Source organism: bacterium (assembly GCA_035530055.1).
GTDB lineage: Bacteria > UBA6262 > WVXT01 > WVXT01 > WVXT01 > WVXT01.
Genome location: DATKVN010000095.1, coordinates 1 through 57,671 on the forward strand (window position 1 = coordinate 1; position 57,671 = coordinate 57,671).

Genomic DNA, 57,671 nt, shown 5'->3' on the forward strand with positions numbered 1-57,671 from the left:
GGTAAGAGGCTCCGTAGAATCAACAGATGGCGACTTGAAGTTAATCTCCACTCTATTTTCTGACAAGGCTGGCAAGTTGAGAGAAATAGGAGGTACTCTTCGGGGTAAAATCGATTTTTCCAACCTCTCCTTGAGTGACTCCTGGTGGGAGAATGTTAAAGCTAAAGGAGCAGTTTCCATCGTTCAGCCCAGGGTCGGCCAGGTCTCTTTTGACGAATTAGCTTTCGCATTTAACATAACCGAGCAGGTACTGAGTGTAGATAAATTTCGCTTTTCCCGGGGGACGGGGGAGGTAACAGGTTCTGCCCAGGGGGGAACGAGAAAGGGTAAGCAGAATACAATAAATATAGATACTGAATGGCAAGATTATCCAGTAAGTTTTTCTTCTGGGAAACAGGTTAAAAAAGATGAAGATTCTAAAAGGAATATGGCTATACCCGGGAGAAGATTAAAGGAGAATAGAGTCAACGGCAGCCTCAATTTTAGAGGGAAATTGGCCTGGAAAAAGGACTGGGGAATTCGTGGTTATTTTTCAGGTAAGGATTTTAAATATAATGAAGAACCGTTAGAACCAATCGGTGCGAACCTATCCCTGAATAGAAAACTTGCCCATCTTTCTTCTTTCCATTGTGGGAATGATTTGAAAGGTGAGTTCACGATTGAGGCAGGTAAACAGAAAACCATAAGCGGTGGCATAGAAGTGGATACCGTGAAAGTTCCCCGTTTTCTCCGTTTGATATTTGGAACTGAGGGAGAGAAAACTTTGGTTGATGAGATTAGAGGAAGTTTACATAGTAAGATAGTTTTTAAAGGCCTTTTGGAAAATCCTCAAATTAATGGCTATGTAGACATTGAACAGGGAGTTTTTTCCACTACAAATTTCCTGTTTAAGTCAACATTTAATTATAATAGAAGAGGAATCAATTTAGAATCGGCAGAACTGAAATTTGCTCCCGGGGGCAGAGTTTTGGCTAAGGGTAAGATAGATTTCAACAAACTTGAGCCTCTGGAAATTAATGTTGCCCTGGAGCACCTCCAGTTGAGTAGAGTGCAAAGTTTATTTTATGAAAGAAATTTGAACACTTTTGGGGAGGTTAATGGAAATCTCAATTTCCGTGGCACTTTCGCTCGTCCTCACTTAAAAGTGGAATTAGAATCGGAAAATAGTGGAGTAAATAGTTTCCATGTGGATACCATTAAAACAGACTTTAGGGTGGAGAAGGTCCTTGGAGATAAGGATGAAAGGATAGAATTAGTGTTCGATTCTTTTTCGGCAGGTTTTGGAGGGAGTCTCCTACGATTTGCTCCGGAAGGCAAAGTTCGATTTTCGCCTTCCAGGAAGTTGGTCGACTTTTCGCTCCTTAGTGAATTTCGCAACATAAATTTCGCAAAAATGTCTATTTTTGGTAGTGCTGAATTAAGGGGAACTGCCAATTTCTCCACGAACTCTCCTGTCCTGGAAGTGATGCTCACCACCAGGGACCTGTGGGTGAATCGCCACAATTTTGAAACCGCAAAGTTAAGGCTTTCTTATCGAAACAGAAAGCTATTTTTCCTGCCGCTGGCCAAAGAAACTTTTCAGGTGTTGGGAGAGATAGACTTCGAACGTGTGGATAGTTTCAATGTAAAACTACTCGAATTTTTTCAAGGCAAAGATAGACTGGTAACTATTAACGGGAATGCTGACCTTTCTGGACCAATCGATCTAACTGTCCAGGGAAGAAAGGGAAAGATTGCTGCCAGTCTCATAGGAGAACTCCTAAATGTGAAAATTCCGTTCACAGGAAGTAGTGGGTTTGACCTCAAACTCAGCCGGACTTCAATAGAGGGAAAAAAGGGAAAATTCTATGACTCTTTACGGATGGAGGGGGAAATAGATGTCGCTAATGGCTCGATAGGAAATCTTCTATTTGACGATTTCCGCGCTCTCATCAAGGCAGATGGTGATAGTATAAGTCTAAGGGAATTGACAATAAATAAGAAAGAAGAATATGCGATTAAATGTTGGGGAACTATTCCTTATCCCAAAGAGGAAAAAGATGGTAGAGAAATAGAGTTTTCTTTACAAATGTTTGATAGCAGGGCGGGCATGTTACGTGTTCTGACCAGGGAAATAAGTGATACCAAAGGGCAAATGGAAGCATTCCTTCATATTACCGGGACACGAGAAGAGCCTCTTATAAATGGATATTTTCGTGTCAAAGAGGCTACTCTCTACGGCAGGGAGATATTTAAGAGGATAGATGATCTGACCTGCGATATCTCAGTTAAGGATAGTAATATAGTTATCAACCGGATTAATGGCCAGATAAAAAAGGGAGAAATGGACCTCAAAGGAGAGATAGCTTTGGCTGGCTGGAAGGTGGATAATCTCGATGTGGTTTTTGAGAACAAGAGAGACTATGGGATTCCCCTTAAAATACCTTTTCTGAAAATACCTCAGAGTTCATTTTTTGGTCGTCTCCTATCTGAGACTCCTTGTTCCCTGGAGTTGAAGGGGAAAATCCATGCATATGGAACTCGCCAGTCGTATAATTTAGTAGGAGCAATTGAAGTGGAAAATGCCCAGTTTACTTATCCTCCCAGAGCCGAGGATGCCAAGGATCTAAATTTAGATTTTCTCAAGCCCGCGGTTTGGAATCTGGAGGTTAATGCGGGCAAAAATACCTGGTATAAAAATAGATTTGCTGAAGCCCAGGTACAAGGACAGATGAAGCTCACTGGCCCAACTGAGGAGTTAACCGTTAACGGAACTCTTACATCCGTCAAAGGAGAGATAAGTTATCTGGGAGCTATCTTCAACGTGAAAGAGGCCACTGTGGAATGTATAGATGATGAGCTCTTTTTACAGGTTAGGGCGGAGTGCCCTGTGGAAGATGATACCATTATGTTAGTGGTAGAGAGGGGAAAATGGGGAAGGATTAAGCCAAAATTTACCTCCAGAAGTGATCCGGAAATGAGCGAGCAGGAAGCACTGGTTAAGGCTACTGGTTTGGATTCTTTAAGGCTCTCTCCACAGGAAGGGGATGCCTTGTTGAGGAGGGAACTGTTGAAGTTAATCGATAGCAGCCTGGCCAGCCCCTTGATCAAGTCAATTCTGAAATCGACGGGCATGGTAGATGTGGTTAAGGTTGAAACTACCCTTGCCCAGAAGACAGGGGAAAGATTAAATTCTCCAGAAGCCGCAAAAGGAAAGGAGGGAAAAAGCCTTTTAGAAGGTACGAAAATAACTTTGGGTAAGTATCTAAACACTAATTTATATCTGGGTTACAAGTTGCAATTCGAGGAAGGATACCTGAATAGGCTCGAATTACGGCATGAACTGGAGCTGTTATATAGACTTAAAAGAGGAACTTCTTTGAAAGGCAGACTGGGAGAAGAGGAGAGATATTTGGGAGTAGAAAGACAAATAAGATTTTAAATATTTACATTTTCCGGAAAATTTGATATTATAGTAAAATATTCTAAATAGTAGATAATTTTGAATACAATGATGAGAAAGTTTACAGTCCTATTTTTTTTCTTTATGTTCCTTCTTTCCGGTTATCTCTTTTCCAGTCCTGTAGAGATAAGAGAAATCGAAATAACCGGGAATAAGAATATAGAAACCAAGAAGATATTAAAAGCTCTGGGGATAAAAAAAGGCGATGAATATTCAGAAGAAAAAGTAAGCGAGGGCTTACAAAACATATATGAACTGGGGTTCTTTGAGGATATTACCATTGAAGTCTTTGAGGTTGAGGAAGGAGTAAATGTTACCTACGTTGTAACTGAGAAGCCCCTGATTAAGCGGATAGAATTTAAAGGGAATAAAGAATTCTCTGATAGCAAATTAAAGAAAGAAATAGAATCAGAAGAGAAAGAACCTTTTGCTAACAGGAAAATGCAAGAGGATACCGAAAAGATTGCTACCCTTTATAAGGAAAAGGGTTATGCCGATATAAAAGTGGAGCCTTATACAACGGAAGACGAGAAGAATGGAATGGTGACAATGACTTTCTTTATTACCGAAGGCAAACAGATTAAGATAGGGAAAGTCAATTTAATTGGGGTAGAGGCATTTAATACGAAAAAAATAAAGAAAAAAATGGAGACCAAAAAGGAAAAGTTTTTTAAACAGGGACTACTGGATGAGGACCTGAGAACGATAGAAGCCTATTACAAAGATAGAGGATTCCTGAAAGTTCATCTGGGAACACCTATGGTCGTTCGCGATGAGGAGGAAGCGAAGATTTTTGTCACGCTTTTTGTTTATGAAGGCTTTAAATATACAGTGGGAGATATACAATTCCGAGACAATTATGTGGTTACTACGGAGGATCTGGAAAAAGACCTGGAAGTGAAACACGGAGAGATTTTCAGCCAGGCAAAGTTGGAAGAGGGCCTGTTTAATATTCAGGAGCGCTATGCAGAAAAAGGCTATATCCTGATGCGTTCCAATCCAGAATACTCTACCGATGATGAGAAAAAAGTAGTAAACCTCTTAATCACTATAAATGAGCAGGGGATAGTCTATCTTGACCGAATTTACTTGGGAGGGAATGTCATTACTAAAGATTATGTAATTAAGCGGGAATTCCTGGTAAAGGAAGGAGACCCGTTCAATGTTAAAAAGATAAGGCGAACACAGGAGAAACTATATAACCTCGGTTTTTTTTCAGATATTGCAATTGAGATTGGTGAAACTGGTGACCCCTATAGAGCAAACCTCATCTGTGAGGTAACCGAGCAAAGGACGGGATTACTCAGTATGGGAGCAGGGTACAGCTCGCAAGATGGACTTTTAGGCACCCTTCAGCTTACTCAGAGCAACTTTTTGGGCAGAGGACAGAGAATAGATTTAATGCTGGAGTTTGGTAAGAAAAAGACCAATTATCAGCTCAGTTTTACTGAGCCATGGTTTTTAGGAAGACATGTCCTTTTTGGTATTAGTGCCTACGATACAGATAGAGACAGAGACTACTATAGAGAAGAGAGGGCTGGCGGAAATATCAGAATAGGTCCCCATCTAACAGATATTCTTAGTCTCCGCTTCACTTACACTTATGAACGGGTAAAGGTATACGATGCACTTGCTGATTGGGCAGAAGAAGGAAAAAAGGATAGCAGTAGTTTTACTACTTATTTAATAAGAGACAGCAGGGATAATATATTCGATGCTTCCAGAGGTTCTCTGAATTCTATCTCTCTTCAGGTCTCTGGAGGTATCCTGGGAGGGGATACTGATTTCGTTAAAACTTTTACCTCCAATAGTTGGTTTTTCCCTACATTCTGGCGCTTTGTTCTGGCGATTCAATTGAGGTATGGGATTGCTAGTAGTTTTCCTCACTCTACAGGAGTGCCAATTTATGAGCGGTTCTATGTGGGTGGGGCCGATAGCGTAAGAGGTTATGACTACAGAGGTGAGATCGGGCCTGACGAGGGAGGAGTGACGATGTTTGTAAGCAACGTAGAATATAAGTTTCCCATAGTTAAGGAAAAACTTCGCACTATTTTGCAGGGAGCAATCTTTATTGATATGGGAGGGAGCTGGAGGAAAGGAGATGTAAACTTTACCATAGGCTCAAGGGAGAATCAATTAAAGATGGGGATAGGAGCAGGAATCCGGTTCCAGACTCCTTTTTTCCCTGTCCGTCTCGATTGGGGATATGGATTAAATCATAAACCGGGAGAAGACAAATCCCAGTGGTATTTCACAATGGGCCAATCCTTCTAAGGTGATGGAAGAAATGGAGAGTTCATGATGAAAAGAATTTCGCTTTTTTTCTTTGTTTTTTCTCTTTTCTACTTTTTCCCTTTTACACTTCCTGATGTAAGAGCAGTAATGCTTTCTTCGGAAAGAATTGCTTATGTAGACATAGATAGAGTCTTTGATGAATATAAAGGCATTAAACAAGCGAAAGAAAAGATAGAAAGAGAGATTGAAACGAAGAGAGGCGAGATAGCTAAACTGGAGAAGGAGATAAGAGATTTAGAATTTGCCATGAGGGAAAAGGAAAGAGTAGAACCAGTAGCTATCACGGGATTGGCCGAAAAAGAGGTGGAAATTTCTACTGGACCAGTTATCCCCAAACCACTTCCTGAAGAAATAATTAGACTGAATAAGGAAAAGCTTAATAAGATGGTAAAGAAAATGAAAGAGGAATTAGACAGGCTTGAGAAAGAGATGCCCCATCAGATTTTAGGAAAGATTTACGATGTGATTAGAGAGATTGCTCAGGCTGAAGGTTATGCTATCATTTTGGATAAGAAAAATATTCTGTATAGCGAAATAGAAAATGACCTCACTGAAAAAGTTATACAGATGTTGAATTTAGGTGAGTAAAAAGGAGTAGCGAAGCAAAGCTTCGCCTGCTGGACTCCTCCCGAAAGGGAGGTTTGGGCGACCACAAGGGTCGCCCCTACGCGATTCGCAAGGACTCCAGAATCTTTGGAATTCTCCCGAAAGCAAAGATTACGCTTTGGCGTGCCTTTTTGGATGTGGAGTAAGTTTGATGGGAATGACTTTAAAGAAAATTGCTGAGCTTGTTGGTGGTGAACTCTCCGGGGATAGTAACATAGCAATCGAAGGAGTGGGTAGTCTGATAGAAGCAGAAAAAGGCGAGATTACATTCTTGGCAAGTTCCCGGTACAGGAGTCAGGTATTAAAGACTAAGGCTTCAGCTATTATTATCGGTGAGGGAGTTGAGCTACCAGAGATTCCTTCAATACGGACAAAGAATCCCTATTTAGCTTTTGCCCAGGTAATGAAAGTGTTGGTTCCTCCCAAAAAACTACCCAGGGGAATAGACAAAACCAGCATTCTTGGTAAGGGAGTGAAATTAGGTAAGGATGTTGCCATTGGAGCTTACGTGGTTATTGGAAAGGGCGTGGTGATTGGAGATAAGACTGTAATTTTTCCGGGGACCTACATTGGGGATAAAGCTGTGATTGGGAAGGATGGGCTAATCTATCCAAATGTTACTGTGAGAGAAGAAGTTATTATAGGCGATAATGTAATTATTCACCCCGGTGCAGTTATTGGTGCGGATGGATTTGGTTATGCCACTGAAAAGGGAAAACATCATAAGATTCCCCAGGCGGGAACTGTGGAAATTGAAAATGGCGTGGAAATTGGAGCAAACGTTACTATCGACCGGGCAACTATGGGTAAAACCCTCATAGGTGAAGGGACGAAAATTGATAATCTTGTTCAGATTGGACATAATGTTAGAATAGGTAAAAACTGCCTTATAGTTTCCCAGGTAGGTATTTCGGGAAGTACGGTGATTGGTGATAATGTTGTCCTGGCTGGCCAGGCAGGGCTTGTTGGCCATATTACCGTTGGCGATAATGCAATTGTTGGTGCGCAGGCAGGAGTTACTAAAAGTGTTCCCGCCAATACTACTGTTTCCGGTTATCCTGCCCGGGAACACAAGATAGCCCAAAAGATAGATGCTCAATTAATTAGATTGCCGAAATTGTATGAACAGATAAAAGAGTTAAAACAAAATATAGAGAAAACAAGAGAAAAAATAAAGTGAAAACATCAGGTCGGTCGTCCTTTAGGGTGACGGAATCGGCACTCTCAAGAGTGGGTGACCAAAAAGTTATGGAGGAAATTATGGATTTACAGAAGACTATAAAAAGAGAGAGCACTTATTCGGGAATAGGTCTACACACTGGGAACATAACTTCAGTGACCTTTAAGCCAGCACTACCCAATTCTGGTATAAAATTTGTAAGGTCAGATTTACCAGGTAAGCCGGAAGTTGAAGCTAACATAAAGAATGTTATCAGTGTAGCACGAGGAACCACTCTGGGTAATGGCAGTTTCCAGATCCAGACGGTAGAGCATATTATGGCTACTCTATGCGGTTTGGGTATAGATAATCTCATCGTGGAAGTGAATGCTGGTGAACCTCCTGTGGCTGATGGTAGCGGGATGCCTTTTGTGGAGACTCTGGAGAAGGCTGGTTTCCAAGAACAGAATGTAGAAAAGAACTACTTTACGATAACTGAACCTGTCAAGTTTTCCAATGAAGATGTCCATCTGGTCGTTCTGCCATCGGATGAATTTAAAGTATCTGCTACCATCGATTACAAACATAAAATTTTAAAGAGTCAGTACGGCACGTTTACCATAACCAAAGAGATTTTCGAAAAGGAGATTGCTCCCGCCAGGACATACTGTTTTGAGCATGAAATCGAATCGTTGAAACGCCGAGGGTTGGCTCGCGGGGGTAATTTAGATAATGCGGTAGTAATTGGACAGGATGGCATTCATAATAAGGAGCTCAGATTTCCCGATGAATTTGTCCGCCACAAGATACTCGATTTAATAGGGGACATCTATTTAATAGGAAAACCTTTAAAAGCACACATTATTGCTATCCGCTGTGGACATGCTGCTAACATTGCTTTGACTAAAAGGTTAGGCGAACTCATAAAGAGATCTGCTGCTCGTCGAACGACTAAGACTTTTAAACAGGAAGGTTTTGAAGGAAAAGTCTTAGGTTTGGAAGAGATTCAGAATATAATTCCCCATCGTCCTCCTTTTCTATTTGTAGACAAAATAATTATGTCAGAGAATATGGTCAAAGCCGTGGGGTTCAAGAACATAACTATTAATGAGGAATACTTCAAGGGACATTTCCCTGACTATCCGATTTTGCCTGGCGTTCTAATTATAGAATCGATGGCACAGACTTCCTGTGTTCTCTTCTTGGCCCGTTCGGATCTCAGAAAGAAACTGCCCTATTTTATGGCGATTAAAGAGGTTAAATTTCGTAAGCCTGTCTTCCCTGGCGATCAGCTGCAGCTGGAAGTTGAAGTTACTCGTGCCCGGGTGAGAGGAGGAAAGATTAAAGGTAAGGCGTATGTTAGGAATGAATTGGTGGCTGAGGCCGAATTTATGTTCTCCTTGGTAGATAGGTAAATCGACAACGACAAGTAAGCAATGAGCATATACTACTAAACTTTTAGGAGAAAAAATGAACATTCACAAAACAGCTTTAGTTCATCCGGATGCAGTAATTGAAGAAGATGTGGACATTGGTCCATATACAATTATTGGACCGGATGTAAAGATTGGAAAAGGGACTGAGATTGGAGCTCGTGTAATAATCGAAGGAGATACTCAAATTGGCCAAAATTGTCAGATATGGACAGGAGCCATAATTGGAAATTTACCGCAGGATTTAAAGTTTAAAAGAGAAAAAACGAGAGTCATAATTGGTGAGAATAATGTTATCCGGGAGTATGTAACCATCAACCGGGGAACGACTTCTACAGGAGAGACAACCATTGGAGATAACAATCTCATAATGGCATATGCTCATATCGCTCATGATTGTGTAATTGGCTCTAACGTGATTTTAGCTAACGTAGCTACTCTGGCGGGCCACGTAGTGATTGAGGATAAGGCTATTGTGGGAGGGCTAACTCCAGTCCATCAGTTTGTGCGCATTGGCACATTGGGTATTGTGGGTGGAGGTTCTCGGGCAGCAAAAGATGTACCTCCCTATTGTATGGCAGCAGGGACACCCATTAGAATTTTTGGATTGAATACAGTGGGGTTACAAAGAAACAATTTCCCCAAGCATGTTAAAGCCCAGCTAAAGAGAGCCTACAAGGTTCTCTTCCGTTCCAAATTAAACACTACGCAAGCTTTGAACGTTTTGGAAAAAGAGTCAAACATCTCCGATGAATTGCTTCATATGGTCGCCTTTATTAAAGAATCTGAGAGGGGAATCTGCAAAGAATGAAGATAGAGAATAGAAAGATTGGATTGATTGCTGGTAATGGGAATTTCCCTTTGATTTTTGCACAAGAAGCGAAGAGAGTAGGAACAGAGGTGGTCGCTCTGGCAATAAAGAAAGAGACGAGTCCCAGCCTGGAAAATTTAGTAGATAGAATCCACTGGGTCAATGTAGGACAATTGGGTGACCTGATTGAGATTTGTAAGAAAGAGGGGATAACCAGGGCAGTGATGGCCGGGCAGGTTAGACACACCCGCCTGTTCGGTCAGCTAAAGCTGGACGCAAGAGCTAGGGCTCTTTTGGCTGGAGTGAAGGATAAGAAGGCTAATTCTCTACTGGGAGCAGTGGCTGATGAGTTGTTGAGGGAGGGGATAGAACTAATAGATTCAGCTACCTATCTTTCCCACCTTTTGCCCTCTCCCGGTATTTTGACCCGCCGCAAACCTACTCAAAAGGAATGGCGAGATATCGAGTTTGGTCATAAGATGGCTAAAGAGATTGCTGGCCTGGACATCGGGCAGACAGTGGTGGTCAAGGACCAGGCCGTTTTAGCAGTGGAAGGAATGGATGGAACAGACAGCACCATAAAAAGGGGAGGGAAATTAGGCAAAGGAGATGTTGTGGTAGTGAAGGTAAGTAAACCCCAACAGGATAGGAGGTTTGACCTTCCCATTGTTGGTGAGAGGACAGTAGAAGTATTGAAACAGGCTAAAGCAAAAGTACTCGCTTTTAGTGCCCGCAGTACAATATTATTGGATAGGGAGAAAGTGGTTAAAAATGCCAACCAGAATGGTATTTCCCTGGTGGCAGTAAAAGAAGAAGAAAGTTAGAAATCTAGGTAGTGTGGGGCTTTATGCCCGTAAGAATTACGCCCATAAAGGGATACACTACGCACGAATTTTGGAGAGAGGAATGGTTAGAGTTGGTGTGATTGGGGTTGGCCATATAGGTGCGCATCATGCCCGGATTTATTCGCAAATCCCAGATGTAGAGTTGGCAGGAGTTGTAGATATTGAGCAGAAAAGAAGAGAGAAGCTCGCTCGAGAATATAATACAACTCCATATGCAAGTTATAGAGAGATTTTCAATAAGGTCGATGCAGTAAGTGTTGTGGTGCCTACCGATTTGCATTATCCTGTGGCAAAGGATTTTCTGGAAAGAGGCGTTCACTGTCTGGTAGAAAAGCCGATTACTCCCACTCTGGAAGAGGCTGAAGACCTGGTGAGTATAGCGCGCAAGAAGAATTTAATTTTACAGATAGGACACATTGAGCGGTTTAACAGCGCAATATTGGAGGCACAAAAATATATCAAGGAGCCAAAGTTTATCGAAGCTTACAGACTTGGACCTTACGACCCACGCACTTCCAACATTGGAGTAGTGCTTGACTTGATGATTCACGATATCGACATTGTGCTCTATCTGGTACGCTCACCAGTGAGAAGTATCGATGCTATTGGCGGTAGTATCCTCTCTCAGAATGAAGATATTGCCAATGCCAGAATTAATTTTCAGAATGGCTGTGTAGCTAATATATCAGCAAGCCGGGTTTCCTTGGAAAAGTTTCGTAAGATTAGAATATTTCAAAAGGATGTCTATATTTCGTTAGATTATGCTAAGCAGAGTTTAAAAATTTATCAGAAAAAGGAAAAAGAAATTAAATCAATGAAGGATATGATGGTTTTGAGACCGCAACTGAAGAAGACAGACCCCTTGAGAGAAGAGTTGACACATTTTACTCAATGTGTGGAGAGAGGCAGGAAGCCCTTGGTTTCTGGCAAACATGGTCGGGACGCTCTGGAGATTGCTTTGGAAATTCTCAAGAAAATCAAGGAAAATTTGGGATAAGCGATGGTTAAGAAACTATTCATTGTAGCCGGTGACCCATCGGGAGATTTGCACGGCGCAAATTTAGTAACTGCGCTGAGAGAAATATCCTCCCAGATAGAGATAAATGGATTGGGTGGTGAGAGGATGGAGAGGGCTGGAGTAAGGCTTCTGTATAGACTTACTGAATTGGCAATTGTGGGCTTTAGTGAAGCAATTAATAATATACTTGCTCTTCGTCAGATCTATAGAAAGACAGAAGAGTTCCTAAGAAAGGAGAAGCCGGATATAATTGTGTTGATCGATTATCCTGGTTTCAATCTAAGGTTGGCAGGTTTAGCTAAGAGACTGAAGATTCCTTTGATTTACTATATTGGTCCCCAAATCTGGGCCTGGAGACATGGGAGAATTAAGGGTATAGCGGAATTGGTAAATAAGATGCTGGTGATATTTCCTTTCGAAGAAGAGACATACAGGAAGGCAGGAGTGGATGTTTCCTTTGTCGGTCATCCCCTGTTGGATACTATTCAGCCAACCAAGAGTAAAGAAGAAGTTTGTCGAAAGTATGGGCTGGACTCTAATTCCCCCATTATTGGGCTCATGCCCGGAAGCAGAAAACAGGAGATAGAGCGTCTTCTTTCAGTTATGTTAGAGGCTTCCCGAAGGATAGCTGAAAACAGGAAAGTGCAATTTGTCTTGCCCTTGGCGGGCAATATACCTATGAATTACATAAAAGAGCGCATAACAGAATTTGAAAAAAATAGACTTAACCGAACGAGGATTTCTAAAAGTCAAAAAGAAGAAAAACCTCCTCTTCCTATACTGGTAGTGCGGGATGAAGATTATAATATAAGGAGAACATTGACCTTGGCTCTGGTAGCTTCTGGAACAGCTACTTTAGAGAATGCCTGTCTGGGTATTCCCATGATTATAATTTATAAAGTTTCACTTTTCAGTTATCTACTGGCGCGACTTCTAATAAGAATTCCCAGAATTGGTCTGGCCAATATTGTAGCGGGAAAAAGGGTGGTCCCCGAATTTATTCAGCAAAAAGCTCGGGCAAAAGATATTGCTAAGGTAGCCTGCCACTGGTTGAGTAATCCAGGCCTTATGCGAGAGACCAGAAAAGAACTTAAAAGGGTTAAAGAAAAGTTAGGAACTCCCGGAGCATCTAAGAGAGCGGCAAAAATTATTCTGGAGGAGGCCATAGCGAGCAACTAATGGACCTTTTAAAGAGACTATTTGCATATGTCAAACCCTACAGGATACGTTTCTTAGAAGCGATGGTCTGTATGGCCTTAGTTGCTGGGCTAACTTCACTTCTAATGTATTTGATAAAGCCGACATTCGATAAAATCTTTACTCAAAAGAATCCACAGATGATTCTTTATATTGTCTTGATTATTATTGGTTGTGCCCTGGCTAAAGGGATATTTCAATACTACCAGTCTTATCTGATGGCTTATATCGGTCAGAGAACAATAATGGATATAAGGAACAAACTTTACAGCCACCTGCAAAGTCTGTCTTTGGACTATTTCATTCGTCAGAGGACAGGCCAGATTATTTCTCGTTTAACTAATGATGTTATGTTGCTTCAAAGAGCAGTTGTTGGTGTTCCGGCAAATTTAATTCGTGGAGGTTTGACTATCATAGGCTTGACTGCACTTCTTTTCTATTTGCATTGGCGGTGGGCAATCGTAATTATGATTGTTTTCCCTCTGGTTACCCTGCCCTTAAGGAAATTTGGGAAAAGATTGCGGAAGATAAGCAGAAAGAGCCAGGAGAAGATGGCTGACATCTATTCTTTACTGCAGGAAAAAATCCTGGGAATGATGATGATTAAATCTTTCTGTATGGAGAAGGCAGAAGCGGAGAAGTTTGAACAGGAGAATAGAAATTTCTTTAAAATTATTATGAAAGCGATGCGGATAGTAGCCATTCAATCGCCGGTTATGGAATTTATTGCCACTTTGGGGATGGTAAGCGTTTTAGCTATTGCTGCTTACGAGGTTATAAAGGGAAAAACTACTATAGGAACTTTCTTCGCTTTTATTGGCGCTATCTCTACTATGTATAAACCGGTAAAGAATTTCGCCGGCCTCAATGAACAGATTCAACAAGCCTTAGCTGCCAGTGAAAGAATTTTCTACGTTTTAGATACAAAGTCTTTTGTGGTAGAGCTTCCCCATGCTAAAGTCCTTCCCCCCTTGAGAGAAAAGATAGTCTTGGAAAATGTTTCTTTCTCTTATCCCCAGGAGGGTTCTTCGAGGGAAAATGACCTTGTCCTGGAGAACGTTAATTTGGAAGTTTCCAAAGGAGAAATATTAGCTCTGGTTGGCCCTAGCGGAGGCGGAAAAACTACCATAGCCAATCTGATTCCTCGTTTCTACGACCCCACAAAGGGAAAGATTACAATCGATAGTCAAGATATAAGAGAGGTAAGCCTGAAATCGTTGAGAGGGCAGATGGGCATTGTCACCCAGGAAACAATTCTGTTTAATGATACAGTCAGGAATAATATTGCCTATGGTGATCCACAAGCTTCCTTGGAGAGGATTGAGGCTTCAGCCCGCATTGCTAATGCCCATGAGTTCATAATGAAGCTTCCCCAGGGTTACGAAACGGTTATTGGCGAGAGAGGAGTGAAGTTATCCGGTGGACAAAAGCAGCGAATTACCATTGCCCGGGCTATCCTTAAAGACCCGGAAATCCTGATTTTTGATGAAGCAACCTCTTCATTAGATTCAGAATCTGAACTTTTAGTTCAGGAAGCATTGGATCGCCTTATGAAGGATCACACCACCTTCGTAATAGCACATCGTCTATCAACAATTCGGGAAGCAGATAGGATTATTGTGGTCGATCGCGGCAGAATTGTAGAAGTGGGAAGGCACCAAGAGTTGATGAACAGGAGTGGATTATATAGGAAGCTTTATGATCTGCAATTTAGAGAGGACTTTTCTCTTATATGAGGATTAAAATCTTTCTTTTTCTTATGGGCTTCCTTTTACTCAGTCACTCATCCCTTTTTGGCTACCCCGAGAGGGATGTTTATGTCATTCCCATTAGAGGAGTAATAGACTTAGGCCTTTCCAGTTTTGTCAGGCGAGTAGTTCAGGAAGCGAAGGAAAAAGAAGCTCAGTGTATTATCCTGGAACTGGAGACTTTCGGAGGCAGGGTAGACGCAGCTACCGAGATCAGGGATACTCTCTTCGAAAGTGATATAAACACAATTGCTTTTGTTAACAGAAGAGCCATATCTGCTGGAGCTCTGATAAGCCTGGCTTGTCGGCATATTGTTATGGCCCCGGGCAGTACCATTGGAGCAGCCACTCCCGTGGTCATGGCTCCGGGAGCTACAAAGACCCAGCCTACCGACGAGAAAACAATTTCTTATGTGCGAAAAGAGTTTAAAGCTACGGCAGAAAGGAATAACCATCCTACAGCTTTGGCAGAAGCTATGGTCGACCCGGATGTGGAAATAAAAGGGGTAATTGAGAAAGGTAAGCTTCTGACTCTTACCACAGAGGAGGCCTGGAAACTTAAGTTAGCAGAGCATAAAGTCTCAAAAATTGAAGAAATTCTCACCCTTTACGGGGTAGAGGATGGAAAAGTGGTGAGGGCTTCGATAACCTGGTCAGAGAAACTAGTAAGGTTTCTCACTCACCCCATGGTAAGTGGTCTTCTTCTTACTTTTGGGTTTTTAGGGATATTTTTTGAATTGAGGATACCAGGCTGGGGAGTGAGTGGTACAATCGGGCTAGTCTGTTTGGCGCTCTTCTTTGGCGCCCAATATATGGTAGGCCTGGCCCAATGGATTGAGCCGGTTCTCTTTATTGTTGGGGGAGTTTTACTAGTTTTAGAATTACTTGTTATCCCTGGTTTCGGTATTGCAGGAGTATCAGGTGTCCTGCTTATTGTAGCCAGTCTCTTCCTCTCACTGGTTAAAGAGCCTTTGCCCAAGACACCTGTAGATATTTCTCGCCTCCTCCAGGCAACTTATGTGGTGGCTGCCTCCTTGATCGCTACTTTCCTGGTAGCCACTCTCAGTTTCGCATTTATGCCCAAAATTCCCCTTTTGAGTAAATTAATTTTGACTTCAGAAGAAAAGAGAGAAAAGGGATTCCGTTCTGCGCCAGTAGAGCTGGAAAAATTTATAGGAAAGCAAGGTATAACACTGACTATGCTCAGGCCTGTAGGTAAGGCTCAATTTGGAGATACAATTCTGGATGTGGTGAGCGAAGGCGAACTTATAGAGAAGGGAAAACAAGTAAAAGTGATGAAGGTGGAAGGAAACAGGATAGTGGTTTCCGAAGTGGAGATATAAGAAAAGAAATGAAGCTAAGCTTATCTCTATATCTGGCAGGTTTGGTTCTAATTTGTTTTGAAGTTTTTGTTCCTGGAGGGATTCTGGGAACGATTGGGTTCTTTTTAATCGTAGGCTCTATATGGATTGCTTTCGTTCAACTTGGTAGTGTTGGGGGCTCCTATTTCTTAGTTGGCGGTTTGGTGTTGGCTATGGTGAGCGTCTATTTAGTAATGAAGTTCGGGACTAAGACAAGATTGTCCAGGAAACTATTCCTTCAGTCGACAGAAAAAGGCTTCCGCTCTACTTCGAAAAATTTAGAAGACCTAAAAGATAAAACTGGTATTTCGCTGACTATCTTGAGACCCTCTGGCAAGGCATTAATAGATGGTGGAAAGGTCAATGTGGTAAGTGAGGGAGTATTTCTACCCAAGGGTTGTAAGATAAAGGTGGTGATGGTGGAAGGGAATAGAGTTGTAGTCAGAAGAATAAACGAAGAAAAGGTAGTCTGAGTTTCAGAAATTAAAAGATAGTTTGTTCGTCGCCCGGGAATTTCTTGACGTGGAAAGGTCTGGAGTCCTCCCGAAAGAGGCTGTGTCATAATTAGATTTTTTGTTTGGTAGCCGCAACCTTTAGGTTGCGTTCTCGACGGAGAAATTACGCAGGCTGAAGCCTGCGACTACCCAAAACAGGGTTGCGACACAGCCTCGAAAGGGAGGGCTTAAAACGGAACCCTTGTTTTCGCAAGGACTCCATATCACAAACTATCTTTTAAATAGATTTTGACAATTCTTGGTTTGGACGATAAAAACGAAAGGTTTATGGGAGGTGAGAAATGGTACAGTTTTTAATTGGATTGGTAGTAATAGTCGGAGTTATTTTTGCCATAATGTTCCTCTACTTTCTGAACATTTGGGTCAGGGCTGTGGCATCGGGTGCCCACATTTCCATATTTAATCTTTTGGGAATGAAGCTGAGGGGCATTTCTCCAGCCCTGATAGTCAATGTAAAGATTATGGCAGTTAAGGCTGGCTTGCAGGTAGAGACCAGTGAACTGGAAGCCCATCATCTTGCCAGAGGAAATGTAATGCGAGTAGTTCAGGCACTAATTGCTGCTGATAAAGCCAATATACCATTGGACTTCAAACGTGGTGCAGCAATCGACCTTGCGGGAAGAGATATCTTAGAAGCAGTCCATATGAGTGTAATTCCCAAGGTAATCGATGCTCCCGATCCCTCAAAAGGTAGGCCAACAGTAGATGCTGTAGCTATGGATGGTGTTCAGCTTTTGGCAAAGGCAAGAGTTACAGTGAGAACAAACTTAGAGAGATTAGTGGGAGGGGCAGGAGAAGATACGATTATCGCTCGAGTTGGTGAGGGCATTGTTACCACCATCGGTTCTGCGGAAACCCATAAGAAAGTTCTGGAGAATCCGGATTTGATATCTCAAAAGGTATTAGCAAAGGGGCTGGATGCAGGCACAGCATACGAAATTCTCTCCATAGATATTGCCGATGTGGATGTAGGCAAGAATATCGGAGCAGAGTTACAACAGAGACGGGCAGAGGCTGACCTGCAGATAGCCAAAGCCAAGGCTGAAGAGAGGAGAGCAATGGCGGTAGCTCGGGAGCAAGAGATGAAAGCCCTTGTCGAGGAGATGAGAGCAAAGGTTGTGGAAGCTGAAGCTGAAATTCCCAAAGCAATGGCTTACGCTTTCAGAGAAGGCCGCCTGGGAGTTATGGACTACTATAATTTTAAGAACATTCAGGCAGATACAAAAATGAGGGAGTCTCTGGCAGAAAGACCAGAAAAGAAAGAGAAGAAGTAGGTATGCTCGGGATTTGGTTCGCTCGCTGACAATTTTTTGTAAGCATACCGATTAAGAATCGGGATGCGGATTAGGGGGTTTGGGGGAAATAATCTGATTTCCCCCAAGGGGTGACAGTGAGCCCCGATGGAATCGGGGTGAACGCCAGAGGGGTGAAACCCCTATGGAAGTATTCCCGAAGGGAATATCTTCTTTGAGCACCGCCAAAAATCTCAGGAGTTTATCCCGTCTTCGCGGGACTAAACTCTGATCTTCGATTTTTGGCTAAAAATTCTAATGCTCGCTACACCAAATCCTCTCGCATTAGGGGCATAGGTCGTCTTCGTTTTTTGGCTGAAATTCCAATAATTCTTCACAAACTATCTTTTAAATATCGATAAATAAGCAAAGCAAAAGATGGAGTGGATATGGAAGGTATAGAAGTAATCTTCTGGGTAGTTTTAGCACTGGTATGGTTAATATCAGGCAGTTTATTAAGGAAGAGGTCTCGCAGGGAAAAAGAACGTCTCCAAGGGGAAAGGGAGGCTTATGCAGAGACTGAAGAGGAGACAGCGGGAATGTTTCCCGAAGAAGAGTTAAGTGAAGTTTTTAAGGTCTTGAGAGGTGAAGAAAAAGGTATTCCTGTTAGTGAACAGCCTCACATTATTCTCCCTCCAGTGGAAGAACCAGAAGTTACTGAGACTATGGGAGTAAAAAAATTGCCCGAAAGAGAAATTAAAGTGCCTCCTGTTCTCGAACCGAGTTCTGAAGTGGAAGAACTGGAAATCGAGTTAGAGGATTTAGAAACCCTGGGAAGGGGGATACTCATCTCTGAGATTCTCGGTCCTCCCAGGGCTAAAAAGCCATTCAGGAGAATTCGCTGAAGATTATAATTTTCCCTGAATTGTTAGATGAAAAATAAGAGAGAACCAACCCAAAAGGACAGGAGCAGGCTGAGAGTGTCAGTCATTATCTTTTTGGGTTTTTGTGTTTGGTAGAGCGCAAATTTCTGGTAACTGATTATCGGCTGGGAAAAGATCGACTAACTAATTACTACAAACTGGGAAATTGAAGGAGGCTTTGAGTGCATATTCCTCTGGTTGATTTAAAGCGTCAGTACTTGTCGATTAAGAAAGAGATTGATGGGGCTATTAAGGAAGTCATCGATAAGAGTGCCTTTATTATGGGAGAAAATGTGCAGGGATTTGAGAATGAATTTGCAAAATTTTGTGGAGTTAAATATGGAATAGGGACAAGTTCGGGAACCACTGCTCTTCACCTGGCACTGGTAGCTTGCGAGATTAAGCAAGGCGATGAAGTCATTACCGTTCCCTATACATTTATTGCTACTACGGAAGCAATATCTCATACTGGTGCGAAAGTTGTTTTCGTAGATATTGAAGATAGAAGTTATAATATGGATTCTGAGAAGATTGAACAGGCGATTACGGAAAAAACCAGAGCGATTATCCCCGTTCATCTATTTGGTCAACCTGCCGATATGGATAAGATTATGGAGATTGCTAAAAAGCACAATCTCGTTGTAATTGAAGATGCTTGCCAGGCCCATGGTGCCGAGTACAAAGGGAAGAAGGTGGGAAGCCTGGGAGATATTGCCTGCTTCAGCTTTTATCCCGGAAAAAATTTGGGCGCTTACGGAGATGCAGGGATGGCAATCACGGATAATCAGAAATTGGCAGAAAAGATGAGTTTATTGAGGAATCATGGTTACCAGAGAAAATATTACCACGAAATAGAAGGATATAATTATCGGCTGGACGCAATCCAGGCTGCGATACTGCGAGTAAAGTTGAGACATCTTGAGGAATGGACGGAAAAGAGGCGAAGAAACGCCAAATTATATGATGAATTACTCAAAGGGAGTGGAGTTAAAACCCCACTGGAAATGGAATATGCCAAACATGTCTATCACCTTTATGTAATTGGAATAGAGAAAAGAGAGGAATTGTACTTAAGGCTAAAGAAGAACGAGATTTCTACAGCCATCCATTATCCTCTACCTTTACACCTTCAACAAGCATACACTTACCTTGGTTATAAAAAAGGTGATTTTCCTATCTCTGAAGCCTGCACGGAAAGATTGCTTTCTCTTCCCATGTTTCCCGAATTGACTGAAGATGAAATTAAAAAAATTGTGGAGATAATAAGGAAAGAAAATTGAAACAAAAAACTCAAAATGTTTTAAAAATTCCCATTATTATCCTTTCAGGTTTTTATATTTTCTGGACCTACTTTTTCTATCGCAACTATTTTATTAAAGGGGGCTTTCTGGTTTCGTTGAAATGGATAGTTAATATCTTTTCCAATCTCCGATATCCGCACAATTTTAGTTTGGGCAGATTCCTTACCTCAACAGGTTACTACCTTTTGTTATTTGTTGGCTTGGGAATAATTTGTATGATTGCTTTTGGCATCGGCAGGAAGATTCTAAAGTTATTAAGGATTGAGGGAAAGTCTATATTAGAAAGTACTATTTTTGCTTTAGGCCTGGGATTTGGCTCTTTGTCATTAATGATGTTTGGCCTGGGTATTTTGAAGTTATACTATACATGGGTAATCTATTCTGTGTTGGGAGTATTGAGTGTTTTTTCATTTTTCGAAGTTAAGAAGGTTTGGAAACAGAAACCTAGATTACCGTCGCCTAAGACCGGACCTACAATGTTTACCATATTTTTTTGGGGAATGCTGGGAGTAGCTGCAGTAATAAATTTAGCCGGAGCTCTGGTCCCGGCAGTATTCTATGATTCTTTGGTATTTCATTTAGCAGTTCCCAGCCTGTACAAGATAAGTCATGGGATAAGATATATTGAAACCATATTCACCTCTCAATTCCCACAAAATATGCAAATGTTATATACCTTGAGTCTCTTATTAGGGACACATATTCTGGCGAAACTTATGCACTGGATAATGGGGATACTTGTAGTTCTACTGGTTTACACATTCGGCCGCAAGTATTTTAACTATCGGGTAGGACTACTAGCGGCAGCTATATTTTATACAATTCCTATGGTCGCCATGCAATCCCGCGTGACAGGAGTCGACCTTTGTCTGACTTTTTACGAGTTCCTGGCGGTCTTCGCCTTGGTGAATTGGTTTGTTATAAATGGAAGGGATGAGAAACAGAAGAGAGCTCGAGGCAGTTGGTTAATCACGGCTGGTATATTTAGCGGTTTGGCCATGGGAACAAAATATACTGCTATGTACGGTTTTCTTCTATTTGCTATTTCTATTTTCCTGATAACAATAATAGTACATAAGGAAAAAATAAAAATATCGTTTAAGAAAACTTTTCTATTTTGTGCTGTAGCTACAGCTCTATTCTCTCCCTGGTTAATAAAGAACACCGTTTATACGAACAATCCATTCCACCCATTTCTGAGTAGCATGTTCAAGAGTAAAAATTTTTACCTTGACTCTAAATACGCGCGTATAGATATTGAAGTGTACTTGAACAGGGGGGCTAAGAAATGGTCCACATACTCTACAAGGAATATAAAAGAGTGGTTGATATTTCCCTGGACTCTTACGAAGAAAGGCAATGATTCCAATTCTTTTGTTGGACCCATATTTTTATATCTGCTTCCTTTGTTGTTCTTTTTGAGAAAAGAGAGTCTGATCAAATTTTTGATTTTTTTGGGAGTAGCTTGGTTTTTTGCCTGGAGTTTGTTAGCCACCAGAAATTTAAGATATTTTATTTCCGGACTTACTCTATTTGGGATAATAATTTCCTATCTTCTAATAAAAGTTGAAAAGGAAAATAGATACTTTACAAAGATATTAATTTTTCTTGTTTTCCTTATGTTGATAAATAATATTGGCTGGAGTTTAATTATACTTACCAAGAACAAAGACCCCTGGGGCGTGGTTTTGGGCAGGGAATCGAGGGAGGAATATTTATATAGGGATAGCATAGGCTTTAACCTAATGCCCTATTATTTTCCAGTGGTCAAGTATATTAATGAAAATTTACCATTGGATGCAAAGGTTTTGTTTATAGGCGAAGCGAGAGGTTATTATTGCGAGAGAGAGTTTGTTACCAGTCTGGCCGAAGACCCCTACAGTATTGTTATCAGATTGGTGAGATCTTGCAAGGATACTGATGAGTTGTTAGAAAGACTTAAGAATTTGGGCATTACCCATGTTTTGTATAATCGAAGGGAGGGATATCGTCTAAAAGGGTACAAAATTTTCGATTGGCAAGATGAGGATTTTCCAATTTTCCATAAGTTCTGGAGGAACAACCTGAAGCTAATCTGTGCTGAAAAAGACGTTTATCTCTTCGAGGTCAGATATGAAGGAAATGAACGCATCAATTATGTGGAGATATACGAAACTCCGGAGATGGAGGGGTATATAATGGAGGCGAGAAACCGAATTGCTCGAAACAAGGTCGATCAAGCCTTCAATCTCCTGCAAAAAGCCAATAAGATAATGCCTGATTCAGCAGTAGTTCATTTCAATCTTGGTTTCGTATATATGAAGAAAGGAAACCTCGAACAAGCCATAAAAGAGTGTAAATATTCCCTTGTTCTCAATCCCTATGACGGGGACGCCGCCTTACTTTTGGGGTACTTATATTTTCGGAAGAGAGATCTAAATAATGCTTGGGAAAATTTCAAAAAAGTCATAGAATTGAAGCCAGATTCAGCTGAGGGTCACGGGAATTTGGGTTTAGTTTACGCTGAGATGAAAAAATATAAAGAGGCAATAGAGGAATTAAAGATAGCGGTGAAATTAGCTCCCAAAAATGAGAATTTCAGAAATCTGCTAACAAATCTGCAAGAAATATACTCAGTTGAAGAAAGGAGAAGATAATGAATGTAGCAGTTATAGGTGCAGGATACTGGGGTCCCAACCTGGCCAGAGTCTTTTTTGAGCTGCCGGGCTGTAATATCCATACAATTTGTGACAAGAAAAAAGAGCGCCTCGATTCTATCAAAGCATCTTTTCCGAATATAAAAACAACCCAAGACTACAAGATCTTACTGAAAAATCCTGAGTTAGAAGCAATTGCCATAGTCACCGAGGCGCAACATCATTATGAGATTGCCAAGGAATGCCTGCTTGCCGGTAAACATGTATTAGTGGAGAAGCCATTAGCTCTCAATAGTCACGAATGTGAAGACTTAATCGGCATTGCCAAAGCTAAAAATCGCATCCTCATGGTTGGACACTTGCTTGAGTACCATCCTGCAGTTCGTAAATTGAAAGAGCTCATAGACAGCGGAGAAATAGGGAAGGTCTACTACATTTACTCACAGAGGGTAAATTTAGGGGAAATAAGGCGTTATGAAAATGCATTATGGAGTTTTGGCCCTCACGATGTATCGGTCATACTCTATTTTTTAGGAGAAGAACCAGAAAGTGTAAATGCCCTTGGGGAATCTTATCTGCAAGAAAATATACAAGACGTCGTTTTTGTGAACTTACATTTTAAGGATAAAGGAATGGCTCAGGTTCATCTTAGCTGGCTTGATCCACATAAGATTAGGAAGTTCACCATTGTAGGAAGTAAAAAGATGGTCGTGTTTGATGACATGGAAAGTTCTGAAAAGATTAAAATCTATGACAAAGGAGCCGATTCCCCGGGAAAATACGTCTCCTACGGAGATTCCATCACATTAAGGATTGGCGACATCAGTATACCTAAGATAGATATGAAGGAACCCCTTAAAATTGAATGCCAGCATTTCTTAGACTGCATTAGGGAGAATAAACGCCCCTTGAGTGATGGAGCAGATGGTTTACGTGTAGTGCGTGTGTTGGAGGCAGCACAGAAGTCGATGGAGAATTACGGGACTTTAGTGAAATTGGAGGGATAGATGGGTCAAGAAGAAAAAAAAGATTATTTCGTGCACGAATCTGCATACGTAGATGAACCAGTTCAGATAGGGAAAGGCACCAAGATATGGCATTTTTCTCACATTATGAAGGGAGCACAGATTGGCGAGAATTGTAAAATTGGTCAAAATGTATATGTAGATACTAATGTGAAAATTGGAAACAACGTTAAGATTCAAAATAATGTCTCTGTGTATAAGAATGTCACTTTAGAAGACAGTGTTTTCTGCGGTCCGTCGATGGTGTTTACCAATGTGTTTAATCCTCGTTCTGATTATCCTCGTAGATTAGATGAATACGGGAAAACCTTAGTCAAACGGGGAGTAACCATTGGGGCCAATGCAACAGTCCTTTGCGGTATTACCATAGGAACATATGCATTCATTGGGGCAGGTGCGGTGGTAACAAAAGAGGTCCCTGATTACGCATTGGCTTATGGTAATCCAGCAAGGATTCAGGGCTGGATGTGTGAATGTGGCACCAAATTGCAATTTACTGATAATAAGGCAGAATGTCAAAAATGCCACAGGCGATATGAAAAAGAAGGAGAGCAAGTAAAGAAAGTGAAGTGATTCTCCAGGTATAAGAATGGAGTATGGAAGGAGAAACTATGTATAAAGGAAAGACAATAGCTGTGGTTGTACCAACTTATAATGAGGAGAAACTTATTGGCAGAGTTTTGGAAACGATGCCGGAATTCGTTGATAAAATAGTTATTGTAGATGATGCGAGTAAAGACAATACAGTGGGAGAAGTGAAGAAATTTGAGGAGACATTGGGTGGGCGGTTAATTCTGTTAGAGCACGAGAAGAACCAGGGAGTTGGTGGAGCGATAGTTACTGGCTATAAATGGGCTAGAGATAACAATATGGATGTCACCGCGGTTATGGCAGGCGACGCTCAAATGGACCCCGCAGACCTTCCCCAATTACTTGATCCTGTGGTTGATGGCCAAGCAGATTACACAAAAGGGAACAGGCTGATTACCGGTGGTACATGGCACATGATGCCCAAAAAGAGATATCTGGGGAACGCTTTCCTTTCACTACTTACTAAAATTGCGTCCGGATATTGGCATGTGGCAGATTTTCAATGTGGCTATACTGCTATTTCTCTAAAAGTTCTCAAGGTGGTAAACCTGGATAAGGTTTACAAGAGATTTGGTATGCCCAACGATTTTTTGGTCAGGTTGAATATCCATTATTTTCGAGTAAAAGATGTGCCCGTCAGAGCTATTTACAATATTGGCGAGAAATCTGGCGTCAAAATATGGAAAATTGCTTTTACACTTTCCTTTTTGTTATTAAGGATGTTCTTTTGGAGAATGAAAGAAAAGTATATTATAAGAGATTTCCACCCTTTAGTTTTCTTCTATTTTTTGGGAATCCCATTTACTGCAATTGGGACGTTTTTTGGATTCTATATGTTCTTTCGTAGGCTCCTCGTAGGTCCTGTTGCGGCAACCAGTGCTCTTTTTGCGGCTTTATTGATTATTGCAGGATTGCAATTTCTTCTGTTTGCGATGTGGTTCGATATGGAATATAATAAGGACCTCAAGTGAACGGCAAAAAAAGAAACAATTTTAGCTGTTACTATAGACGCGGATGACTGACATCTCATTCCTTAAGTGATAGGTTCATCTTTTTCAGGTATTTTCTGTCGATCTTTTTAGTAAGTGTAAAAGAGACACGATTTTCTCGGCGATTTTACCAATCGAATGGTCGGTGCTCTCGATTTCTTGGGTATTCTAGTCGAAGAGGATGTGGAACTTTCTTTGGCTGATGGGTTCTCTTCGATATTTAAACAAGAAAACGGAAGCTCTTCTCGAATTTTTTAAATTTTAAAAAGCTATTATGATGTTATCTCAAAAGATGAGCTGCTTTCTATTCTGGGAGCGTTGAGAGTTACCTTAGAGAACTTTGAACAGGTGCTTACTGGGAGAGCGACTATTTCCGGAGAATTAATCAAAAAGAATTAAAAGTTGATATATATTGTTCTTTATAATTCTAATTTGATGAGAAGAATAAATGAATAAGAACGAGAAACAAAAATTAATGACAGAACAGGGGAACACTTTTATTTCCTTACCAAAGAATTGTAAGCAATAGAATAAGCCCGGAAAAAATTGAAGACTGGCAAAATAAAAAATCTTTTAGTTTATATAAAGAAATACATCCAGTTATGAAATTTATATTAAATTTAGATTTCATTATTCCTCAAATGTTTTAAGAGATTAAAAACATCTTTAGAAGTTTCTCTTTTAGGAGATCACCTTTATTTATTATTTTTTAACATTCATTTGAATATTGCTGATAACTTAATTTAGTGAAAAAGTTTTTGACATTTATATTACAAGACCTATACTGTATAATAATTAGTAGCAAATTTGATGATTTTATTTTCAATATCTTTTTTAGCTATGCCCCAATAAATATTTTTAAATTTTTTGAGTCAAGTTATTCAGGTTATCTTAGAAGATATATCCCTAAAAAGAATGATGTCGTAATTGAAGCCGGCGCATATAAAGGAAATTTTACTATTCTTCTTTCAAGACTTGTTGGAAAAAATGGCAAAATTATCTCCATGGAACCTAATTCTTTAATCTTTAAAATTCTAGAGAGAAGAATTAAAAAATTGGGGCTGAAAAATGTAGTTTTATTAAATAAAAGATTATGGAATAAAAATAAATACATAGAATTTTATGAAGGCAAACAATCAGATAAAGACTTTGGTGTTTTATTTGAAAAAAATATACATAATAAAAAAACAAAGTATAGAATTGAATGTATAACAATTGATGTAATAGTGAAAAAATATAAATTAAATAGAGTTAATTCCATTATCATGGATATTGAAGGAGCAGAAATTGAAGCAATAAAAGGAGCATTTCAAACACTTAAAAAGTTTCAAGTAAATCTTGCTGTAGCAAGTTATCATATAAGAGACGGGAATAAAACTTACAAGGAGTTAGAAAAAATATTTCGAGAACTAAATTATTACACTGAAACATCCAATTATACTCATCTAACAACTTATGCAAGCAAATATAAATTTAAGTAAGAATTAAATTAAAGTTCATTTAAAAAGTATTGGGGTCGTATTCTTGCTGGAGAAAAAGGAGGCTGGGGTTTTATCTTGAAGGTTCTAATTATTAACCCTCCCTGGGAAGTAGAAGATGGATACGGGTGCCGAAGCAATTCTCGGTGGCCACACATCAGGAAAGATAAACACCTCGCTTTTCCTATCTACCTGGGATATGTTGCTGCCATATTAGAGAAGGAAGGAATAGAGACGAAAATCATTGATGCTGTGGCCGAGGAATACGATTCGGAAAAATTTGTCTTAGCTGTGAGTAATGAAAAGCCTAATATTTGTTTTATCGAAACATCAACTCCAACTATAAATGAGGACCTGAGAAATGCAAAATCGCTAAAAGGGTCCTTAAATACAGAGATATTTTTTTTCGGCGCCCACGTTACTACTTTCCACTGGCAAATAATGGAGGAGAACCATTTTCTTACAGGCATTATTCGGGGCGAATTTGAATATACTATTAGAGATATTGCCATGCAAAGGCCCTATCACGAAATTTTAGGATTAACCTTTAGGAAAAAAATCTTCCCTGATGAGATTATCGTCAATAAAGATCGACCATTAATCGAAAACCTGGACGCATTGCCATTTCCAGCTTGGCATCAATTCGACCTCTCTATATATGATAGTTTTCTCCATCGTTCTCCCTCAATAATTATGCTAACCTCCCGGGGTTGTCCTTTTCATTGTACTTTCTGTTTATGGCCAGATGTTCTGTACGGTCATAAACAAAGATTTCGCTCCCCAGAAAATATCTGTGATGAAATAGAAATCTTAATCGAAAAGTATGGGATGAGAGAGATTAAGTTTGATGACGATACTTTTGCTTTGAATAAGAAAAGAGTGATAGCGCTTTGTGATGAGATAAGAAAAAGAGGCTATCACAAAAAGATAGTGTGGAACTGTTTTGGGCACATTACTCAAAGTGATGAAGAATTATATAAATGGATGATGGAAGCTGGATGTGTCCGAGTTAACTTTGGCATTGAATCAGGCTCTCAGAAAATATTAGATATGATTAAGAAAAAAATCGATATGGAGAAAGCAAAAGAAACAATATCCATCTGTAAGAAATTAGGGATAGAAACATATTGCACTTTTATGGTTGGTTTTCCTCATGAAAATGAAGAAGATATTGAACAGAGCATTAGCACAGCAATTAAACTCAACCCTGACTTCATTCAGGTAAGTTACGTGGTGCCTTATCCAGGCACACAAATGTACAATGAAGGAATGAGAGACAAACGGCTGGTTCATGCCGAGAAGTGGGAAAATTATTGTTCAACTGGTCCAGCAATTTTTACAGGAGAAATTTCTCCCCGAAGGATACAACAACTCTATTATTTATTCTGGAGAAGATTTTACCTCCGCTCAAAATATGCTCTCAAAATTTTGAACAGGATATCCAAATCACCCAAAGAATTCAAAAAAGTAATCAGGGGATTCTTGTCATTTTATAAAAGATTCCTGTAGTCAAAGGGCGGCGAAATGAAAATCGGTATCATCATCGCTATAGGGTTTAAAGAATTGCACGGCGGAAACATCAGGTGTTTCTACTTAGTAAAGGAATTGGTGCGAAGGAAACACGAAATAACGATTTTCCATGGCGTAACCGAAGATGCTAAGGATTCTTCGAGAAGATTCGGATGTAATTGTGTGGGGGTAGGTAGGTCGACTTCGAGATGGCAGTCTAATTTTAGAAAAATGTTGAACAGTCTTTATTTCATCCTGAAGATGAAAAAAATTCTTAAGAATTTCGATTTCGATGTTCTTTTTGGGATTAATGTAGTCCACTCCATCCCGATAGTTTGGCAAAAAGAGGCAAAATCCACAATACTTTACGTTGATATGTTTAGTGATTTATTTGAGGCTGAACAGAGGTACCATTTTCTGGGTTATCCGGTTTCGAGAATTATTAGATGGATTGAAAATTGGACTATTAGAAGAGCGGATCGGGTAATGATGATTACGGAAACAATGAAAAGTATGATAAGAAAACCATTTTCTCAAAAGATAGTGGTGATTCCTGACGGTGCAGATACGGAGATATTTACACCTGGTAGGAATGCAAACGACATAAAAAGAAAGTACGGAATTGGTGATGAGCCGATAATCGGTTATCAGGGAGGAATATCTCGTCACGAAGGTCTGCAGTTTTTGGCAATGGCTGCTCCTTTTGTGCTCAAGGAGATTCCTGAGGCGCGTTTTTTAATTTCCGGAAAAGGAGAATATTTATCGGAGATAAAAAAAATAATAGAAAAGAACAGGACCCAGGATCATTTCATATTTACCGGTTGGCTCGATTACTATAGAATACCTGAGATATTAACAGCCACGACGGTTAGTGTTGTTCCTATGCCTGACATACCATTTTCCAGGGCTATAATTTCCTTCAAACTTTTGGAAGGTTTAGCTTCAGGCACTCCGTTAGTGGTCAGTGACCTGCCTGGGGTAAAGGAAATAGTTGATGAGACTATGGTTACTTTTACTCAAGTAGAAAATCCCCGAAGGTTTGCTCAGGATATAATAAAAGTTCTACATATGGATAAAGAAAAAATAAAGTTAATGACAGCAAAGGGACGCCGGAGAATAGAAAAATTGGACTGGCGTAAGATAGCGATGGTAGACGCTGATTTCATTGAAGGAAAGGATATTTCTGAAAAGGTTAAACATTTATTCGCCTAGAGAGGAGATAGCGTATGGGTAAAATTTTAGTTACTGGAGGAGCTGGTTTTGTCGGTTCTCACGTTGCTGAATACTATGCAAGGAAAGGTAAAGACGTTGTAGTATTGGATAATTTATCCCGGGGGAAACTTTTGGGAAAGAGTGAGAAGAATGCTGAATATAACTGGAATTATTTAAGACAATACAAGAATATCTCTTTAATCAAAGAAGATATAAGGAATCTGGAACTTCTTACGGAAACTTGCAGAGATGTAGACATTATAATTCATGCCGCTGCACAAACAGCTGTAACTACTTCGCTAAGTGACCCCTGGTCCGATTTTTCAGTTAATGCTTTGGGCTCTTTTAATCTACTGGAAGCGGTGCGAAGAGCGAAAATCAAACCGGTAATTATTTACTGTTCTACCAACAAAGTATATGGAGAAAATGTGAACAAAATCGGTGTTATCCAGGAAGAGTCCCGTTACCGATTTGAAGATAGATATGGAAAGGGTATTTCCGAAAACTTCGACATCGATTTATGTGAACACACCCCTTATGGTTGTTCCAAGTTGACAGGTGATTTATATATGCAGGATTATGCCTGGATGTATGGGTTAAAAGTTGGCGTTTTCCGGATGTCCTGCATCTATGGTACAAGGCAGTTTGGGGTAGAGGACCAGGGATGGCTTGCCTGGTTTGCCATTGCTACGATTTTAAATAAACCAGTAACCATTTATGGTGATGGCAAACAGGTCAGAGACGTGTTATACATTACTGATTTGATAGAGGCTTATGACGCTTTTATTAAAAGCGACCTTTCCCATGGCGTATTTAATATCGGTGGCGGTCCCCAAAATACTTTATCTTTGTTAGAGTGTTTGAACCTATTAGAAGAAATTACTGGAAAAAGAGCTAAGATAAAATTCAGTGATTGGCGTCCTAGTGACCAGAAAGTTTATATTTCCGATATATCTAAGGCAAAGGAAGAATTAAACTGGAATTCGCTAATTAAGCCCAAAGAAGGGGTAAGGAAATTGGTTGAATGGATTGATGAGAATAGAAAAATCTTTAAATAGGAGAGGAAAGGATGAGCACTAATGTTCTGGTTACTGGAGGTGCAGGTTTTATTGGCTCCTTCATTGTCGACAAATTGATAGAAAAGGGTTATAAAGTAAAAGTATTTGACAACCTGGATTCCCAGGTTCACCCTGGGAGTCGGTTGCCTGCTTATTTAAATCGAGAAGCAGAATTTATCCAGGGGGACATTCGAGATTATGAAAAATTAGCAAAAGTAGTTAAGGAAGTGGGGATTATTTTCCACTATGCTGCCAGAGTGGGAGTGGCACAATCACAGTATGAGATTAAAAAATACGTCGATGTTAACATTGGAGGTACCGCTAACCTATTGGACATTCTGGTTAACAAGAGACATACTATTAAAAAATTAATCGTAACTACCTCTATGAGTAGTTATGGAGAAGGGAACTATCGCTGTAGTAAATGTGGTATTGTACGTCCTCCCTTGAGAAGTGAGGAACAGATGGAGAAGAAGGATTGGGAGTTATATTGTCCAAATTGTGAGCGTAAGGTTGGACCTGTTCCCACGGATGAGAGAGCAAGGAGAGTTTCCAATTCCATCTATGCTATTACTAAGATGGGACAGGAAGAGATGGTGATGAATATTGGAAAGACCTATTCTATCCCTTCGGTGGCCTTACGACTTTTTAATGTTTATGGACCACATCAATCTCTTTCTAACCCTTACACGGGAGTTGTTGCCATATTTATGAGTAGGATAAAGAATGGGCGTCCTCCTGTTATTTATGAAGATGGAATACAAACCAGGGATTTCGTTTCCGTTCACGATGTAGTTCAGGCTAATATGTTAGCTTTGGAAAAAGATGAAGCAAATTATGAACTGTTTAATGTTGGTTCAGGAGTAGCCAGGAGCATCAAAAGTATAGCTGAGACTTTAGCCAGGTTGTGCCATGCAGATATTGTGCCAGAGATAACTAAAAAATTTAGAAAGGGCGATGTCCGACACTGCTTCTCCGACATTTCCAAGATTAAGGATAAATTGGGATTTAAACCAGTTATATCTTTTGAAGAAGGAATGAAGGAATTGATTGAATGGTCAGACAAAGAGCCGTCCACAGATAAGTTTGAGCAAGCCTATGAAGAATTGAAGGAGAAAGGACTTATATAACGGAGATTTCCGGGAACGATATAAATTGATAAATATAAAAGCTATAACCACATTTAAAAGCAAAAGCATTTCATTAATTATTCTAATTTCATTAATAGTTTGGGCAGGTATCTATGTTAAAAATCATATCGATGAGTTTGGAATAATTTTTAGCCTATCCTTAAAAGATATTGGAATTTTATTATTTCTATCTTTATTAGAGATATTCTTAGTAGGTCTATTAACCAAGATAATAACCAAGTCATTTGGAATAGACCTAACAAGTAGAGAATGGTTTGGCTTATCTGTAGTTACCAGGTTAGGGAATTATTTGTTGCCCTTCAAAGGGGGAGCTGGGTTAAGGGGAATCTATTTGAGAAAATATCACGATTTTCCTTATACTTACTTTTTGACAGCCTTAGTAGCTACATCGGTGATGGTTTTTTTTGTTAACTCCAGTATCGGAGTAGCGGGGATGTGTTTAGTATACGCTTACTATAAAATATTTAACTGGATTGTTTTCGGAGCCTTAGGTATATTCTTTCTCTTATTCTTAGCAATTATTATTTTTTCACCGAGAGTGCCAAATTTTAGAAGTAATTTCTTGAACAAAATTAGTAATGCTATCGATACATGGCATGATATAAAAAAGAACACCTTTGTGGTTTCTAAGTTACTGTTAATTGTTTTATTACACGCCTTTATTAACATTCTCATTATCTTTTTTGCATTCCGTGCTTTTTCAGTTAATATTTCCTTAACACAAACTATGATAATAGCATCATTATCTATCCTTTCTATGTTAATAGGGATAACTCCCGGTTCTCTAGGTATAAATGAAGCGGTTATTGTCTTTTCTTCGCGGTTGTTCCAGATAACAACGGCTCAAGGTCTATTAGTGGCTACATTGAGACGTATAGTTGTGTTATTCTGGGTTTTTACTTTGGGCCCAATTTTCAGTTATATATTAATAAGGAGAAGAGGACAAAATAAGGATTGAAAACCGGAATCCTTTCGAAGGTAATACCTCCTCTAAATAAATTCTTGCTTATACGAGAGATATTACCTTGAAACAAATTTTTATCAAATTCCACGACAGGACATTCTAGCTACCCAACTATTCATGGTACGCTTGACAAAACGAAGTTTTTTATGTTATATTACTGTATTAGCACTCGGATAGTAAGAGTGCTAATTTAGGGGTGAGCGATGAATATGAACGATCTTAAGGAGCGAAAAAAGAAGATCCTGCAAGTGGTAATTCACCATTATGTGAGGACAGCAAGACCTGCGGCTTCCAGGATGATTGTCAGGGATTACGATTTTCCTTTCAGTTCTGCTACTATTCGTAATGTTCTGGCAGAGCTGGAAGAGGAGGGATATTTGACTCATCCCTATACTTCGGCAGGTCGAATTCCCACAGATAAGGGTTACCGTTTTTATGTGGATCGTCTGATGGAGGCGCAGAAGTTAACTCAGGAGGAGGAAAGGCGCATCGCGAAGGAATATCGAGATAAGAGAAGAGGACTGGAAGAGGTCATGCGGCAGACGAGCAAGATGTTATCTCTTATTTCTCACCAGGCTGGTTTTATATTGACTCCTACGCTGGACAGGAGTTTCCTTAAGCATATTGAGTTGATCCCCTTAGGAGAGAAGAGGATATTGGCTGTTCTTGTCATTCAGGCGGGGTTGATCAGACATAAGACTATCCAACTTAACTATGGCTTGAAACGGAGTCAACTATATAGAATTTCTAAAATATTAAACGAAAAACTCTCTGGTTTGCCCTTATCTCAAATGAGAGAAGAGATGAATAGGATAATTGAACAGGAATCTAATAAATACCTCGGTTTACTGCAAGCCGCAAAGGGCTTGATAGGTCAAGCTTTCACTTCTGAAGAGTCTGAGATATATCTGGAAGGTTCGGCTAATATTTTGGCTTCTGTTAAAGAAGACTTATATGATTACGCAGGGGTGGGGTCTGTCTTTCGGGCTATAGAAGAGAAAAGGATTATTCTCGATATTGTGAGAAGACTTGTCCAGAGTGAGGGTGTAAAAGTGCTAATTGGAAGAGAGAATTTATATCCCGAATTGAAGGATTTCAGTGTAGTGAGTTCTACCTATAAATCTGGAAATAGGGTAGTAGGCGCATTAGGGATAATCGGGCATAAGAGGATGGAGTATCCCAAGATGGTCGCTTTAGTCGATTTCGTAGCCAAAATTGTTAATAATATACTAAACTCAGAAGGAGGATAAATATCTAATGAAATGCGGAGAAAAGCCTTCGGAACCAGCAATAGATTCCCATTTGGAAAATAAACTGAGCGAACTGGAAATATTGAGACAATCGTTTGAAGAGAAAAAGAAATTAGCTGATAGTTACTACGACCAGCTTTTGAGGCTTAAAGCAGAGTTCGACAACTATCGAAAGAGGATAGAAAAAGAGAAGGAAGAATTGGTTGAGTTTGGTAAACAGGAACTGGTGGTTAAGCTCCTTAATATACTGGACAGTTTCGACCTCGCCTTACATTCAACCAAAGATGAGAAAAATGAAGCTAAGGCAATTAAAAAAGGAGTAGAGTTAATTCACAAGCAGTTTAGAGAACTACTGGAAAAAGAAGGGTTGAAGAAATTGAAGGTTCAGGGAGAAAAGTTTGACCCAAATTTACATCATGCGGTTGAGTATCAAGAATCGGATAAGCATAAGGATAACGAGATATTAAAGGAAATACGTTCTGGTTACCTTCTCCACGATAGAGTTATAAGGCCAGCAATGGTAGTAGTAGCCAAGGCTAAAAAACAAGACAAATAATTGAGAAAGTAGGGGTGGCCCGCCGTGGCCACCCGAGGAAAGGGACGACACAGCGGTCGTCCCCTACGGGATTGAATTCGTTTGACACTCCAACCTCCCTTTCGAGAGGACTCCAAATAATTGGAGTAGCACCGCTTGCGGTGCGTTTACGCGAAACAAGTTTCGCTACTCCAAAAATTCTGGAGTCCCCCGATACATCGGGATGGTCGCCCAACTGGTCAAACTTTCGTTTGACACTCCAAAACTCAAATTCTAAAGGAGGTTAGTAAATGGCAAAGATAATAGGTATTGATCTGGGAACTTCCAATTCTGCAGCAGCAGTTATGCTGGGAGGAAAACCTACAATTATTCCCAGCGCCGAGGGTACTACCCTGGGGGGAAAGGCTTTCCCTTCTTATATCGCTTTTACAAAGGATGGACAGCGACTTGTGGGAGAGCCTGCCAGGAGACAAGCGGTCTCCAATCCCGAAGGAACAGTGATGGCGGCAAAGAGAAAGATGGGTACTGACCATAAGTATAAGATTTTGGGAAAGGAGTATACTCCTCAGGAGATATCCGCGTTCATCCTGCAGAAGATAAGAGAGGATGCAGAAGCATTTGTGGGCGAGAAAATAGAGAAGGCGATAATTACCTGCCCTGCCTACTTTAATGATAATCAGAGACAGGCTACAAAGGATGCGGGGAGAATTGCCGGATTAGATGTGGAGAGGATTATCAATGAACCAACAGCAGCCTCTTTAGCCTATGGAATAGACAAGGCGGGAAAGGAACAGAAGATTATGGTCTTCGACTTTGGAGGAGGAACTCTCGACGTTACCATTCTGGATATGTACTTTGATAAGACAGAAAAGACCAGTGGCTTTCATGTGGAGGCAACTGCTGGAGATACCCATCTCGGCGGGACAGATATGGATAATACTCTAATTGATTATTTAGCAGAGGAGTTTAAGAAGGAAACAGGTATAGATGTGAGAAACGACAAAATGGCTTTTCAACGGCTAAGGGAGGCAGCGGAAAAGGCAAAGATTGAGCTTTCCACTACCCTTACCACAGAGATTAACCTCCCCTTCATTACTGCTGATGCTGGCGGACCAAAACATTTGGTAAAGAGCCTAAGTAGAGCGAAGATGGAGGAGCTGGTCACCCCTACTGTGGAGAAGTGCCGGGACTCAGTGGACCAGGCTCTCAAAGATGCCAAGACTACTCCTGACGGAATTGACCGCATAATTATGGTGGGGGGACCTACAAGGATGCCCATTGTTCAGCGCTTTGTGGAGAACCTTGTGGGGAAAAAGGTTGAAAGAGGTGTTGACCCTATGGAATGCGTGGCTATGGGCGCTGCCATCCAGGCTGGCGTGATTACTGGAGATGTTAAGGAAATCCAGCTCTTGGACGTAACCCCACTTTCCCTGGGAATAGAGACATTGGGAGGAATATTCACAAAATTGATTGAAAAGAACACTACCATTCCTACCAAGAAAAGTCAAATCTTCTCCACGGCAGCAGATAACCAGCCAGCGGTAGATGTCCACGTCTTGCAGGGAGAGCGCCCTATGGCCAGGGATAATACTGAACTGGGGACATTTCAGCTTGTAGGTATTCCTCCTGCTCCTCGCGGGATACCACAGATTGAAGTAACTTTCGATATAGACGTAAATGGCATTCTTCATGTAACTGCAAAAGATCTGGGAACAGGGAAAGAACAGAGTATGAAGATTACCGCTCCTATGAAACTCTCTGAGGAAGAGATAGAAAAGATGGTTAAGGAAGCTGATAAATTTGCCAGTGAGGATAAGAAGCGAAAAGAGGAAGCTGAACTGAGAAATCAGGCGGATACGATGGTCTATTCTACAGAGAAGTCATTGAAGGAGTATGGAGATAAAGTTTCCCAAGAGGAGAGAGAAAAAATAGAGAAAACCTTGAAAGCGGCAAAGGAGGCTTTGGCAGGAAGCGACCTGGAAAAGATAAAAAAGACTCAGGAGGAACTTAGCAAGGCTTCCCATAAATTAGCTGAGGAAGTCTATAAGGAAGCAGCGAAAAAGAGAGAAGCAAAGCCGCAAGAAGAGAAAGAGACAAAGAAAGAGGAGAAAAAGGAAGAAAAGAAGAAAGAAAAAGAAGATGTAATTGAGGCTGAATACGAAGAAAAAGACGAAGGCGAGGAAAAGAAAAATTGAAAATGTGCCTACAGATGTCAGGAGTGTGAAACGAAAGTTTCACTGGTCAAGCTTTTGCTTGACACTCCAAGAAACCATTGTAGGCACAGATTCAATCTGGATTTCCTTGGAGTAGCGGACTTTAGTCCGCGTTTTAAGACGCAGGTTGAAACCTGCTACTCCAACATTATTGTAGGCACAGATTTCCCGATTGAAAATCGGGATGCGGAGTAGAAGAATTTGGCTAAGAGAGATTACTATGAGGTCTTGGGCATAAATAAGGATGCTTCTCTCGGTGATATTAAGAAGGCATTTCGTAGTTTAGCCCTTCAATATCATCCTGATAGAGTTGCCCCGGAGAAGAAGAAAGAAGCAGAGGAGAAGTTTAAAGAGATGTCCGAGGCATATGCTGTGCTTTCTGATCCCAAGAAGAAAGTCCAGTACGACCAGTTCGGCCATGCTGGAATCGATGCCAGTTACACTTATGAAGATATTTTCCGTGGGGCAGATTTTAGGGGCTTTGAGGATATTTTGCGTGGTTTCGGCTTTGGAGAGTCGGCCTTTGGCGACCTTTTCGATTTCTTTGGCGCAGGCAGAGGCAGGAGGAGAAGAGCAACCAGAGGTATGGACCTTGAATATAGTCAAAGCATAACGTTGGAAGAAGCAGCCACAGGGACAGAGAAAGAGATCGGGATTTTCCATACGGTAACCTGTTCCCAATGTGCAGGGACTGGCGCCAAGCCGGGAACAGGAAGGAAGACTTGTCCCCAGTGCCAGGGTACAGGGCAGCTCAGTTATAGCCGGGGAGGATTCTTTACTTTTAGTTTTTCTCAGACCTGTAGTCGCTGTGGTGGCTCAGGTGAAGTCATTGAGACACCCTGTGCGGTATGTAATGGCAGAGGCAAAGTTAAAAAGAGTTCTTCTATTTCTTTAAAGATTCCGCCAGGAGTGGATACGGGAATAAGCATAAGGGTGAGGGGAAAAGGCGAAGCCGGAGAAATGGGTGGTCCCAGTGGAGACCTCTATGTGGTAATCCATGTAAAGCCCCATAAGATTTTTGAGCGTGAAGAAAACGACCTGTATATAGAGGTTCCCATACTGTTTACTACAGCTTGCCTTGGTGGCGAGGTCGAAGTTCCCACTCTAAAAAGTAGTGTAAAAATGCGTGTTCCTCCGGGCACACCTACAGATAAAGTATTTAAACTTAAGGGAAAAGGGATGCCCAGCCTTCATGGTAGAGGTCAGGGGGATGAGTATGTAAAAGTGATTGTCCAGGTGCCCAGTAAGCTCACCTCTGAAGAGAAGAAATTGCTGGAAGAGTTCCGACGTCTGGAACGTGAACATAGTAAAGGAATTTTCAAGAAGATGTTCAGGCAATGAAATGTCCCAGAGTTACAAAGCCCGAACCTTCAAACTTATCACTTTTGAACGGGGTGTTTAACAATGCCCCATTTTTTTGTATCACCAAAAGATATAAAAGGTAACGAAATTCTGATTACCGGCAATGAAGCAAAGCATATTATAACTGTTCTCAGGAAGAGGGAAGGGGATAAGATAGATATATTTGATGGGTATGGGAATGAGTTCAGAGTGAGGATTTTGGAGATAGATAGATATGCAGGGCTTCCCAGAGTAAAAGCAGAGATAATTACCCAAAAAAGAAAGGAAACAGAGCCAAAACTCAAGATAATGCTCTTCCAGGCGATTCCTAAAGGGAATAGGCTCGACTTCATTATTCAGAAGTCTACGGAGATAGGTATTTCAGAAATAGTGCCCATAACTACTGAAAGAACGATAGTAAGACTCGATTGTAAGAGGATTAAACAAAGAGCTCTTCGCTGGCAGAAGATTGCCCAGGAAGCGGCAAAACAATCGAGGAGAAGCGCCATACCCAAAGTGGGTCCTGTTTTAGATTTCTCCCAGGCATTGAAGGAATTTTCAGCGAAAAAGCCCCGGATGGGCATAATCGCCTGGGAAATGGAAGAGAAAAACCACTTAAGAAAGGTGCTGAGAAGTAGTGTAGGGGGTGGAATTTCCCGGTTGCCTCTGGCTATATTTATTGGTCCTGAAGGTGGGTTTACTCCAGAAGAGGTGGATGAGGCAAGGAGAGCGGGAGTGGTCCCGGTCAGTTTGGGGTCCAGGATACTACGCAGCGAAACTGCGGGACTGGTTGTTGCCATAGTAGCCCTTTACGAATCACGAGACCTTGGCTGATTGAGTGACTCTTATCAGGGGAGGGGGAAGAACAGTAAACTTAAAGCATTTTCTTAAGTTTTATATGATATGAAAAGCATAAATATTCATTAAGATTTTGACAAATTTTTAAAGTAATTTATGAACTTTAATTATGGTATTTGGGAGTCCAGAATTTTGGAGTAGCGAAACTTGTTTCGCGTTAATAACGCAGAGCAAGCTCTGCTGCTCCAGTCTTTTGGAGTCCTCCCGAAAGGGAGGTTTTGGTAGAAGGGAACCTTGCTTTCGCAAGGACTCCAGGTATTTCGAATTTAGTTATTAGTGTTTTGAAAGGAGAAAAGAATGGTTAAACTTCAAAAGGAGCCTAAATTGAATAGTCCTTATCTGGTTGCAGCATGGCCGGGCATGGGGAATGTGGCATTAAAAGCAGCCACTTATTTAAGGGAGAAATTGAGGGCAGAAGAATTCGGAGAGATTGAAGCTGACGGATTCTTCCACCCCGTGAATGCTTCTATCCAGGGTAATATCATAGAAACACCGAAATTTCCCAAAAGCAAGTTCTACTACTGGAAAGACAGTAAGTCTCTGCATGACTTGGTGATATTTTTGGGCGAAGCTCAACCTTCCCAGGAAAAAGAGTATGAATTTGCTTGTGAAATTTTAGATTTGGCAGGAAAGTTTGGGGTGGAAAGAGTATATACTTTTGCAGCCATGCCTTCTGTTATGGAACATACCAACGAGCCCAAAGTTTGGGGAGTGGTAACTCATCCTTCCCTGGCAAAGGATTTAATAGATTACGGGGTCTCTTTGATGAACGAGGGGCAAATCAGCGGGATGAATGGGTTATTATTAGCAGTGGCCAAGGAGAAAGGATTTCAAGGCATCTGCTTGTTAGGTGAACTCCCCTATTATACTATCCAGATAGAGAATCCTAAATCCTCTAAGGCAGTTTTGGAAATCCTGTGTAAAATGCTAGGAATGGAAGTAGACACCTCAGAGCTCGATTACCAGGCAAAGCAAATAGAGGGAGGGATTGAAAAATTTGTCGATTACTTTAAACTCCAGGGAATGCATGAGCTAAAAAAACCAATAAGTGACGAGGAAATTGAGAAAATAAAAGAGGGCCTTAACGCCCACACCAGGATTCCAGATTCTGCTAAAGAGAAGATTCAAAAACTCTTCCAGGAAGCAAAAAAAGACATCTCCAAGGCAAGAGAATTAAAAGCAGAACTGGACAGATGGGATATATATAGGCAGTATGAAGATAAGTTCCTTGACCTGTTCAAGAAAGGTCACCATTAAAAAGTGACAGGCACTTTTTCGGTTCGGGAGTAAATTTTACGGGGACAAGCCTTTGGGCGACCATAAAGGTCGCCCCTACGCGACCAAAATCATTACGGGCATAAAGCCCTACACTACGAAGACCATTACTGTCTGAGTAGGTAAATATGAGACAAAAGAGTATTGCTACATATACTGTGGGATGTAAAGTTAACCAGTATGAGACAGCCCTTATTGAAGAAGAGTTAGCAGAGAGAGGGTTTAGGATAGTCCCCTTTTCTCAGACTGCCGATTATTATCTGATTAACACTTGCACCGTTACCCTGAGGACTGACCAGAAGTGCCGTGAGTATATCCGTTCTGCTCTCAAGAGAAACCGCAGGGCAAAAATAGTGGTTACAGGATGTTATGCCCAGAGGAGCTCCCAGGAGTTAAAAAGAATTTCTCCTCAATGTCAGGTCTTTGATAACTACCAGAAGAGGCATATTGCAGAATGTTTAGCAAAAGAAGCTTTTGCAATAGAAAAGACCAGAGAATCTCCCAAAAAGCTTAAATTGATAAGCAAGTTTCCTCACCACACTCGCGCCTTTGTAAAAATTCAGGATGGCTGCAGGTCTTTCTGTTCCTACTGCATCATTCCCTATGTGAGAAAGGAGGTTTCCTCCAGACCCATTAGTGAGGTGTTAAACGAAGTTAACAGGCTCTTGGATTCCGGGTATAAAGAGATTGTCCTTTGCGGCATCAATTTGGGGAGTTATCACCAGCTCATTCCTCTTCTGGAGAAGCTCAACTGTTTACCGGGGCTAGAGAGAATAAGAATTAGTTCAATTGAGCCTTTGCATATTAATGAAGAATTCATCGGAGCAATGAAGTCTCTTTCCAAAATATGCCACCATCTCCATATTCCCCTGCAGAGTGGCGATGACCATATGTTGAAGCTGATGAATCGGAAATACACGACTCAGGATTATCAAAAGATTATGGAAATGGTGCGCAAAAGTATCCCTGATGTGGGGATTTCTACTGATTTGATTGTGGGATTTCCTGGTGAAACAGAACGAAGATTTTACAATACTTATGATTTTGTGAACAAGATGAGTTTCTCTAAGATGCACATATTCAGGTTCTCTCCCAGGCCGGGCACTCTGGCCAGTAGATTACCCGGGAAAGTCTCTGCTTCTGAAATGAGATGGCGCAGCAGGATACTCGATAATTTAGAAAAAGAACTAAGAGAAAAATTTTACCGGGAATATTTGAACAAGGAACTAGTGATTCTCTTTGAACGAAAAGTGCAGGGAAAAAGGGAGAACGGAAGAGCCTTCCATTCCGGTTTCTCAGGTAACTACATTAGAGTCCTCGCCCCGGTAAGCGAGGCTGAGTTGAATAGGTTGATTTCTGTGAGGATTAACGATGTAAACTGTGAATTTGCCATAGGAGAGATTCTACATTGAGGGAAGACATAAGGAACTTTTCCATTATTGCCCATATAGACCATGGGAAGTCTACTCTTGCCGACAGGATTTTAGAGTTTACCAAGGCGGTAAGTGCCAGGGAGATGAGAGACCAGGTTCTGGACGATATGGACCTGGAGAGGGAGAAAGGAATTACCATAAAGGCAAAAGCAATCAGACTCGACTATGTTGCCAGTGATGGTAAGAAATATATTCTGAATCTAATTGATACCCCGGGACATGTCGATTTCACCTATGAAGTGGCACGGAGTCTTGTTGCCTGTGAAGGGACTCTTCTGGTTGTTGATGCTTGCCAGGGAGTTGAGGCCCAGACCCTGGCAAATGCCCATCTGGCTAAGGAAAATAATCTAAAGATTATTCCGGTGATAAATAAAATCGATTTACCAAATGCAGATATATTAAGTGTGAAACGTCAAATTATGAAGATTATGAATGTTGATGAGGGGGATATTCTTCAGACAAGTGCTAAGTTGGGAAAAGGGATAAAAGAGGTGCTGGAAGCGATTGTTCACCAGATTCCTCCTCCTCGTGGCTCTCCTGATGGACCACTTTCTGCACTGGTCTTCGACTCGGTCTTCGATCCTTACCGGGGAGCAGTTATATATGTAAGAGTATTCGATGGTACCCTACGCCAGGGAATGAAAATAGAGATGATGTCTACAGGAAAAGTTTTTGAAGTTAATGAACTGGGCGTGTTCCATCTAAAGATGGTATCTGCTCCCAGCCTTGAGGCTGGCGAAGTAGGGTATCTGGTTGCTGGTATAAAAGATATACATAGTGTGAAAATTGGAGATACAATTACCGACCCTTCGAGGCCAAAAGCAGAGCCTTATGGCAGGTTAAGGGAGGTAAAGCCTTTTGTCTTTTGTGGGCTCTACCCTGTGGATAGTGGAGATTACGAACATTTGAAGAAAGCTCTGGAAAGGCTCGGGCTAAACGATGCCTCATTTGAGTACCAGGCGGAGGATTCAGTGCTTGGCTATGGCTTTCGCTGTGGATTCTTGGGACTTCTGCACATGGATATAATCAGGGAGCGCCTGGAGAGAGAATATGACCTGGATCTGGTTATCACTGCTCCCAATGTGGTTTACCGAATAAAGAAAGTTAAGGGAGGAAAGAAAAAGAAAAAGGCTTCCCCGGAGGAAGAAGAGGAAACAGTTTATATAAATAACCCAGCCAACCTTCCGCCAGAAAATGAGATTGCCGAGATCGCCGAACCTTTCGTCAGGGTGACCATTATTCTGCCCGGTGAGTTTCTGGGAGGAGTAATGAAACTTATGGAGAAAAGAAGGGCAAAGTTTATTTCTATGAAATATATAAATCCTCAAAGAGTAATTTTGACTTACGAATTGCCCCTTGCGGAAATGATAGCCGGTTTCTATGACCGGTTGAAGTCGGTCAGCCGTGGATTTGCCTCTCTCGATTATCAGCATATCGGTTATAAGGCAGGAGATCTGGCAAAATTGGTAATACTGATAAATTACCAACCGGTGGAGGCCCTTTCTGTAATTCTTCCCCGGGAAAAGGCATTTTATCGAGCACAGAAAATTGCTAAGGAGTTAAAGGAAGTAATTCCCAGACAGCAGATTCCTGTGCCCATTCAAGCCAAAATCGAAAATAAAATCATTGCTCGGGAAACAATTAGAGCTTTCCGCAAGGATGTAATTGCCAAGTTATACGGCGGAGATATTACCAGAAAGAGGAAACTTCTGGAAAAACAGAAGGAAGGCAAGAAAAAAATGAAAAGATTAGGAAAAGTAGACATTCCCCAGGAGGCCTTTCTAACTTTCTTAAAATTTAATGAGGAGGAGTAAGGAAATGGTGTCCATTTTGTATTATCTAAGTACTGGTATAACAATTGTAGTTATACTTTTTATCTTCTTTAAGTTACCGGAAATGCAGACCGAGCTCAAAATGTTAATCGTTGCCGGAATTTTGGGTGTGGAGACTTTATTGCTTAGGTGGATTACCAAAAGGGCAAAGGAGAAGTTCCTAAATAAAGTTAACATGACCAAAGAGTGGGTGAACACCGGGCTTGTAGCAGTGGTATTAGCATGGGTAATAATGTCTTTTATTATTCAGGCATTTAAGATACCCTCTGGTTCTATGATGGATACACTTAAGATTGGAGACCACATTTTTGTAGCAAAATTTATTTACGGAGTCCATATTCCTTTCAGTAAGAAATACATCTTTCCCCTTCAGGAGCCCAAGCGAAAAGAAATAGTCGTATTTCAGTTTCCCCTTGACCCCAAGAAGGATTTCATTAAGCGATGTATCGGAGTCCCTGGCGATACAATTGAGATAAAAGATAAGAAAGTCTATGTTAATGGTGAACTACAGGAGGAAGAATACGCTATTTATACAGATGAAAAGGTTTATCCCAACTCTAGGCAGATGCCTCTTATGTATAGGAACCGTGACAATCTTGGCCCCCTTGTTGTTCCGGAAGATTTCTACTTTGTGATGGGTGACAACCGCGACCACAGTTATGATAGCCGTTTTTGGGGTCCCTTAGAGAGAGGGAGGATTAAAGGAAAAACGCTTTTCTTATACTGGCCACCAAAGAGGGTAAGGGTAATCAGATAAAAAAATGGGGTCAGTTCTATTTTTGAAAAATGTGAAAAATAGAGCTGACCCCATTTTCAGGCCGAGGGAAAGGGCGGGGAAAGAATGAAAAAAAGTAGCCTGTCCCCTTTTAAAATGAGTCTAATAGGGCATATGGAAGAACTGAGAAGAAGACTCATTATTTGCATCCTTACAGTTCTAGGGTGTTCAATCTTTAGTTACCTCTATTCTGATAAGATTCTCACCTTTTTGAAAAGGCCTTTCCCCCATCCCTTAGTGTTTATAGCACCGCAAGAACCGTTTATCATAACCTTGAAAGTTGCCATATTTGGTGGGATTATATTTGCTTTGCCGATGATAACTTATCAGGTCTGGCAATTTGTTTCCTCAGGTTTAAAAAAGAAAGAAAAGAGGTATTTACTCTTCTACAGTCCATTTTCGCTACTTCTATTCCTGAGTGGGGCAAGCTTTGCTTACTTTCTGGTCATTCCAGTAGGTTTAAGATTTTTGCTCAGTTTCGGTGGTAGTTTTTTGCAGCCCATGATTTCCATAAGCAAATACTTATCTTTCATTACTCTAATGATTTTTGCCTTTGGTATCGTCTTTGAGTTACCACTGGTGTTTCTGTTTCTGACCAGGATGGGCATAGTAACCCCCCAGTTTTTAGCAAAGAAAAGGAAGGTGTTCATTATAGCCATTTTTGTTTTAGCTGCCATTCTTACTCCACCCGATGTTTTCACTCAAATTCTCCTGGCAGTGCCTCTTTTGATTCTTTATGAAGTGAGCATCTGGCTTACAAAGATAGTCGCTCACTAGAGAGACGAAGGAAAAGTTTATATAAAAACCATAATTATAGGGGTATTTTAAGGATGAAAGGGGATTTTTATAGAAGGAAATTATCCAGGAGAGAATTTTTTAAAATGTGTGCTTTTAGCGGCGTTGCTCTGGCGTCGGTTCCTTTGCTCGTTGATATTTTGAAAGCTGCTGCCTCCAGGCCAAAAAGTGGCGAGAAAGGTTTTATTTCCCAGAGAGAGGCGATGTTTTACAAAAAGCTGGATGAAACGACAATTCAGTGTCAGCTTTGCCCCAGGAGGTGCACACTTTCAGAGGGAATGAGAGGATTCTGTCGTTCCAGGGAGCCACATGAAGGTAAGCATTATTCAATGGTATATGGTAATCCCTGTGCCATTCACGTTGACCCCATTGAGAAGAAACCTCTTTTCCACTTTTTGCCTCAAACAGCTGCCTTCTCCATTGCCACGGCTGGCTGTAATTTGCGGTGTAAATTCTGCCAGAATTGGCAGATTTCACAGTTCCCTCCCGAGGATACAGTAAATTATGAATTGCCTCCGGAAGGAGTAGTCGATTTGGCTATCAAATATGACTGTCCTACAATAGCTTATACGTATTCGGAACCTTCTATATTCTATGAATATATGTACGATACGGCTGTAATTGCCAGGGAGAGGGGAGTGAAGAACATCTATCACTCCAATGGATATCTCAACCCTGAACCTTTAAAGGAAATTTGCAAATATCTTGATGGAGCAAACGTAGACCTGAAAGGGTTTACTCAGAAATTTTATGGAGAACTTTGTGGAGCAACTCTTAAGCCTGTTTTGAATACCCTGGAAACGCTAAAAGAAGAAGGAGTGCATGTTGAGATTACTAACCTCATTGTCCCACCTTATAATGATGGTATGGAAAAGATAAAAGAGATGTGCTTGTGGATACGCGATAATTTAGGGAAGGAAGTGCCTCTCCATTTTTCCAGGTTCCATCCACTCTATAAATTAAAGAATCTCTCACCAACTCCTGTAAGCACATTGGAGAAAGCGAGAAAAGTGGCCCTGAAAGTGGGCTTGGAGTATGTATATATAGGAAATGTGCCTGGCCATCCTGGTGAGAATACCTATTGTCCCCAAGATGGAAAACTCCTTATCCACAGAAAGGGTTATCAAATCCTGGAGAATAATGTTGTTGGAGGAAAATGTAAATTTTGTGGCCAGCCAGTTCCAGGTGTATGGCCTGAAGAAAAGGTCAGGAAAAAGACAGAACTTCCCTCACTAAAAGTATCGAAATATTTAGGATAGGGAGAAGTGAAAAAATACCTCGTTTTGGGCTTGATTCTCATAGGCTTTACCTCCCTGGCCTCCCAGATTGTGTTAATGAGAGAGTTAATGGTTGTCTTTTATGGCAACGAACTCTCTCTAGGTATTACTCTGGCGGGTTGGCTATTCTGGGTAGCTATGGGAAGCTGGGGAATTGGCAGGTTCTTTGTTGAACGGATCAGATATAAACTTGCCTTTTTTGTTTTCGCAGAACTCCTTTTAGCATTATTCCTTCCTGCAAGTATTTTTGCTGCTCGAGCCATACCTCTCCTCCTCAAGACCTCACCCGGAGAAATCATCGGGTTTTTTCCCATGACATATTCGAGTCTGGCTATTCTTGCTCCTACATCCCTGCTTTTAGGGTTTCTCTTCGTTCTGGGATGTCGCATCTACTCACCCAAAGAGAGAGAAGGTCCAGAACATATCGGCTATGTCTACGTGCTGGAAGCAATAGGTGCTACAGCAGGTGGACTTCTCTCCAGCCTTCTTTTAATCCGGGTACTGCCGCCACTTTATATTATGCTGGGAATAGGTCTCCTTAATCTGGGAGTTGCCTTTTCCTTAACGTGGTTCCTGGAAGAAAAGAAGTCTCTTCTCCTTCTTCCAACTTCTATACTGATTCTTTTGAGCTTGAGTCTTTTTTCTTTTGGAAAAGTTGGAGACTTGCGTCAGGCTTCTCTGGAATTGCGCTGGAGAACTTACCATCCATTGACCTCTAGAAATTCTATATACGGAAACATTACTGTTATCCAGAAGGATAACACCTATAGTTTCTTCAACAATGGACTTTATAACTTTACCGTTCCCGATGAGTTGACCAGTGAGAGAATTGCACATTTTGCCCTTCTGGAGCATCCACAACCAAGAAAGGTTTTACTTATTGGTGGAGGGGTAAGTGGGGTTTTAAAGGAAATTCTCAAACATCCTGTAGAAAAAGTCGACTACCTGGAATTGGATCCTCTAATGATTACCCTGGCAAAAGAGTACCTCTGTTCCACAGAAGAGTATGCCTTGAATGATAGGCGAGTGGAGGTGAAAAATATAGATGGTCGATTGTTCATTAAGCGAACTTCCAGTAAGTATGACCTTATTATCGTCAATCTTCCCCAGCCCTTTACCGCCCAGATAAATAGATTCTATACTTTCGAATTTTTTAAAGACGCAAGAAAAATCTTAAAAGAGAAAGGAATACTCTTTTTTGGAATTACTTCCTCGCCCAATTACATCAGTGAAGAGCAACGAAATCTTCTGGTTTCGCTTAATGAATCCTTAAAGAAGGTTTTTGCTGAAGTGAGAGTTATTCCCGGAGATACCAATTACTTTTTGGGCTGTAAGAGTAAGGGAGTTCTTACTCTCGATTATCAGAGACTTATGGAAAGGCTAAATGAGAGAAAAGTGAAAGCAAAATATGTCCGGGAATACTATTTGGCGAGCGAGTTATCGGATGAAAGGATTGACTATCTGGAAGGGAAACTTCTGCCTTTACCAAAGGTTATGCTCAATTACGACTTTCGTCCCATATCTTACTATTATGATATGGTGCTCTGGTCTACACATTTCAAGTTCTCTCTGGCAAGAATTTTTAAGAAAATTTCTCCCAAAGTAATCTATATTGCTGCCATCTTAATCTACTGCGCCATTCTTCTACCCATCTGGTTGAGAAAGTCAAGAGACGAAGTTCGGCCTGTAGCTGTTCTTACTGCTGTGGCAACCACAGGGTTTGCCGAGATAACGTTCCAAGTTTTAACTTTGCTTTCCTTTCAGATTATCTACGGTTATGTATACTATAAATTGAGCATAATTCTTACATCCTTTATGATTGGGCTAATTTTTGGTGGCTGGTGGGCCAGCAAAATTATCGAAAAAGGTCAGGGCAATTTTATGAATTTCATACAGGCTCAGATTTATATATGCATTTATCCCCTGATTCTCCCCTTCATATTTTTAGGTTTTGCTGGCTCATCGGGAAAATTTAGTACATATCTGGGTTCAAACATTATCCTGCCTTTTCTTCCCATAATTGCTGGTTTCATTGGCGGATTCCAATTTCCCCTGGCCAATAAATTATATCTTCAATCCAGGGGAGGATTGGTAAGGGCAGCGGGACTTACTTATGGTGTTGACCTTTTCAGTTCCTGCCTGGGCGCTCTTTTGGTGAGCGTTTTTCTTCTGCCGATTCTGGGTATTCCCGCGGTCTGTTTGATGGTGGCGCTTTTGAATCTGGTAAGCCTGGTTCTTCTTTTGAGAGGAGCTGGGAGTACTTTGAGGACATTATCATGAGTGATATTTTTGAAAAAAAATTTTCCCGAAGGGAATTCTTGAAAATGGTATCTCTCCTGGGGACCACTGTTTTCCTGGGGAACTTTCTTCCTTTAAAACAGCGGGCAAAAACTTCTGCTGTTTTAGTTGGTATAGCCAGAGGTGATTCAATAGCCGATTCGGTTCGCCGGGCTATAAACTTAGCCGGTGGGTTAGATTTCATCAAATCGGGAGAGTCTGTCCTGATTAAGCCAAACGTTAATTCCGATGACCCCCATCCTGGAACAACCAACCCAGAGGTAGTATTCGAGGTGGTGAACATGGTCAGGGAGAAAGGAGCCAAAAGAATAATCGTTGCCGACCGTTCAAATCCCTGGTGGGATACTTTAAAAGCGATGAAGAAAGTAGGTATATATGAAGCTGCTGTTAAAGGAGGCGCGGAGGTAGTCGTTTTCAGTAAAGGAGATTATGTAAAAGTTAATCCAGAAAATTCTTACCATTGGCCCAATGGATTTCGCATACCCAAGTTGGTGAAACAGGTTGACCACATAATTAGCCTGCCAGTAGCAAAGACTCATATTATTGCTGACTTCACTATGGGCATAAAAAATTGGGTAGGCTTGATACCTCCTTCTGACAGAAAATATCTTCATCTTGAAAAGAAAGACTATTTTGCTAGCATGCTCAGCGAGATTCACTTGGCAAGGAAACCTTCCTTTTTGGTGATGGATGCCACAAAGGTCTTCGTTTCCGGTGGACCTTCTCATGGAGATATAGCTCGGCCCGGTTTGGTAATGGCCACCTCGGATTTAGTGGCTAATGATGTTACTGGGCTGGCGTTACTTAAGACACTGGGTACCATTGAGGAAATTCAGAAGAAGAGTGTTTGGGACCAGCCCCAAATCAAAAGAGCAGTTGAATTAGGCTTGGGCATAAACAGTCCTTCTGAAATTATCCTCAAGACATATGGTATCCCTGAAGAAGAGAAGATTCGAAAACAATTGCTAAGCTAAAATTTTTCCGTCACTCTGTCCCGTCCCGAAACCGGAACGGGGTCGGGAAAGGGCGACCAACCAGTAGGCTGGAGTCCTTGCGAAAGCAAGGTCGTATACCTCCCGCCCTTTCGGGCGGACTCCAAATGCATAGAGCTATCTGGTTGGGCACTCTTTAGAGTGCCACTTCTATTCGCGGATAACCAAACTTCCGCTTTAGTGGAAGTAATTTTATACTTGACAAAATTAGTCAGATTTGTTAAATTATTTTAGGAATTAATTTATGTAGAAAGTCAGATATGGAAAATGTAGTCTAAGGAAGAAAAGGAGTGAGGAATCGTGTTATTATCCAGTAAGGGAGAGTATGGAGTAAGGTGCATGCTCGACCTTGCCCTCCACTATGGTCAGGGGCCGGTTTCTATCCGAGACATATCTAAGCGAGAGGGAATTTCCAAGAATTACATTGAACAACTGTTTGTCCGTCTTCGGCATGCCAAACTAATTAAGAGTGTCCGTGGTCCGAAGGGAGGCTATTTATTAACCTCTCAGCCAGGAGGGATTAAAGTTGGTGATATTGTTAGGGCTCTGGAGGGGCCTATAGCTGCAGCGCATTGTGTCCAGCCGCAAAATTCGAAAGATTTATGTGAACGCATTTCTACCTGTGTTCCTTATGTCTTATGGAAAAGATTAACCAACAAGATAAACGAAGTGCTGGACAGCGCCACGTTAGAGGACTTATGTAGAGAGGGCGTGAAACTTTCAAAGCACAGATTGGTCCATCCCCTTCCCTTTCAAATTTAAAATCTGAAATTAAGCCTTATACAGAAGGAGCAAAAAATGGCAACTCAACAATATAGCCAGAAAGTAATGGAACATTTTATGCATCCCAGGAATGTAGGACAGATCGAAAATCCTGATGGAGTTGGCCATGTAGGCAATCCTATATGCGGAGATATTATGGAACTCTATATTAAGGTTAAGGACAATATAATCGTTGATGCCAAGTTTAAGACCTTTGGTTGTGGAGCAGCTATTGCCACAAGCTCCATGGTTACTGAATTAGTCAGAGGGAAAACTATTGAACAGGCGCTGGAGATATCGAATAAGACTGTGGCTGAAGCGCTGGACGGTTTGCCTCCGGTAAAGATGCATTGCTCTATGCTGGCTGAGGAAGCCTTGAAATTGGCGATAGAGGACTATCGTAAGAAACAGAAGAAGGACAAAGTTTAAAAGATAGTTAGTTCACCCAACCCCTACACAGGGGCTGGGTTCATCATCAAGGAATTTCTTAATTTGGAAAGGTCTGGAGTCCTCCCGAAAGGGAGGTGAAAAATGACTCTGACCCCTTTTTCTAAGGGAGGGATATGTTTAAAACTATTAAAGAGGATATTCGGATAGTCTTTGAGAAGGATCCGGCAGCAAAGAACATTCTCGAGGTAATACTGTGCTATCCTGGACTCCATGCTTTGTGGTTTCATCGAATTGCCCATTTCTTCTATAAAAAGAAAGAGTATGTGATAGCCCGTTTAATTTCTCACATCAGTCGCTGGATTACGGGAGTAGAGATTCATCCGGGAGCAACTATTGGAGGAAAATTTTTCATCGACCACGGAATGGGCGTGGTAATAGGCGAGACTACAGAGATTGGAAACAATTGTCTCCTTTATCAGGGTGTGGTGCTGGGAGGAACGAGCCCGGAGAAAAAGAAGCGCCACCCTACTCTGGGAGACAATGTAGTTGTAGGTGCAGGAGCTACGTTGTTGGGAGCAATCAAAATTGGAGAAAATGCTCGTATCGGAGCGGGATCAGTGGTTCTAAGCGATATTCCCCCGGGAGCAACTGTGGTGGGAATACCGGGAAGGGTTGGTCTGGGTTTCAGTGGAAAAGAGATCCAGGAGCTGGAACACTCAAAACTTCCAGACCCGGTTGCCGATGCTATTCGCTTTGTTTTGAAAGAACAGGACTTGTTGGAGAAAAGGCTGAGTAAATTAGAGAATTTAGAAGGCGTTACTGGCGAAATAGATAAATATGTTGAGAAGAAAAAGAAAGAAATAGAAAAAGAATTTACTGAGAAGAGAAATAAGAATGAGTCTTAAAGTGGCAGATAACGTTTTAGAATTGATTGGTTCCACTCCCTTGATTAAGCTAAATCGTATTAGAGGTGGTCGGGGAGCTCATATTCTGGCAAAACTTGAATTAGCAAATCCTGGAGGAAGCGTTAAGGATAGAATTGGACTTTCTATGGTGGAAGCGGCGGAAAGGAATAGCTATTTAAAGAGAGGAGCAACCATTGTTGAACCTACAAGCGGGAATACGGGGATTGGTTTGGCATTAGTGTCTGCAGTGAAAGGATATAAGCTTGTTCTGGTAATGCCGGACAGTATGAGTGTCGAACGGAGAAAATTATTTCAGGCGTATGGAGCAAAAATTGTTCTCACCCCTGGAAGTCAAGGGATGCTGGGAGCAGTAAGGAAGGCCGAGGAGTTGGTCAGGGGAAACCGAGATTATTTTATGCCTCAGCAGTTCAATAATCCTGCCAATCCCCATATCCATTATAAGACCACAGGCGAGGAAATCTGGAAGCAGACCAGGGGAAGAATAGATGCTTTTGTAGCAGGAGTGGGAACAGGAGGCACTTTAACTGGCGTGGGAAGATTGTTGAAAAGGAAGAAGCCAGGAATAAAAATTGTTGCCGTGGAACCAAAGGGCTCCGCAGTCTTATCGGGAGGCAAGCCCGGTCCACATAAAATTCAAGGGATTGGAGCAGGATTTATACCAGAAGTTCTGGAGAGGGATTTATTGGATGGTGTTATTAAAGTTAAGGAAGAAGATGCAAAGAGAATAGCTAAGAGATTAGCGAGAGAGGAAGGGTTGCTGGTGGGAATCTCCTCTGGAGCCAATGTTTGGGCCTCTTTGCAGGTTGCCAAGAAGTTAGGTAAAGGTAAAACAGTGGTTACTATCCTGGCTGATACTGGCGAGAGATATTTAAGTACCGACCTTTTTAAGTGAGTAGTGTAGGGCTTTATGCCCGTAATGGTTTTGGTCGCGTAGGGGCGACCTTTATGGTCGCCCAAAGGCTTGTCCCCGTAAAAATTACGCCCATAAAGGGCTACACTACTCATAAATTTTAGGATGTTTTGAAATGGAAGAAAAAGGAAAAGTAGTAAAAATTGATAATGGAGTGGCTCAGGTAGAGATGGAACGGACTTCTGCTTGTGGACGATGTGGGATATGCCTGCAGAGTTCTGGGGATAAACCGATTTTATACGCAGAAGATTCTTTAGGAGCCCGCCCTGGGGATGAGGTACTGGTTTCTGTAGAGAGTAAACAGGTATTAAAGGCAGCGTTTCTTATCTATCTTTTTCCGCTGGTTGGCTTAATTGGTGGATATTTTCTGGGTCGAGCTGTATTGGGAACGGAGAGGACAGGCATTATTTTTGCAGGGCTAGGGTTTTTTACTACCCTCTTCCTCCTCTACCAATACGATAAGAGATTGAAGGCTCAAAAGAGTAAGGAAGCAAAAATTGTTCAAATAGTCAAAGGATAAAGAAATTGAATATACTTGAAATTCTTTCGGGAATATTTTTAGAAAAGATAAAATAAAAAGGAAAATAGAATGAAAAGAATATATCTTGACCACGCAGCTACTACGCCTGTCCATCCACAAGTAGCCGAAGCCATGGTTCCTTACTTCAGTAAAGATTTCGGTAACCCTTCCACCCTCTACTCTTATGGAAGAGAAGCTAAAGGAGCCCTGGAAGAGGCGAGAGCAAAAGTAGCTCGACTGATAGGGGCTAAACAGCCGGAAGAGATTGTTTTCACCAGCGGTGGAACCGAGGCTGACAATTTCGCATTATGTGGGATAGCTTGGGCCAATCAGAAGAAAGGAAACCATATTATTACCACTTCCATTGAGCACCACGCGGTAATTAATGCCTGCAAGTTTCTGGAAAAAAGAGGATTTAAAGTTACTTATCTTTCGGTAGATAAGAATGGACTGGTAGACCCTCTGGAAGTAACGAAAGCAATTACTGATGGAACTATATTAGTATCAGTAATGCACGCTAATAATGAAATCGGCACAGTGGAACCGATAGAAGAGATTGCAGAGATTGCCAAGGAGAAAGGAATATATTTTCACACAGACGCAGTTCAGACCGTTGGGCACCTTCCCACAGATGTGGATAAATTTAAAGTAGACTTATTGGCAATGTCTGCACATAAACTATATGGACCCAAGGGAGTGGGAGCTCTGTATATCAGGAAAGGCACAAAGATAGTTCCTTTTCTCTATGGTGGCGAACAGGAGAATAAACGCCGGGCAAGCACAGAAAATGTTGCTGGAATTGTGGGATTTGGGGAGGCCTGTTCACTCGCTCAAAAAGATATGGCAGAGGAAGAAAAAAGCTTAACTTATTTAAGAGATAAATTAATAGAAGATATATTGAAAAGAATTAAACACAGTAGACTTAATGGTCATCCTAAAAAGAGACTTCCGGGAAATGTAAATGTGAGCGTAGAAGGTGTAGAAGGTGAATCCATGCTTCTGAATTTAGATTTAGCAGGAGTCTGTGCTTCCAGTGGTTCAGCCTGTACCTCCAGCATCCTGGAACCATCTCACGTTCTAAAAGCTATTGGTATCTCTCCTGAAGTGGCCCATAGTTCGCTTCGCTTCACTTTAGGAAAGGAGAACAATGAAGAAGATGTTAATTATGTTCTTAAAGTCTTACCCGAGATAGTGGAAAAGTTGCGTAGTATGTCGCCCATCTATCAAAAAGAGAAATAGAATTCAGTCAAAAAAGCCTTGTAAAATAAAGGAAAAAATCTTTCATAAGTGGGGAAGGAATATATTTTTGTAGGTTCAAGAGATATATATAAATTTATTCCTCCCCCTTAAATGGGGGAGGATAAAGGTGGGGGTGAAATTGGGTAAGAAGTTAGTTAATACTGGAAGGAATCTTAGAAAAAATTCTACTGAGGTAGAAAGACATTTATGGAGATATTTAAGAAGAAATCAGTTAGAAGGATTTAAATTCCGACGGCAACAACCGACAGGAAGATATATAGTGGATTTCGTTAATTTTAAAAGAAAGATTGTAATAGAGGTAGATGGCGGACAACATGCAATTGGAAATACAAAAGATAGGAAAAGAGATAAGTGGTTAAGGGAGGAAGGGTTTGAGGTTCTAAGGTTTTGGGATAATGATGTTCTTAAAAATATAGAAGGTGTTTTAGAAGTTATAAGGGACAAACTCTTACTATCCCCTCACCCTAACCCTCTCCCACAAGGGGAGAGGGAATAAAACAAAGATTTTTGACAATATTTTCAGTAAAAAAAGGAGAAGAATATGGTAAAGAAACTATTTGCACCAGTGGGAGAAAAAGAGGTTACACGAGCTATTGTAGATGAGTTTGCCAAACAGTTTTCCCAGTATGTGGAAAGCGATTGTCTTATTATAGGTGGTGGGCCCAGTGGATTAATGGCCGGGAAGGAACTGGCCACTCGTGGACTTAAAATTTTAATTGTAGAGAGAAATAATTATCTTGGTGGGGGTTTCTGGATTGGCGGGTACTTAATGAATAAGATAACCGTGAGAGAACCTGCACAGAAAGTCCTGGAAGAACTGGCTGTGCCGTATAAGGAAGTAAGCAAGGGGCTCTATGTAGCAGATGGACCTCATGCTTGTTCCAAACTTATTGGAGCTACCTGTGACAGTGGTGTGAAGTTTGCCAATATGACTGTTTTTGACGACCTCGTGCTCCGTGAGGGAGGTAAAGTGAATGGTGCTGTGATTAACTGGACGCCTATATCTTATTTACCTCGTGAGATTACCTGCGTTGACCCTGTGGCCTTAGAAGCCAAAATGGTGATTGATGCCACTGGACACGATGCCTCGGCAGTGAGAAAATTGGAAGAGAGAGGACTAATAAAAATAAAGGGTATGGGAGCAATGTGGGTAGAGAGGTCTGAGAACCTGGTAGTGGAACATACTGGGGAAGCCTATCCTGGCCTTGTGGTAGTGGGTATGGCTGTGGCTACTACTTATGGTCTTCCCCGCATGGGACCTACTTTTGGAGCAATGCTTCTTTCGGGAAAGAGAGGGGCAGAGGTAGTATTGGAAAAGTTGGGTATAAAAAAGAGATGAAAATTTTCCTTTATGATGGTGGCAAGACTGAAGCTTTAGATATCGGGGAAATAGCCCGGTATCTTAAGGAGAACTCAGGTGGAGCCAAGGTTGAGGTTAGAGGCGATTTTATTGGTCAGGTTACAAAAGGAATGGAGGATTCCTCCCTGAGAGAGTTGGCTGAAGAGATAGCCAGATGTAAAATTCGAGACCTTCGTAGTTACCATTCTACTTTTGATCCACTCACTGCTGAGGTAGAATACGAGAAAAGGAGACTGCAAGATTCAGAGAATAGAAGTTTGGGCATACTTTATGACGGCTTCAAGCTCCAGACATTATATCAGGACTTGATAACAGAAGAAGAACGCAATTGGCATTGTCTGGCGATTATTTTTACAGACCAATTATTCGGAACCTGGGATGAACATAACCGTCGTTACCATGCCCGGGTAAGCGTGTATGGATTTCCCACCATTATTTCCACTACGGGTATCGTGGAAGCTCCAGCTAAACCCAGGGAATTCTATTTACAGAAACAATGGGGAATTGATACAATTACCCTGAAGAAAAGATTTAAAGATAAGTTTATAGACTACGACGACACGCGGCTGACTGAAGTAATGAAAGGCTACTGTATACAGTCTCTATTTTTTTACATATCGGGCGAGCCTTTTTGTGAAGATAATAAATGTAGACTCTATAACGCACACTGGCAGGAAGAGGTAATAAATGCCCAGCTTGCCAGGCCCGAATTTTGCAAAAAACACGAGATGCTAATCAACAACATCAGGAATGGCAGACTGAAAATTAACCATTAAAAGATTCATCCAGCTCCTGAGACCCTGATTTTTGCAGGGGCTGGATTCACATAAGGAGGAATGAATGCCTAAAACTTTTGCAGAGATTAATGAAAAGATTAGAAATGGCGAAGCAGTGGTGGTAACTGCTGAAGAGGTTATCGACCTTGTAAAAGAAAAGGGAGAAAAAAAGGTTGCTAAGGAAGTAGACGTGGTAACCACAGCTACCTTTGGTCCAATGTGTTCCTCTGGAGCTTTACTGAATTTTGGGCATAGCGATCCGCCAATAAAGATGCAGAAGGTGTGGCTGAATGATGTTCCAGCTTATGCGGGGGTGGCGGCAGTTGATGCTTATATTGGAGCAACTGAGCTTTCTGAAACCAAATGGATGGAATATGGCGGAGCACATGTGATTGAGGATTTGATTTCAGGCAAAAAGGTGAGGCTTAGAGCTACTTCGTATGGAACGGATTGTTATCCCAGAAAAGAATTCGACTCTTACATTACCTTAGACTCGATCAATCAGGCAATTCTTTTTAATCCCAGGAATGCTTATCAAAATTATTCAGTAGCTACTAACTCATCGGATAGAACAATCTATACATATATGGGTATTCTCTTGCCCAACTTTGGTAATGCAAATTATTGTAACTGTTCACAGCTCTCACCTTTAATTAATGACCCCTTATATCGCACTATCGGTGTGGGAACCAGGATATTTCTCGGTGGAGCACAGGGTTACATTGCCTGGGAAGGCACACAACATAATCCCCGCCAGAAGAGGGATGAGAAAACTAAAATACCGATAGCTCCTGCAGGAACCCTGTGTTTGATAGGCAATTTGAAAGAGATGAGCCGCGATTTTCTAAGGGCAGCAATCTTCTACAAGTATGGTGTTACCCTTACAGTAGGGGTGGGGATACCCATTCCTATTCTCGATGAAGAGATGGCACATTTTGTCTCCATCTCCGATGAGGAGATATATACTACAATACTTGATTACAGTGTCCCCAGAAGAGAAAAACCAAATCTGGGCAGAGTAAGTTATAAAGAGTTAAGAAACGGGGAAATTGAAATAAAAAAGAAGAGGGTTCCTACTGCACCACTCTCCAGTCTTTACAAAGCCAGGGAGATAGCTCAGATTCTGAAAGAGTGGATTAAAAAAGGGAAGTTCTTCTTACAAGAGCCCATTCAACGGTTACCGGTGGATGAGAAATTTAAGCCTTTAGATATTAGACGTTAATGGAGTAGCGAAACTTGTTTCGCGATAATAACGCAGAGCAAGCTCTGCTACTCCTCTTAATCGTTGTAGGCAATAAGGAGGTTTACATGGCAAAAAAGAGGATAGTGTTAACTTTTCCTCCCGAATTGGTTGACCAACCGATAATTTACCGCCTGGTTAAAGATTACGATTT

49 protein-coding genes (1 of these 49 running past the window's edge) are annotated in these 57,671 nt (G+C 41.1%); all 49 read left to right on the forward strand.

The features are described from left to right. Positions 1-3,421, forward strand: a 3,421-nt coding sequence (locus tag VMW39_07275) for a translocation/assembly module TamB domain-containing protein (GenBank protein HUW23814.1), incomplete at its 5' end; no start/stop codon positions are given. Positions 3,422-3,490: 69 nt separating this feature from the next. Continuing rightward, on the forward strand, positions 3,491-5,716 hold the full coding sequence (bamA, locus tag VMW39_07280) for an outer membrane protein assembly factor BamA (GenBank protein HUW23815.1): 2,226 nt from the start codon (positions 3,491-3,493) through the stop codon (positions 5,714-5,716). A gap of 24 nt (positions 5,717-5,740) precedes the next feature. Next, on the forward strand, positions 5,741-6,325 hold the full coding sequence (locus VMW39_07285) for an OmpH family outer membrane protein (protein ID HUW23816.1): 585 nt from the start codon (positions 5,741-5,743) through the stop codon (positions 6,323-6,325). A gap of 169 nt (positions 6,326-6,494) precedes the next feature. Continuing rightward, complete coding sequence (gene lpxD, locus VMW39_07290) at positions 6,495-7,523, forward strand: UDP-3-O-(3-hydroxymyristoyl)glucosamine N-acyltransferase (protein ID HUW23817.1); 1,029 nt, start codon at positions 6,495-6,497, stop codon at positions 7,521-7,523. A gap of 80 nt (positions 7,524-7,603) precedes the next feature. Next, positions 7,604-8,917 (forward strand): bifunctional UDP-3-O-[3-hydroxymyristoyl] N-acetylglucosamine deacetylase/3-hydroxyacyl-ACP dehydratase, encoded by a 1,314-nt coding sequence (locus tag VMW39_07295; protein HUW23818.1) that lies wholly within the window; start codon positions 7,604-7,606, stop codon positions 8,915-8,917. Positions 8,918-8,972: 55 nt separating this feature from the next. Beyond that, positions 8,973-9,746 carry an acyl-ACP--UDP-N-acetylglucosamine O-acyltransferase gene (lpxA, locus tag VMW39_07300; protein HUW23819.1) on the forward strand — a complete coding sequence of 258 codons (774 nt, stop codon included), beginning with the start codon at positions 8,973-8,975 and terminating at the stop codon, positions 9,744-9,746. Then, positions 9,743-10,570: a UDP-2,3-diacylglucosamine diphosphatase LpxI gene (gene lpxI, locus VMW39_07305; protein HUW23820.1), complete on the forward strand. Its 828-nt coding sequence runs from the start codon at positions 9,743-9,745 to the stop codon at positions 10,568-10,570. Before lpxA ends, lpxI begins: the two co-directional genes overlap by 4 nt. A gap of 82 nt (positions 10,571-10,652) precedes the next feature. Continuing rightward, positions 10,653-11,588: a Gfo/Idh/MocA family oxidoreductase gene (locus VMW39_07310; GenBank protein ID HUW23821.1), complete on the forward strand. Its 936-nt coding sequence runs from the start codon at positions 10,653-10,655 to the stop codon at positions 11,586-11,588. A gap of 3 nt (positions 11,589-11,591) precedes the next feature. Next, positions 11,592-12,788, forward strand: coding sequence for a lipid-A-disaccharide synthase (gene lpxB / locus VMW39_07315; GenBank protein HUW23822.1), 1,197 nt, complete (start codon positions 11,592-11,594; stop codon positions 12,786-12,788). Next, entirely contained in the window at positions 12,788-14,542 is a 1,755-nt protein-coding gene (locus VMW39_07320) for an ABC transporter ATP-binding protein (GenBank protein HUW23823.1), read from the forward strand. The genes lpxB and VMW39_07320 overlap by 1 nt, the downstream gene beginning before the upstream one ends. After that, positions 14,539-15,897 carry an NfeD family protein gene (locus VMW39_07325; GenBank protein ID HUW23824.1) on the forward strand — a complete coding sequence of 453 codons (1,359 nt, stop codon included), beginning with the start codon at positions 14,539-14,541 and terminating at the stop codon, positions 15,895-15,897. Before VMW39_07320 ends, VMW39_07325 begins: the two co-directional genes overlap by 4 nt. Before the next feature lie 8 nt (positions 15,898-15,905). After that, a complete protein-coding gene (locus VMW39_07330) occupies positions 15,906-16,388 on the forward strand; it encodes an NfeD family protein (GenBank protein HUW23825.1) in 483 nt (160 codons plus the stop codon). Between the two features lie 323 nt (positions 16,389-16,711). Next, positions 16,712-17,704 carry a flotillin-like protein FloA gene (gene floA, locus VMW39_07335; protein ID HUW23826.1) on the forward strand — a complete coding sequence of 331 codons (993 nt, stop codon included), beginning with the start codon at positions 16,712-16,714 and terminating at the stop codon, positions 17,702-17,704. A gap of 407 nt (positions 17,705-18,111) precedes the next feature. Continuing rightward, positions 18,112-18,567, forward strand: coding sequence for a hypothetical protein (locus tag VMW39_07340; protein HUW23827.1), 456 nt, complete (start codon positions 18,112-18,114; stop codon positions 18,565-18,567). 200 nt (positions 18,568-18,767) lie between these two features. Beyond that, positions 18,768-19,865 carry a DegT/DnrJ/EryC1/StrS family aminotransferase gene (locus tag VMW39_07345; protein ID HUW23828.1) on the forward strand — a complete coding sequence of 366 codons (1,098 nt, stop codon included), beginning with the start codon at positions 18,768-18,770 and terminating at the stop codon, positions 19,863-19,865. Continuing rightward, positions 19,862-22,522 (forward strand): tetratricopeptide repeat protein, encoded by a 2,661-nt coding sequence (locus VMW39_07350; GenBank protein HUW23829.1) that lies wholly within the window; start codon positions 19,862-19,864, stop codon positions 22,520-22,522. The genes VMW39_07345 and VMW39_07350 overlap by 4 nt, the downstream gene beginning before the upstream one ends. Further along, a complete protein-coding gene (locus tag VMW39_07355; protein HUW23830.1) occupies positions 22,522-23,529 on the forward strand; it encodes a Gfo/Idh/MocA family oxidoreductase in 1,008 nt (335 codons plus the stop codon). The genes VMW39_07350 and VMW39_07355 overlap by 1 nt, the downstream gene beginning before the upstream one ends. Next, complete coding sequence (locus VMW39_07360; protein HUW23831.1) at positions 23,530-24,120, forward strand: acyltransferase; 591 nt, start codon at positions 23,530-23,532, stop codon at positions 24,118-24,120. 38 nt (positions 24,121-24,158) lie between these two features. Next, the gene (locus VMW39_07365) at positions 24,159-25,109 is read left to right on the forward strand and encodes a glycosyltransferase family 2 protein (protein ID HUW23832.1); all 951 of its coding nucleotides are present in this window, start codon (positions 24,159-24,161) and stop codon (positions 25,107-25,109) included. Positions 25,110-25,885: 776 nt separating this feature from the next. Then, positions 25,886-26,608 carry an FkbM family methyltransferase gene (locus tag VMW39_07370; protein ID HUW23833.1) on the forward strand — a complete coding sequence of 241 codons (723 nt, stop codon included), beginning with the start codon at positions 25,886-25,888 and terminating at the stop codon, positions 26,606-26,608. A gap of 75 nt (positions 26,609-26,683) precedes the next feature. Continuing rightward, positions 26,684-28,114 (forward strand): radical SAM protein, encoded by a 1,431-nt coding sequence (locus VMW39_07375; GenBank protein ID HUW23834.1) that lies wholly within the window; start codon positions 26,684-26,686, stop codon positions 28,112-28,114. A 15-nt stretch (positions 28,115-28,129) separates the two neighbouring features. After that, positions 28,130-29,326: a glycosyltransferase family 4 protein gene (locus tag VMW39_07380; protein ID HUW23835.1), complete on the forward strand. Its 1,197-nt coding sequence runs from the start codon at positions 28,130-28,132 to the stop codon at positions 29,324-29,326. Positions 29,327-29,340: 14 nt separating this feature from the next. After that, positions 29,341-30,384: an NAD-dependent epimerase/dehydratase family protein gene (locus VMW39_07385; GenBank protein ID HUW23836.1), complete on the forward strand. Its 1,044-nt coding sequence runs from the start codon at positions 29,341-29,343 to the stop codon at positions 30,382-30,384. A gap of 11 nt (positions 30,385-30,395) precedes the next feature. After that, positions 30,396-31,514 (forward strand): SDR family NAD(P)-dependent oxidoreductase, encoded by a 1,119-nt coding sequence (locus VMW39_07390; protein HUW23837.1) that lies wholly within the window; start codon positions 30,396-30,398, stop codon positions 31,512-31,514. A gap of 25 nt (positions 31,515-31,539) precedes the next feature. Then, positions 31,540-32,493 (forward strand): lysylphosphatidylglycerol synthase transmembrane domain-containing protein, encoded by a 954-nt coding sequence (locus VMW39_07395; protein HUW23838.1) that lies wholly within the window; start codon positions 31,540-31,542, stop codon positions 32,491-32,493. Positions 32,494-32,702: 209 nt separating this feature from the next. Beyond that, the gene (hrcA, locus tag VMW39_07400) at positions 32,703-33,749 is read left to right on the forward strand and encodes a heat-inducible transcriptional repressor HrcA (protein ID HUW23839.1); all 1,047 of its coding nucleotides are present in this window, start codon (positions 32,703-32,705) and stop codon (positions 33,747-33,749) included. Positions 33,750-33,756: 7 nt separating this feature from the next. Beyond that, the gene (gene grpE, locus VMW39_07405) at positions 33,757-34,305 is read left to right on the forward strand and encodes a nucleotide exchange factor GrpE (GenBank protein HUW23840.1); all 549 of its coding nucleotides are present in this window, start codon (positions 33,757-33,759) and stop codon (positions 34,303-34,305) included. A 269-nt stretch (positions 34,306-34,574) separates the two neighbouring features. After that, on the forward strand, positions 34,575-36,479 hold the full coding sequence (dnaK, locus tag VMW39_07410; protein ID HUW23841.1) for a molecular chaperone DnaK: 1,905 nt from the start codon (positions 34,575-34,577) through the stop codon (positions 36,477-36,479). 219 nt (positions 36,480-36,698) lie between these two features. Then, on the forward strand, positions 36,699-37,838 hold the full coding sequence (gene dnaJ, locus VMW39_07415; GenBank protein ID HUW23842.1) for a molecular chaperone DnaJ: 1,140 nt from the start codon (positions 36,699-36,701) through the stop codon (positions 37,836-37,838). Between the two features lie 63 nt (positions 37,839-37,901). Beyond that, positions 37,902-38,672: a 16S rRNA (uracil(1498)-N(3))-methyltransferase gene (locus VMW39_07420; GenBank protein ID HUW23843.1), complete on the forward strand. Its 771-nt coding sequence runs from the start codon at positions 37,902-37,904 to the stop codon at positions 38,670-38,672. Between the two features lie 321 nt (positions 38,673-38,993). Continuing rightward, entirely contained in the window at positions 38,994-39,953 is a 960-nt protein-coding gene (locus VMW39_07425) for a PAC2 family protein (protein HUW23844.1), read from the forward strand. Positions 39,954-40,099: 146 nt separating this feature from the next. Next, positions 40,100-41,383 (forward strand): tRNA (N(6)-L-threonylcarbamoyladenosine(37)-C(2))-methylthiotransferase MtaB, encoded by a 1,284-nt coding sequence (gene mtaB / locus VMW39_07430; GenBank protein ID HUW23845.1) that lies wholly within the window; start codon positions 40,100-40,102, stop codon positions 41,381-41,383. Further along, the gene (lepA, locus tag VMW39_07435) at positions 41,380-43,218 is read left to right on the forward strand and encodes a translation elongation factor 4 (GenBank protein HUW23846.1); all 1,839 of its coding nucleotides are present in this window, start codon (positions 41,380-41,382) and stop codon (positions 43,216-43,218) included. The genes mtaB and lepA overlap by 4 nt, the downstream gene beginning before the upstream one ends. A 4-nt stretch (positions 43,219-43,222) precedes the next feature. Beyond that, complete coding sequence (gene lepB / locus VMW39_07440) at positions 43,223-43,993, forward strand: signal peptidase I (GenBank protein HUW23847.1); 771 nt, start codon at positions 43,223-43,225, stop codon at positions 43,991-43,993. A gap of 84 nt (positions 43,994-44,077) precedes the next feature. Next, the gene (gene tatC, locus VMW39_07445) at positions 44,078-44,788 is read left to right on the forward strand and encodes a twin-arginine translocase subunit TatC (GenBank protein ID HUW23848.1); all 711 of its coding nucleotides are present in this window, start codon (positions 44,078-44,080) and stop codon (positions 44,786-44,788) included. Positions 44,789-44,841: 53 nt separating this feature from the next. Beyond that, a complete protein-coding gene (gene amrS / locus VMW39_07450; GenBank protein ID HUW23849.1) occupies positions 44,842-46,065 on the forward strand; it encodes an AmmeMemoRadiSam system radical SAM enzyme in 1,224 nt (407 codons plus the stop codon). 6 nt (positions 46,066-46,071) lie between these two features. Then, complete coding sequence (locus tag VMW39_07455) at positions 46,072-48,363, forward strand: fused MFS/spermidine synthase (GenBank protein HUW23850.1); 2,292 nt, start codon at positions 46,072-46,074, stop codon at positions 48,361-48,363. After that, complete coding sequence (locus VMW39_07460) at positions 48,360-49,355, forward strand: DUF362 domain-containing protein (protein ID HUW23851.1); 996 nt, start codon at positions 48,360-48,362, stop codon at positions 49,353-49,355. Before VMW39_07455 ends, VMW39_07460 begins: the two co-directional genes overlap by 4 nt. Before the next feature lie 318 nt (positions 49,356-49,673). Further along, complete coding sequence (locus VMW39_07465) at positions 49,674-50,135, forward strand: Rrf2 family transcriptional regulator (protein HUW23852.1); 462 nt, start codon at positions 49,674-49,676, stop codon at positions 50,133-50,135. Positions 50,136-50,171: 36 nt separating this feature from the next. Further along, positions 50,172-50,564, forward strand: a complete 393-nt coding sequence (nifU, locus tag VMW39_07470; protein HUW23853.1) for a Fe-S cluster assembly scaffold protein NifU — start codon at positions 50,172-50,174, stop codon at positions 50,562-50,564. Between the two features lie 134 nt (positions 50,565-50,698). Continuing rightward, positions 50,699-51,430, forward strand: coding sequence for a serine O-acetyltransferase (gene cysE, locus VMW39_07475; GenBank protein ID HUW23854.1), 732 nt, complete (start codon positions 50,699-50,701; stop codon positions 51,428-51,430). Next, complete coding sequence (gene cysK, locus VMW39_07480; protein HUW23855.1) at positions 51,420-52,343, forward strand: cysteine synthase A; 924 nt, start codon at positions 51,420-51,422, stop codon at positions 52,341-52,343. Before cysE ends, cysK begins: the two co-directional genes overlap by 11 nt. A gap of 133 nt (positions 52,344-52,476) precedes the next feature. Next, positions 52,477-52,881, forward strand: coding sequence for a SoxR reducing system RseC family protein (locus VMW39_07485; GenBank protein ID HUW23856.1), 405 nt, complete (start codon positions 52,477-52,479; stop codon positions 52,879-52,881). A gap of 69 nt (positions 52,882-52,950) precedes the next feature. Further along, positions 52,951-54,120 (forward strand): cysteine desulfurase NifS, encoded by a 1,170-nt coding sequence (gene nifS / locus VMW39_07490; GenBank protein HUW23857.1) that lies wholly within the window; start codon positions 52,951-52,953, stop codon positions 54,118-54,120. Between the two features lie 139 nt (positions 54,121-54,259). Further along, on the forward strand, positions 54,260-54,637 hold the full coding sequence (locus VMW39_07495) for an endonuclease domain-containing protein (GenBank protein HUW23858.1): 378 nt from the start codon (positions 54,260-54,262) through the stop codon (positions 54,635-54,637). Positions 54,638-54,682: 45 nt separating this feature from the next. Further along, positions 54,683-55,480, forward strand: coding sequence for a sulfide-dependent adenosine diphosphate thiazole synthase (locus tag VMW39_07500; GenBank protein ID HUW23859.1), 798 nt, complete (start codon positions 54,683-54,685; stop codon positions 55,478-55,480). Continuing rightward, positions 55,477-56,277 (forward strand): DUF6775 family putative metallopeptidase, encoded by an 801-nt coding sequence (locus tag VMW39_07505; GenBank protein HUW23860.1) that lies wholly within the window; start codon positions 55,477-55,479, stop codon positions 56,275-56,277. Before VMW39_07500 ends, VMW39_07505 begins: the two co-directional genes overlap by 4 nt. Before the next feature lie 64 nt (positions 56,278-56,341). Beyond that, positions 56,342-57,499 carry a homocysteine biosynthesis protein gene (locus VMW39_07510; GenBank protein HUW23861.1) on the forward strand — a complete coding sequence of 386 codons (1,158 nt, stop codon included), beginning with the start codon at positions 56,342-56,344 and terminating at the stop codon, positions 57,497-57,499. Positions 57,500-57,585: 86 nt separating this feature from the next. Beyond that, positions 57,586-57,671 carry the 5' portion of an NIL domain-containing protein gene (locus VMW39_07515; protein ID HUW23862.1) on the forward strand. Its footprint extends 325 nt past the window's final position, so the window shows 86 of its 411 coding nt (coding positions 1-86); its start codon is at positions 57,586-57,588; the stop codon falls past the right edge of the window.

Excerpts from the sequence above, each read along its gene's own strand:
- VMW39_07485 (HUW23856.1), top strand. The coding sequence starts at position 52,477 with ATGGAAGAAAAAGGAAAAGTAGTAAAAATTGATAATGGAGTGGCTCAG.
- lpxI (HUW23820.1), top strand. The coding sequence starts at position 9,743 with ATGAAGATAGAGAATAGAAAGATTGGATTGATTGCTGGTAATGGGAAT.
- dnaK (HUW23841.1), top strand. The coding sequence starts at position 34,575 with ATGGCAAAGATAATAGGTATTGATCTGGGAACTTCCAATTCTGCAGCA.
- VMW39_07380 (HUW23835.1), top strand. The coding sequence starts at position 28,130 with ATGAAAATCGGTATCATCATCGCTATAGGGTTTAAAGAATTGCACGGC.
- VMW39_07320 (HUW23823.1), top strand. The coding sequence starts at position 12,788 with ATGGACCTTTTAAAGAGACTATTTGCATATGTCAAACCCTACAGGATA.
- VMW39_07390 (HUW23837.1), top strand. The coding sequence starts at position 30,396 with ATGAGCACTAATGTTCTGGTTACTGGAGGTGCAGGTTTTATTGGCTCC.
- mtaB (HUW23845.1), top strand. The coding sequence starts at position 40,100 with ATGAGACAAAAGAGTATTGCTACATATACTGTGGGATGTAAAGTTAAC.
- VMW39_07365 (HUW23832.1), top strand. The coding sequence starts at position 24,159 with ATGTATAAAGGAAAGACAATAGCTGTGGTTGTACCAACTTATAATGAG.
- lpxB (HUW23822.1), top strand. The coding sequence starts at position 11,592 with ATGGTTAAGAAACTATTCATTGTAGCCGGTGACCCATCGGGAGATTTG.
- floA (HUW23826.1), top strand. The coding sequence starts at position 16,712 with ATGGTACAGTTTTTAATTGGATTGGTAGTAATAGTCGGAGTTATTTTT.
- VMW39_07420 (HUW23843.1), top strand. The coding sequence starts at position 37,902 with ATGCCCCATTTTTTTGTATCACCAAAAGATATAAAAGGTAACGAAATT.
- VMW39_07330 (HUW23825.1), top strand. The coding sequence starts at position 15,906 with ATGAAGCTAAGCTTATCTCTATATCTGGCAGGTTTGGTTCTAATTTGT.
- VMW39_07425 (HUW23844.1), top strand. The coding sequence starts at position 38,994 with ATGGTTAAACTTCAAAAGGAGCCTAAATTGAATAGTCCTTATCTGGTT.
- tatC (HUW23848.1), top strand. The coding sequence starts at position 44,078 with ATGAAAAAAAGTAGCCTGTCCCCTTTTAAAATGAGTCTAATAGGGCAT.
- VMW39_07310 (HUW23821.1), top strand. The coding sequence starts at position 10,653 with ATGGTTAGAGTTGGTGTGATTGGGGTTGGCCATATAGGTGCGCATCAT.
- VMW39_07505 (HUW23860.1), top strand. The coding sequence starts at position 55,477 with ATGAAAATTTTCCTTTATGATGGTGGCAAGACTGAAGCTTTAGATATC.
- cysE (HUW23854.1), top strand. The coding sequence starts at position 50,699 with ATGTTTAAAACTATTAAAGAGGATATTCGGATAGTCTTTGAGAAGGAT.
- lpxA (HUW23819.1), top strand. The coding sequence starts at position 8,973 with ATGAACATTCACAAAACAGCTTTAGTTCATCCGGATGCAGTAATTGAA.
- VMW39_07285 (HUW23816.1), top strand. The coding sequence starts at position 5,741 with ATGATGAAAAGAATTTCGCTTTTTTTCTTTGTTTTTTCTCTTTTCTAC.
- VMW39_07340 (HUW23827.1), top strand. The coding sequence starts at position 18,112 with ATGGAAGGTATAGAAGTAATCTTCTGGGTAGTTTTAGCACTGGTATGG.
- VMW39_07295 (HUW23818.1), top strand. The coding sequence starts at position 7,604 with ATGGATTTACAGAAGACTATAAAAAGAGAGAGCACTTATTCGGGAATA.
- nifS (HUW23857.1), top strand. The coding sequence starts at position 52,951 with ATGAAAAGAATATATCTTGACCACGCAGCTACTACGCCTGTCCATCCA.
- lpxD (HUW23817.1), top strand. The coding sequence starts at position 6,495 with ATGGGAATGACTTTAAAGAAAATTGCTGAGCTTGTTGGTGGTGAACTC.
- VMW39_07360 (HUW23831.1), top strand. The coding sequence starts at position 23,530 with ATGGGTCAAGAAGAAAAAAAAGATTATTTCGTGCACGAATCTGCATAC.
- hrcA (HUW23839.1), top strand. The coding sequence starts at position 32,703 with ATGAATATGAACGATCTTAAGGAGCGAAAAAAGAAGATCCTGCAAGTG.
- cysK (HUW23855.1), top strand. The coding sequence starts at position 51,420 with ATGAGTCTTAAAGTGGCAGATAACGTTTTAGAATTGATTGGTTCCACT.
- VMW39_07355 (HUW23830.1), top strand. The coding sequence starts at position 22,522 with ATGAATGTAGCAGTTATAGGTGCAGGATACTGGGGTCCCAACCTGGCC.
- VMW39_07460 (HUW23851.1), top strand. The coding sequence starts at position 48,360 with ATGAGTGATATTTTTGAAAAAAAATTTTCCCGAAGGGAATTCTTGAAA.
- VMW39_07510 (HUW23861.1), top strand. The coding sequence starts at position 56,342 with ATGCCTAAAACTTTTGCAGAGATTAATGAAAAGATTAGAAATGGCGAA.
- VMW39_07325 (HUW23824.1), top strand. The coding sequence starts at position 14,539 with ATGAGGATTAAAATCTTTCTTTTTCTTATGGGCTTCCTTTTACTCAGT.
- grpE (HUW23840.1), top strand. The coding sequence starts at position 33,757 with ATGAAATGCGGAGAAAAGCCTTCGGAACCAGCAATAGATTCCCATTTG.
- lepB (HUW23847.1), top strand. The coding sequence starts at position 43,223 with ATGGTGTCCATTTTGTATTATCTAAGTACTGGTATAACAATTGTAGTT.
- amrS (HUW23849.1), top strand. The coding sequence starts at position 44,842 with ATGAAAGGGGATTTTTATAGAAGGAAATTATCCAGGAGAGAATTTTTT.
- bamA (HUW23815.1), top strand. The coding sequence starts at position 3,491 with ATGATGAGAAAGTTTACAGTCCTATTTTTTTTCTTTATGTTCCTTCTT.
- VMW39_07500 (HUW23859.1), top strand. The coding sequence starts at position 54,683 with ATGGTAAAGAAACTATTTGCACCAGTGGGAGAAAAAGAGGTTACACGA.
- VMW39_07385 (HUW23836.1), top strand. The coding sequence starts at position 29,341 with ATGGGTAAAATTTTAGTTACTGGAGGAGCTGGTTTTGTCGGTTCTCAC.
- nifU (HUW23853.1), top strand. The coding sequence starts at position 50,172 with ATGGCAACTCAACAATATAGCCAGAAAGTAATGGAACATTTTATGCAT.